This is a genomic window from Bradyrhizobium sp. WSM1253 (genome assembly GCF_000244935.1).
GTDB lineage: Bacteria > Pseudomonadota > Alphaproteobacteria > Rhizobiales > Xanthobacteraceae > Bradyrhizobium > Bradyrhizobium canariense.
The window spans coordinates 4,729,193-4,785,054 of sequence record NZ_JH600073.1 but is presented as its reverse complement, the minus strand read 5'-3'; the positions used below and the strand labels follow the sequence as shown (position 1 = coordinate 4,785,054).

Below are 55,862 nucleotides of genomic sequence, written 5' to 3'. Positions count from 1 at the left end.
CGCCGGCTGCGACCACGCCCCAGATCTTCCTCGGTGCCGACGGCAAGCCCGATGCGGCGAAGTCGCGGGATTCCGCGCTCGGCGTCGGCGTGCCCGGCACTGTTGCGGGTCTTGCGCTGGCGCTGGAAAAATATGGCTCGGGCCGGTTCACGCTGGCGCAACTGCTCGAGCCCGCAATGGCGCTCGCCCGCGATGGCTTCCTCGTCGGCGACGACATCGCCGACACGCTGCCGGGCTGGCACAAGCGGCTGGTGCGCTGGCCCTCCTCGGCCAGGATCTTCTCGCGGCCCGATGGCACGCCACTCAGTGAAGGCGACCGGCTGGTGCAGAGCGACCTCGCCGAAACGCTGTCGGCTGTCGCCGCACAGGGCCCGCGCGGTTTCTATGAGGGGCCGGTCGCGGAGAAACTCGCCAAGGCCGTGGCCGACGCGGGCGGCATCATGACGCCGGCCGATTTGAAATCCTATCAGGCGGTGATCCGCGCCCCGGTGCGCGGCACCTATCGCGGCTATGACATCGTGTCGATGCCCTTGCCGTCGTCGGGCGGCGTGGTGCTGGTGGAGACGCTTAATATCCTCGAAGGTTTTCAGCTCGCCGATCTTAAACAGGGATCGCCGGCTTCGCTGCATCTGCTGATCGAGGCCATGAAGCGCGGTTATGCGGACCGGGCGCGCTATCTCGGCGATCCCGCCTTCGTCAACGCACCGATCGGGACGCTCACCGCCAAAGATTACGCCGCTAAACTGCGGGCAACCATCTCCGCCGATCGCGCCACGCCGTCGAAACAGCTCGTTTCCACCGCGACCTCACCGCACGAGGGCAGCAACACCACGCATTTTTCCGTCGTCGACGGCAGCGGCAACGCAGTCAGCAACACTTATACGCTGAACTTCAGTTACGGCGTCGGCCTCGTCGCCGACGGCACCGGCGTGCTGCTCAACAACGAGCTTGACGATTTCACAGCGGCGGTTGGCGCTTCCAATGCCTACGGCCTTGTCGGCTACGAGGCCAATTTGCCCGGGCCGGGCAAGCGGCCGCTGTCCTCGATGTCGCCGACCATCGTCCTGAAGGACGGCAAGCCGGTTCTGGTGACGGGCTCGCCCGGCGGCAGCCGCATCATCTCGACCGTGCTCCAGGTGATCGTCAACGTGCTCGATTACAAGATGGACGTGGCGGCCGCCGTGGTCGCACCGCGGCTGCACCACCAATGGCTGCCCGACGAGGTCCGGATCGAGAGCGGCTTTTCCGACAATGTGCTGCTCGAGCTGAAGGCGATGGATCATCTCATCGTCACGCCGATGGGGCAGACATCGGCGAATTCGATTGCGGTGACCGCCAACGGTCCGCTCGGCGCGCCCGATCCGCGTAGCCGGGGTGCGGAAGCAGCGGGGCAGTAACCCTGTCGTTGCATGGCGCGAAGGCCGGCGGCCGGCTTGCGCAGGCCGCCGCGCGTGCTACCACCGCGAGGCCAAAGAGGCCGCAAAAGAAAACACTGTCGGGAAACGCACATGACCACCGTTGATCCGAACCAGCGCATCGAACGCGCCGAGATCGAGGACACCAGCCTTCTTGCTTTCTATCGCGACATGAACGCGCCGGAGCGGCGGACGTTCTGGGCCTGCGCCGCGGGCTGGGCGCTCGACGGCATGGACTTCATGATCTATCCGCTGGTGATCGGCACCATCATCGCGCTATGGAAGGTCGATGCGGGATCGGCCGGCCTCGCCGGCACCGTGACGCTGCTGGCTTCCGCCATCGGCGGCTGGCTCGGCGGCTATCTCTCCGATCATATCGGCCGGGTCAGAACGCTCCAGATCACCATCATCTGGTTCTCGTTCTTCTCGCTGGTCTGCGCGGTCGTGCAGAATTTCGAACAGCTCCTGATCGCACGCGCGGTGCTGGGCCTCGGCTTCGGCGGAGAGTGGGCGGCGGGCGCCGTGCTGATGGGTGAAGCGATCCGGCCGCAATATCGCGGGCGAGCGGTCGGCTCGGTGCAGTCGGGCTGGGCCGTCGGCTGGGGCCTCGCGGTGCTGTCGCAGGCGATCCTGTTCTCGGCTTTGCCGGCGGAGACGGCGTGGCGCTGGATGTTCGTGGTCGGCGCGCTGCCGGCGCTGCTGGTGTTCTACATCCGCCGCTCCGTGACCGAGCCGGAGATCGCGGCTGAGGCCCGCGCCAAGCAGGCCGCGAGCGGCAATCGCCCGGCGCTCTGGGAAATCTTCTCCGGTCCAATCCTGAAGACCACGATCCTGGCGTCGCTGATGGCGACAGGCTGCCAGGGCGGCTATTACGCCGTCACCTTCTGGGTGCCGCAGTTCTTGACCAAGGAGCGGCATCTGTCGATCGTCGGCTCGACCGGCTATCTCTCGACGCTGATCATCGGCTCCTTCATTGGCTATCTCACCGGCGCCTGGCTCGCCGACCGGATCGGACGGCGCAATCTCTTTCTGACCTTCTCGATCGGCGCGATGGCGGTGGTGCTGCTTTACACGCAGCTGCCCCTCACCAACGAAATCCTGTGGGTGCTCGGCTTCCCGCTCGGCTTCTTCGCCTCGGGCTATTTCTCCGGCGTCGGCGCGTTCCTGACCGAGCTTTATCCAACGCGACTGCGCGGCTCGGGCCAAGGGTTCTGCTACAATTTCGGCCGCGGCATCGGCGCGCTGTTTCCGTTCCTGGTCGGAGCGCTGTCGGCGACGACGTCGCTTGCGAATGCGATCGCGATGTTCGCGGTGGTGGCTTACGCGCTGTTCTTCATCGCCGCTTTCGCGCTGCCGGAGACGCGCGGGCGCGTGCTGCACGCGGACTGATGAAGGCCAACTATCGTCCGACCTGATACGGCCCGCCCTTTTCGAGGGCGCGACTGTATGCCGGCCGCGCATGAATGCGCTCCAGGAACGCCATCGCCTTGGGATGGCCGAGCTCGAGCCCGCCGCGCGCCTGGGCTGCCTCGAGCGGAAAGCTCATCTGGATGTCGGCGGCGGTGAATTCGTTGCCGGCGAACCACTCGCTCTTGCCGAGCTCGCCTTCCCAATAATCCATGTGCTGCTTGATCTGCGGATTGACCAATGCGGTGAGCGCCTGGTTCGAGACCTTGCGCACCAGCGGGCGGAGCAACGCCGGCGCGCGCTTCGGCATCAGCGTGAACAGCAGCTTGAGCAGCAGCGGCTGCATCGCCGAGCCCTCCGCATAGTGCAGCCAATAGGTGAAGCGCAGCCGCTCGGGCGTGTTCGGCGGCGGGACCAGCCGGCCGTTGCCGTAGGTGGCGATGAGATATTCGATGATCGCGCCGGATTCAGCGATGGTGTTGCCGTTGTCGGTGATGACGGGCGACTTGCCGAGCGGATGGATGGCGCGCAGCTCCTTCGGCGCGCGCATGTCCGGCTGTCGCTGATAGCGCACGATCTCGTAGGGCACGCCCAACTCCTCGAGCAGCCACAGCACGCGCTGCGATCGGGAATTGTTGAGGTGATGAACGGTCAGCATCGCGTGGTCCCCGGGGCTAGGCATGGTCGATCGGCCGCGCGTTCGTGCCAGCCCGGGAACGCAATGTCGAGCCATCCGGTCGGATATTTTAACCCGGGTATATTGACCTTTGTAATTCACCCGGGTATTAAAGTCGCCACCGTGATCAATATGGCAATGATTCCAATGCAGAAGACTTTCACCGCTTTCCAAGGGCATCGCCGTCTGGTCTCCGGGCCGGCAGGAGAGGTCGCGCTGGTCGTCAAGCGGATGGCGGAGCGGCCGGACGAGCCCATCGTCATCTTCGAGGACGCCACGGGCCGAACGATCGACTTCGATCTGCGCGGCGGAGACCGCGAGGTGCTGGCGCGGCTGGCGAAGCTTGTCCCGTCCCCGGTTGAGGAGACGCCATCGCCGAGCGGGCCGCGCGGCCGCGGCCGGCCGAAGCTCGGCGTGGTCGCGCGCGAGGTGACGCTGCTGCCGCGGCACTGGGAGTGGCTCAGCGCGCAAGCAGGCGGCGCTTCGGTCGCGCTGCGGAAACTTGTCGAAGAGGCGCGGCGTGCCAGCGGCGACAAGGATCGCGCGCGGCAGGCGCGCGATGCGGCCTATCACTTCATGTCGACCATGGGAGGCAATCTGCCGCAGTTCGAGGAAGCTTCGCGCGCGCTGTTTGCGGATGACCGGCGGCGTTTCACCGGACTGATCGCAGATTGGCCCGCCGACATCCGCGACCACATCGTCAAGCTCGCCTACAGCGACCGCGCTTGAGCTTGAGGCGTTCGTACGCGCAACTCGCGCCCAACGTGTTCGCGCGCTCACAGTATTATGACCGTCATTAAACGGTGGACCTGTGGTGCGCGCCGCGCCACAATGGATGGCAATCCAGATCAAGAAGCCAGGTCAGGGAGGATGATTTTGACCCGCACAGCCCCGCAATTCCTATTCGATTTCGGCAGCCCGAACGCCTATCTCAGTCATCTCGCGATTCCGGCCATCGAGCAACGCATCGGCGTTAAATTCGAGTACGTGCCGATCCTGCTCGGCGGCATCTTCAAGTCGACCAACAACAAGTCCCCGGCCGAGACGCTTGCCGGCGTCAAGAACAAGCGGGAATTCCAGGCGGTCGAGACCGAGCGCTTCGTCAAGCGCTTCAAGGTGCAGCCCTATGTCTGGAATCCCTTCTTCCCCGTCAACACGCTGAACCTGATGCGCGCGGCGATCGCGGCGCAGCTCGAAGGCGTGTTCGAAACATACGTTGAGGCCGCCTTCCATCACATGTGGCGCGAGCCGAAGAAGATGGACGATCCGGAAATCGCGGCCAAGGCGCTGGCGTCCTCCGGCCTCGACGCGCAAAAGCTGTTCACCCGCGCGGCGGAACCGGAGGTGAAGGGCAGATTGATCAAGAACACCGAGGAGGCTGTTGCACGCGGCGCGTTCGGCTCGCCGACCTTCTTTGTCGGCGACGAGATGTTCTTCGGCAAGGAACAGTTGCGCGAGGTCGAGGAGATGGTCTCGGGGAAGTGATTTTCGTATGATGGACAGATCGAGCCATCATCTCTGATGTCGTCCTGGCGAAAGCCAGGACCCATAACCACCGAAGGCTGTGGCTGTGACGAGCTGGGGCTCCAGCTTGCCCGACAATATACAGTCGGGGTAATGGGTCCTGGCTTTCGCCAGGACGACAGCAAGAAACAACAAGGACAATCCCATGCGTATCCTCGTGGTCGGCGCTGGCGCCATCGGCGGCTATTTTGGTGGCAGGCTGTTGCAGGCGGGCCGCGACGTCACCTTCCTGGTCCGGCCGCGGCGCGCCAGCGAGCTCGCGAGCGCCGGCCTCGTCATCAAGAGCCCGAACGGCGACGTGACCTTGAAAAATCCGCCGACCGTTCAGGCCGACGCGCTCAAGGACAAGTTCGACGTCGTGCTGCTCAGCTGCAAGGCCTTCGACCTCGATGACGCCATCAAGTCGTTCGCGGCAGCAGTCGGGCCGAATACCGCGATCATCCCGATGCTCAACGGCATGAAGCATCTCGACATCCTCGACGGCAAGTTCGGCAAGGAGCGCGTGCTCGGTGGCCTCTGCGCCATCGCCGCGACGCTCGACGAAAAGCGTGAGGTGGTGCAGCTGCAGCCGATGCAGTCGATCAATTACGGCGAGCGCGATGGCAAGCTGTCGGATCGGGTCAAGGCGATCGACGAGGCCTTCAAGAGCGGCATCGTTGGGGCCACCGCCAGCCAGAACATCATGCAGGACATGTGGGAGAAGTGGGTGTTCCTGTCCTCGCTGGCTGCGTCCACCAGCCTGATGCGCACCTCGGTCGGCAACATCCTCGCCGCTCCCGGCGGCAGGGATTTCCTGCTTGGCATGCTGGACGAGACCAGCGCGATCGCCGCCGCGTCGGGCTACACGCCGGGCGGGCCGTTCTTCGAGCGCGTGAAGGGCAACCTCACCACCGAGGGTTCGCCGATGACGGCCTCGATGTTCCGCGACGTCAAGGCCGGCCTGCCGGTCGAGGCCGATCACGTCATCGGCGACCTCATCGAGCGTGCCGATGCCGCCAAGGTGCCGGTGCCGAAGCTGCGCATCGCGTACACGCATTTGAAGGCGTATGAGAAGCAGCGGGCGGGCTGACCGCAGCTTCCGCTATTTGAAATACGCGAGATAGTGCGAGACGGCGGTGATTTCCTCATCGCTCATGTGATAGGCGACATCGGCCATCGCGGCGCCGCCACCGCCGACGCGCTGGCTGCTCTTGTAGTCGTGCAGCGCCTTGACCAGGTATTCCTCGCGCTGGCCCGCCAACCGCGCGACGGCCTTGGTGCCGGCAAAGCTATCGGTATGGCATGAGGCGCAGCGGCGGCCGGCGGCAACTTGCGCGCCCTTTTTCGACAGGTCCGGATCCTTGTCCTCCGCCGCTGTCGGCGGCGTCAGCGCGGCGAAATAGGCGCCGAGATTGCGGACGTCCTCGTTGGTGATCTCCTCGGCGATCGGCTGCATCTGATCGTTCTTGCGCGAGCCGGCGCGGAAGAACACCAGCTGCCATTGCAGGAATTGATCGGGCTGGCCAGCGAGCGAAGGGATGTTCTCGGTCTGCGAGATGCCGTTCTCGCCGTGACAGCCGGCGCAGACGGCGGCCTTCTCCTTGATCGCAGCATTGTCGGCGGCGCTTGCGGAGAGAGAACCGAGCGCGAGAAGCGCAACCGCGCTGATTGCGTGCGAGATGAACTGCCGGCGCATGATTGGGATTCCGATCTATCGAACGCGCCATTCCGGGCGAAGAAGCGCGAGCTATGATGCGCAATGGCGCATCTGAGAATTCCATAACCCGCGTTCGTGGCCAAGGGTTCCGGGCTTGCGCGCAAGGGGCGCGCAATCAGAAACGACGGCGTGCGAAATTGAAATGAGAAAGGCTGCGGCGCCGCTCGGCACCGCAGCCTCGTGTCATCTTGCGCTACTTCTTGCTGTAGCTGATGCGGTAGATCGCGCCGGCCCAATCGTCGGCGACGAGGATCGAGCCATCCTTGGCGAGGATGATGTCGTCGGGACGGCCGAGATAGCCCTGGTCGCCCTCGATCCAGCCGGAGGCGAACACCTCCTGCTTGGCGTTCTTGCCGTCGGGCCCGACGATCACGCGCATGATGCGGCCGCCCTGGTACTTGTGACGATTCCAGGAGCCGTGCTCGGCGATCAGGATGTTGTTCTTGTACTCGGCCGGGAATTGGTCGCCGGTATAGAACTTCATGCCGAGCGGAGCGACGTGAGCACCGAGGTTCAGCACCGGCGGCGTGAACTCGGAGCATTTGTGGCCCATCGCGAACTTGGTATCCGGCAGGTCACCCTGGTGGCAGTAGGGATAGCCGAAGTGCTCGCCGATCTTGCTGATCATGTTCAGCTTGTCCGAGGGCAGATCGTCGCTGATCCAGTCGCGGGCATTCTCGGTGAACCAGAACTTACCGGTGCGCGGATCGACGTCGCCGCCGACCGAGTTGCGAACGCCGAGCGCGTAGATTTCCGCATTGCCGGTCTTGGGATCGACGCGGCGGATCTGCGAGACGCTGGTCGGGGGCACGCCGATGTTGAAGGGCGGTCCGAACGGAATGTAGAACCAGCCTTCCTTGTCGACCGCGATGTACTTCCAGCCATGCGCGGCATAGGACGGCATGTCGTCATAGACGACCTTGCCCTCGCCGGGATTGTCGAGCTTGTTTTCGATGTCGTCGTAGCGGATCAGCTTGTCGACCGCGATGACGTAGAGCGCACCGTCCTTGACGGCCAGACCCGTGGGCATGTTCAGCCCCTTGAGGATGGTCTTGACCTCTTTCTTTCCGTTGTTGTCCTTGATCGCGTAGACGTTGCCGAGGCCGAACGAGCCGACGAACAGCGTGCCCTTGTCACCCCAGGCCATCTGCCGCGCGGCCAGCACGCCGGAGGCGTAGACCTCCATCTTGAAGCCAGCCGGCAGCTTGACCTTCTTGACGATATTGGCGAGTTCGGCGTCGGAGGCGCCGGTCGGCGGCCCCGACGGCGGCGCCAGGCCCTTCTGCGCCTCGGTCTCGTCGCCGAGGAACCAGTCGTCCGGCGGATGGGTCCAGAACTCCTTGGTGCCGGATTCGTATTTCTTCAGCGGCTTGTTCTTGTCCTGCTGCTGCGCGTGACCGACGCTTGTCCCCGCGAGAAGGGCAACCGCTGCAAGCGCCAGGATGGATTGAAAGACGGATCGATGGAATTTCATCGCGTCACTCCCCTAAGGCAGCCGTCAGGGCTGCACATTTATTTTATTTTGCTGTCGAGAGGCGAAGTTCGGACTCTGTCGAGAGGACAGACGCAGAAAGGTTAGCACATCTGCGAGCGGTGAGAAGCGCGCCGCGTGCGATGCGATAGCGCTCAGTAAAAATTGAGACGGAAAGTCAATGATGGCGAACGCCGCGACAACAACGCTCTCGCTGCAGCGCGGAATCAAGATCACGCGCGGCTAATTTACAGGCAGCAGGAGGTTCGGAACAAAAAAACGCGAAAACAACCCCATGCACAGTAGAACGGCTCCGGCCATCTTGCTGCCGGTGATTCCGGGTAGACATCTGACGAGTCGAGCGAATTAGCAAAGGTGGCGGCTACGGGGCGACGGGGTAGGGACCATCGTCGAAAATCGTCTCATGATAGCCTTTCGATCCGATATCGCGCGCCAGCGTGCTGCGAAAATCGCGATCATCGCGAAGACAGTTCAGGACATGCGCGAAGTCGAATTCGGGCCGCCAGCCGAGCTCGTGCCGCGCGCGCTCGTTGACATAGACGCGATCGATCGCGGGGAACAGGCGCCAGCCGCGCGCCGCGTAGAGCTCCGGACAATCCGGATAGAGCTCGCGCACCACACCGGCCGCGTCGCGCGCCAGCGCAGTCAGGTGGCGCTGCTCGAACGGGCTTGTGGCCGACAGGATGTAGCGGGCAAATCCGATGTTCGGCGCGCGCTCGACTGCGAGCAGATGGGCGCTCACCGCGTCCGCGATATCCAGCCGGCGATAGAGCAGCTCGTTGGCCTGCGCGTTCTCCGGCGCGTAAGCCGACCGCATCGCCGGATCGTCATCGTCTTCCGGAAAGAAGCGCGAGGTCCTCAAGACCACGACAGGCAGGCCGCGCTCGCGACAGAACAGCTCGCAAAGGGTCTCGGCCATCAGCTTGGTCGTGCCGTAGATGTTCTTCGGGATCGGCGGCAGGTCCTCGGTGACCCACACCGCGGCCTGTCCCGCCTCGGAGCGGAGCTGCGAGCCGAACGCGCTGGTGGTGCTGGTGAAGACAAAACTGCGCACGCCGGCCGCCACAGCCGCTTCAAGCAGATTGAGCGTGCCGGTGACGTTGGTGTCGATGAAGGCTTGCTTGCTGTGGGTCGCCACATGCGGCTTGTGCAGCGTCGCGGTGTGGATCACCGCGGTGACGCCGTCCATCTGGCGCCGCGCGAAATCGGAATCGACGATCGAGCCGACAGCGTCGGTGAAGGGCGATGGCTTCAGGTCGATCCCACGCACAGACGAACCGCGCCCGCGGAGCGTGCGGAGAAGGCCCTCGCCGAGATGGCCCGCGCTGCCTGTGACCAGGATTGTCATTCGTTACCCAATACAGCCGCCAGCGGCGTGGAAAACCACGTGCCCGTCCGGTCCGGCTGGATGCTTTGGGAAAAATTGGAGCGGGCGAAGGGGCTCGAACCCTCGACCCCGACCTTGGCAAGGTCGTGCTCTACCACTGAGCTACACCCGCATCCTGTGTCGGTCACATGACTGCGCCGGCAACGGCTGTCGTATGCCAAAAGCGGGAGGGGAATGCAACAGCTACCGGCGGCATAGATGCGCAATCGGAGGCCCGATATAGACCCGAACGCGGCCAAATGACCCAAAAAGGCCCCGGAACCGTCGAATCGGCACGCACGGATTGAAATTCGGCCGTCCCGGCCCAATTTAGGGCCAACAGCGAAGCATATGAATTGGCGACGTGCTAAAGACCCGCCAATTCCAGACATCAGACGAGGGGATCCCGTGACGATCATCGACCAGGGTAACGGAGCAGCGGGCCCGGCTGCCGCCGATCTGATCAAGGACACGACCACCCAGACCTTCGTGAAGGACGTCATCGAGGAATCGAAGCGCCAGCCGGTGCTGATCGACTTCTGGGCGGAGTGGTGCGGCCCCTGCAAGCAGCTCACGCCCTTGCTGGAAAAAGCGGTCAAGGCCGCCAAGGGCAAGGTCAAGCTGGTCAAGATGAACATCGACCAGCACCCGGCGATCCCGGGCCAGATGGGCATCCAGTCGATTCCGGCGGTGATCGCCTTCGTCAACGGCCAGCCGGCCGACGGCTTCATGGGTGCGGTCCCGGAGAGCCAGCTCAACGCCTTCATCGAGAAGCTGACCAAGGGCGTGACCGCGCCGGGTGAGCCGAATATCGCGGAAATCCTCCAGGAAGCCGAGGCCGTGCTCGCCGAGGGCGATGCCGCCGCGGCCGCGCAGATCTACGCGGAAGTGCTGCAGCTCGAATCGACCAACATCGCAGCCCTGGCCGGGCTCGCGAAATGCTACGCCGTCTCCGGTGCGATGGAGCAGGCCAAGCAGACGCTCGCCATGGTGCCGGAATCCAAGCGCAACGACCCGGCCGTGAAAGCCGTGCAGACCGCGATCGATCTGGCCGAGCAGGCGGAGCAGCTCGGGCCTGTCGCCGAGCTGGAACAGAAAGTCGCCGCAAACCCGCTCGATCATCAGGCCCGATTCGACCTCGCGATCGCGCTCAACGCCCAAGGCAACCGGGCAGCTGCCACCGAGCAGCTGCTTGCGATCGTCAAGCGCGACCGCAAATGGAACGACGACGGCGCCCGCAAGCAGCTGGTGCAGTTCTTCGAGGCCTGGGGCGGCACGGACGATGCAACCGTCGAGGGACGCAAGCGCTTGTCGATCATCCTGTTTTCCTGACGCGCGCTGGCAAGGCCAGGGGACCCGGCAGATGCCGATCAACATCGAATATCGCGGGCCCGCCGACCTTCCGGAGATCCTTCCGGTGTTTCCGTTGCCGGGCGCGCTGCTGCTGCCGCGCGGGCAGATGCCGCTCAACATCTTCGAGCCGCGCTACCTCGCGATGATCGACGATGCCTTCCGCGATGGCCATCGCCTGATCGGCATGATCCAGCCCGACATCGCGCACTCGCCCAAGAATTCCGACAAGCCGGCGCTGTTCCGCGTCGGTTGTGTCGGCCGCATCACCCAACTCGCGGAATCTGGCGACGGCCGCTACATCCTCGAGCTCACCGGTGTCTCGCGCTTCAAAGTGCTCGAGGAGCTCGAAGTGCTCACCGCCTACCGGCAGTGCAAGGTGGATTTCTTCGCCTTCGTCGACGATTTCACGCCGCGCATGGGCGAGGAGGAGGTCGATCGCGAAGCACTGCTGACGGTGCTGGCGGACTTTCTGAAGGCCAACAACCTCAAGGTCGACTGGGAGGGCGTCGAGACCGCTCCCAACGAGGCGCTCGTCAACGCGCTGGCGATGATGTCGCCCTATGGTGTGGCCGAGAAGCAGGCGATGCTGGAAGCGCCCGACCTGAAGACCCGCGCCGAAATTTTGATCGCGGTCACCGAGATGGATCTCGCCAAAAAACGCACCTCAGGCGATCCGCCGCTGCAGTGACGGCCTGAACGCTCACGCAGCGCAGACGGCTGCTCCGTCATCTCGCAGCAGCATTTTCGCGATGCTGGATGCAGGCATCGGCCGGCTGAAATAGTAGCCTTGCGTTTCGGCGCAGCCGTCTTCACGCAGGATGTCCAGCTGCTCCCTCGTTTCGACGCCTTCGGCGGTCGTGGTCTTGCTCAAGCTGACTGCGAAACGAACCACTGCTCGCGCGAGATGTTGCGCCTCTGCCCTCGCGCTGGTCAGTTCGCTGACGAAGCTGCGGTCGATTTTGATCTTGTCGAACGGGAATCTTTGCAGAAAGCTCAGAGAAGAATAGCCGGTGCCGAAATCGTCCAGGGCGATTCGCACACGGAGTTGGCGCAGCTGACCGAGGGCCTCGAATACAGCTTCGCTGTCATGCATGATCGCTGTCTCCGTAACTTCGAGCTCGAGCCTGTGCGGCGCCACACCCGAACTCGCCAGCGCGCTGACAACGACCGGCACAAGCTCCTTGCTCCTGAATTGAGCGGGAGACAGGTTGATCGCGATGCTGAGATCGACAGGCCATTTTGCGGCTTCCGCACAGGCCGTCCTCAGGACCCATTCCCCCAGCGGCACGATCAGGCCGGTCTCCTCCGCAAGCGGGATGAATTCGCCCGGCATGACCAGACCTCGCTGCGGGTGGTGCCAGCGCAGCAGGGCCTCGAAGCCCCTGGTCTTACCGGTCGCGGCGTCGATGAATGGCTGGTAATAGAGCTCGAATTGACCGTCGGCAAGCGCATCGCGCAAGTCGCGCTCCAGATTCCGTCGCGCATGCATGATCTCGTCGAGTTCCGGCTCGAAGAAACGGAATGCGCCACGTCCACCATTCTTGGCCGAGTAGAGGGCGAGATCGGCGCTCTTCATGATCGCGTCGGGATCATTGCCGTCGCGCGGCGCGATGGCAATGCCGATGCTGGTGCCTACGGTGACCCGGTGATCGCCGAGGTCGAAGGGTTTGCAAAGCGCCTTTCTGATGTTCTCGGCGAGGGTCGCGGCCTCCACGGCCGGGCTGGTCACGTAGTCGATCACCGCGAACTCGTCCCCGCCCAGTCGGGCGATCAACGCCGTTTCCGTGGTGCATTCGCGCAAACGCGCCGCGACGGCGCGCAGCAGGGAATCGCCCGCCGGATGTCCAAGCGTGTCATTGACTTCCTTGAAGCGATCGAGGTCAAGCATGAGCACGGCAAGATCAAGACCACCATTGCGCGTAACTGCAATGGCATGCTCCATCCGCTCTCTGAGCAGCACCCGATTTGGCAGGTCGGTCAACGCATCGTGTTGCGCCATATGGGTGATTTTGGCCTCGGACCGGCGTTGCTCCGTAACATCAAGATGCGTGGCCACCCATCCGCCGCCGGGCATCGGCTGTCGCGTCACGCAGATCAACCGACCATCCGCAAACTCGTCGATCCTGCTCGAGACTGTGTCGAACGGCAACGCAGCCAGTCTCGAGATGTATTGCCCGGCAGCGCCCTCGCTCGTATCGCCCTTGAGGATGCCGTTCACAACGCGGTGCTTGATGATGTCGACGTGCGGCGTCCCCGTCTTCAGCAGTTCCGGCGGCAGCCGATAGAGCAGGGCATAGCGCTCGTTGCAGACGACGAGCCGCTTCTCCGTGTCAAACATGCAAAGGCCCTCGACCATGTTGTTGATGGCCGTGTCGAGCCTGATCTTCTGGTCCTGGATTTCCTTTTGCGAATCTTCCACCTGTTGCCTGGCAAACGAAAGCTGAGTGATAACTTCCTCGAATCGGCTGGTTCTGGTCGCAAGCCGGCGATCCGCCAGCACGCCCACAAAACTCATCCCGAGCACCGACAGGGCCACGCCCGCGATTGCCACGGCGAGGAAGCCGGGAGAAAGCGACAGGGTGTCGCTTGCCAGCGTCGGGTCTGGAACGATCTGTACCGCCCCCATAGCTGTGAAATGATGCGACACGATGGCGAGCGTCAGCAGCAGCGCCGCAGCGAAGGTCCCCCACCTGTCCTTGCGACCCAGGGCGACCGCAAGTGCGGCGTAGCCTAGGACCATGCCGAGGGCGATCGAGATGAGCACCAGCTCCGGCGACCAGGTCACGCGACCAGGCACTTCGAGGGCCGACATGCCCAGATAGTGCATGCTCGCAATACCGCCGCCGATGATGCCGCCACCGGCAGCCGCGCGCCAGCGGCCGGGGCTGCCGACGGCAACGCCAAAACCTGCCGACGTCAGGATCATCGCTGCGGCGAGCGACAAAGCTGTCAGCGTGATGGCGTAACCGGTCGAGACGCCGGGCTCGTAGGCAAGCATTGCCACAAAATGCGTTGCCCAGATTCCATAACCGATGGCGGCACCGGCGATCGCAATCCAGATCAGTCGCGTCCAGGCGCGCGATGCGTTCGCTCGATGAAAGATGCTGACGGCTACAATGCTTGCGGCGAAGCAAACCAGACCGGCGAGCATGACAAGCCGCCAATCGTGCTCTGCCGTGAGGCAGGTAAAAACGCGGAACATCGAAATCGCCTCCCTCGTCAATAAGCTCGACGATTGATCCGATTGGCTTTGGTCACGTTAATTTCTTGCAATGCCCGGTTGCATGCCTATCGGGAGGTAAACCCAACCTCGACAATGGCGCCGTTTGGCGGTAGCCGGTGCGGGCGAAGGACTTAATTCTCGTGGAACCACGGGTTTAGGCGGGCCCAAGGCTCCATCCGCTTGAATTAACCCGGTGCTGCTTAGAGGTGCCCGCGGATTCGTTTGCGGCCGGTGATCATCGCGCGGATCAGGTTCTCGCGCTGGAGACGCCCCATCAACAGCACGCCCAGGACGTGCAGCACGACCAGGAGGATGACCGCGTCGGATGAATAGTGGTGGGTGTCCTCGATCCACCAGACGCCGAAGAAAGTGACGGTCACCGACATCGCGCCTGATATCGTCGAGACCGCGAGCGAGACCAGCAGCGCCACCAGCATCAACGTGCCGGCTGGATTGAGACCGATATAGCGGCCGGTGATGCCGCGGCGCAGATTCCAGAGATAACCCGGCGCGGCCCGAAGTCTGACGCCGACCATGCGAAAGCGCGAATAGCGGCTTCCCCAAAAGCCCCAGACCAGACGGAACGCAAGAAGGCCGAGTACGGCATAACCGACGATGCGGTGAAGTCCGTCATAGACGGTCGGCGTGGACCACGCGGCCAGAACGCAAGCCGCGAGCGCCCAGTGCCAGAGCCGCAGCGGGAGGTCCCAGACCGCGACTGTCCGCGCGGCGGTTCGATCCGCGGGGGTCCGGTCGGACCCCCCGCGTGCGTGCGGCACCGTTTCTTCGATCAAGCGAGGACCACCCTCAGGCATGACTTTGCGCAGACCATTTGCGCGCAGACCATCTCGCGCGGTCTACTTCGCAATCGTGTGCTTCAGGCTGAGATCTTCTGGGCTGTAGAACAGCTCGTAAAGCTTGCCTTCCTTGACGCCGTAGACCTCGTAGCACGAGCCTTCGATCTTGGAGCGCCGCACCTCGTAGCCGAGCGCCTTGGCCTTGGCTTCGGCGTCGCTCGCCGGCTTCCACGACGCCTTGTCGAGCTTGGTGCAGTCCTTGAAACCATCGGCCAAGGCTGCCGATCCCATGCCAATCCCGATCGTCAATGCAACGGCAACAACACGAATAACCTTCACGAACGTCTCCTCTTCTGTCGTGGGCGCTGCGCCGGCAGGCGAAGCGGGACCGAAGGAAGCAAAGCACATGATGAAGTCAATGCGCTTCAGAAGCAGTTGGCTTTAGAGTTATTCTAACGATCCGAAAAAGCTCAGCGCTCTCCGTATGCAGCGCGTGTTTACAGCGACACTGCGGCCTTACGTCTCACGGTTTGATGGCAAGCAGATCGGGCGCGCCGCTCAGTAGCCGGCAACCGCCATCGCGACGACGGCACTTAGCGCCATCCATCCAAAATGCCGGCCGCGCGTGGCCCATGCGTTGGCGAAAGCAGCGAAGCCGAACACGCCGGCCATGGTGACGACGATCCAGTGGCGCGCCGGCTCCGATTGCATCCAGGGCGCCGCGATCAGGAGCGCACCTCCGCCGATCCAGGCGACGGTCGAGGCCTGCCACACCAGGCGGATCAGGGTGCGGAGCCGTTCCGGCTCTATGCGGGCGCGGGCAAAGACCTTGGTCTCGCCGAGAATGCCGTGAATGAGGGCCACGGCAATGGTCACGACCCCGGCGCACTGGAGCAAGAGATCACGCATCGTCAAAGCTCCCTGCAAATTTCGTCCATACAGTTGTGTATGGTGAGATAGGCGCTGGCCTGCCGGCTGTCAATACACTAGTGTATGGTCCGAATCCGGAACCCGATATGGCCGAACAGCTCACCGCCGACGATTGGATCAAGCAGGGCCTGAAGGCGCTCGCGAGAGACGGCTTCACCGCCCTGAAGGCCGATCCGCTGGCGAAAGCCATGGGGGTCTCGCGCGGCAGCTTCTATTGGCATTTTGCCGATCTCGGCGCGTTCCATGCTGCACTTTTGAAGCGCTGGCGCGAGATCGCGGCCGAGCAGATCATCGCCGACGTCGAGGCGGACAGCGGCGAGCCGCTGAAAGCGCTGCTGCGCAGGACTTTTGGCGCGCGGCTCGACCTCGAGCGCGCGGTGCGGAACTGGGCGGCCTTCGATGCGGCGGCACAGACGGCGGTGCGTGCCATCGACCGGCGCAGGCTCGACTATATCGAAGAGTTGCTGAGGAAGCGCGGGTTCGAGGCGGCGACGGCGCGAGCCCGCGCCCAAATCCTGTACTGGACGTTTCTCGGCTTCGCCCTGTCGGGCCCGCCATTGCCGGCCGCGCGGCTCGAGGGCCTGCTCGACGAGATCCTGCGGATGGCTTCGGCTTGAGCGACGCAATGGGCTGCTACGATTTTTTATGCTAGAGGCAACCGACCGTCGGAGACCCCAATGAACGCGCCCACCGAACGCCCCGAAGCCAGCGTCGATCCCAAATTGCTGGAGATTTTGGTCTGCCCGCTGACCAAGGGCCCGCTGGAGTTCGATTCTGCAAAGCAGGAGCTGATCTCGCGCAGCGCCAAGCTCGCCTATCCGATCCGCGACGGCATTCCGATCATGCTGCCGGAAGAGGCTCGCAAGATCGATTGAGAGACTTGTGGCCCGTTGGTCGTTTGGCGCGATGACCGCACCACACCCCAGGTGTCGTCCTGGCCTAGTGCGCAATTGCGCACGGGGGCCGGGAGCCATAACCACCGAATTGGGTTGTTGCGCGAGCTGGTCACTCCGAGTCTTCGCAAAACTATTGCTGCGGCGTATGGGTCCCGGATCTGTGCGCGCTTGAGGCGCGCTTGTCCGGGACGACAGGAAAAAACTACAGCGCCTCGCCCTTCAGCAACCGCGGTATCTCACCGGTCAGACCCGCGGCCTGGCGGATGAACAGGTTCTTCAGCGGCGGGGCGCGGTCGACGAGGCCGAGGCCGATGTCGCGCACCGTGCGCAACAGCGTCGACTGGTTGGAGAACAGGAAGTTCAGCGAGTTGGTGGCAACGCCCATGGCCATCGTGTCGAAGCGGCGCCAGCGCTGGTAACGTTCGAGCACGTCGGCGGCGCCGATATCCATGCCGAGCCGCGCGGCATCGACCACGACCTCGGCCAGTGCGGCGACGTCCTTCAGTCCCATGTTGAGACCCTGGCCCGCGATGGGGTGGATGACGTGGGCGGAATCGCCGACCAGCGCGAGGCGCTGGGCAATGAAGGAGCGTGCGACGAAATAGGACAGCGGAAACGCGCGCGGCTTGTCGAGCGCCTTCACCTCGCCGAGATGCAGGCCGAAGCGCTGCTCGAGCTCGCCGTGAAATTCCTCATCGCTCAACGCAATGATACGCGCGGCTTCGCTGCGGCGCTCGGTCCAGACCAGCGAGGAGCGCTTGCCCGAAAGCGGCAGGATCGCGAACGGACCCGCCGGCAGAAAATGCTCTTCGGCGCGGCCTTCATGATCGCGATCATGGCCGACGGTGACGACGATGCCGGATTGATCGTATTCCCAGCCATGGGTGGCGATGCCGGCGCGCTCGCGCAGTTTCGACTTCGCGCCGTCGGCCGCAACCAGGAGGCTCGCCGCAATGACGCTGCCGTCGCCGAGCGTCACATCGATGCCCTCGGCTCGCGCGTCGTAAGACGACACGGTGGTCGCGCGGAGATCAATGCCCTCGGCCTCGGCGCGGACCACCAGCGCATCGATCAGGCGGCGGTTCTCGACCATATGCGCGAAGGGCTCGCCCGGCGCGACATCGCCGGCAAAGTTGAGGAACGCCGGACGGGTGGCGTCTTCCAGCTTGGAATCGGTGACGACCATGTCGAGGATGGGCTGCGCCTCGCCCTTGACGTCATCCCAGGCGCCGATCGCCTCGAACAGGCGGCGGCAGGCGGCCACGATCGCAGTCGCGCGCGGGTCCCGGCTCGGACGTGTGGAGAGCGCGGGGTCGGCGACGATGACGGGGATCTCGGGGCCGAGTCCCTGGCGCAACGCCACAGCCAGCGCCAGGCCCGCAAACGCGCCGCCACCGATGACAATGCTACCCTGTACCGACATATCCAATTCCCGGCTAAATCCTGGCCTTGCTAGCAGACTTGAGGTGGGCGAAACAGTGCGGTGAAACAAGGGCGGAAAGCCCCCATTGTGTCATTCCGGAGCAGCGAAGCCGGGGCGGCAAGGCGAAAGCTGAATTCCATGTCCAAGAGCCTGATCGACCTCATCTCGATCCTCGACCTCGAACAGCTCGAGGTGAATCTGTTCCGCGGCAACAGTCCGAAGACCAGCTGGCAACGGGTGTTCGGCGGCCAGGTGATCGGGCAGGCGATGGTTGCAGCGTGCCGCACCGTAGAGGGCAGGCTGCCGCATTCGCTGCATTGCTATTTCGTCCTGCCGGGCGATCCGCAGATCCCGATCATCTACCAGGTCGAGCGCCTGCGCGACGGCAAGAGCTACTCGACGCGACGCGTCACCGCGATTCAGCACGGCAACGCGATCTTCTCGATCATGGTGTCGTTCCATGCCGAGGAAGAGAGCGCGTTCGATCACCAGGACAAGATGCCCGACGTGCCGCGGCCGGAAAAGCTGACGGCGGAGGAGGTCGCGAAGCAGCCGATGTTCAAGGAGATGCCGGAGTTCATCCGCCGCTACTATGAATCCGACCGTCCGATCGAGCTGCGCCCGGTCGAGCTCGGCCGCTATTTCGGCCAAAAGATCGAGGACGGCCGCATCCATGTCTGGATCAAAACCGCGGCAACGCTGCCGGACGATCCGGCGCTGCACATGTGCGCGCTGGCCTACGCGTCCGACTTCTCGCTGCTCGACGCGATCATGGCGCGCTACGGCCGCACCCTGTTCGACAAGCGCATGATGCCAGCGAGCCTCGACCACGCGATGTGGTTTCACCGGCCGTTCCGCGCCGACGAATGGCTGCTCTACGCACAGGATTCGCCAAGCGCCCGAATCGGCCGCGGCTTGACCCGCGGCTCGATCTTCAAGCCCGACGGCACGCTGGTGGCCTCCGTCGCGCAGGAAGGCTCGGTGCGCGAACGGAAAGCCTGAGAGGCATAAGCACGATCGATCGCGCTTATGCCTCTCGAGGTCAGGTCCGGAGCGATCCTCGCGGAGCCAGGACGGTCTCCGACGCGAACCAGTTCATGATCCAGCGATACACCCACGGGATCGGGATGATGAAGCCGCAAAGGAATGCAGCCACGATGCCCCGCCAGAGAATCCCGAGACCGCTGCCGTTGAAGACGATCTCGCGCCGCGTGCCTTCGATGCTGCGGCAGAACCAGCGCATTTGAGCCGCGGCGACCCAGGCCCAGCCGATGATGGTGATGATGGAGATCGCAAACAGCAGGCTCCAGCCGACATAGGCCCAGACCGTGCCGGTGAAGCTCAGGCCGAGCGGCTGCCCGTTGGAGGCGAGGTTCGCGACCATCCATTTGATCAGGAGCCAGTAGAGAACGATCTGGGCGATGAACAGCAAATTGCTCAGCAAGGGGACGCCGATCAACCCGATCACGATCGCCAGAACGATGAAGCCGAAATACCAGGGCACCAGCGCCATCGCATTGCCGGTGAAGCTGAGATTGGGCCGTCCGGGGACCTTCACGCAGGACACGATCCATTTCGTGTACCAGACGAACACCCACGGCACCGGGATGATGAAGCACATGCCGATCAGCATCACGATGCTGCGCCAGGTGAACTCGAGGATGCCGAAATCGACCGCCAGCGATCCTCCGCCGCCACCGCCGCCGTAGCCTCCGGAGCCCATCATCGGCGGGCCGCCAGCCGGCATCATCGGAGGCGCACCGCCGCCGCTGATCAGGCCAGGGATTTCGGCCGCCTTCTGCCAGCCGGCCATGCCCTCCGACCACACCAGCGTATCGGGGCGCACGACTCCCTGGGCGACGAGGTCGCGGAATTGCCCTTCCTGGTAGGGCCCCTGCTGCTTGCCCTCGGATGCGTAGAACCAACTCGCCATGAAGCGTCCCCCCTCAAACATAGTTTTGTACCGGCCGCGACGCTTGGGTTCATCGCATCCATGCCAAAAACGCATTGTGGAGGATGAACGGCTGCCCTGTACAGAGGCGGCCGTTCACATAGCCCAACGATTTTCCGCTTCAATCTGCAACTTTTTTATGCCATTTGCCCGGAAAGATGCCAGATTGACGCAGCGCCGGGGACATACGGCGCGGCGCATCCCGGGGAATAGGCCTGACCATGAAACTCGTCGTCGCGATCATCAAACCCTTCAAGCTCGATGAAGTCCGCCAGGCACTGACGGCGATCGGCGTCCACGGCATGACCGTGACCGAAGTGAAGGGCTATGGCCGCCAAAAGGGCCACACCGAGATCTATCGCGGCGCTGAGTACGTGGTGAATTTCCTGCCGAAGCTGCGGATCGAGATCGCGGTCGCCTCCGATATCGCCGAGAAGGCGGTCGCCGTCATCACCGCGACCGCGCGCACCGGCCAGATCGGTGACGGCAAGATCTTCGTCACGCCGATTGATCACGCGACCCGCATTCGCACCGGCGAGACTGACAGCGACGCGCTCTGATTCAAGACCCTCATGGTGAGGAGCGCGGAACGCGTTTCCGGACGATGCTTTGCATCGCCGGGCGAACCATGAAGGCCCGGCTCTCGCCCGCGGCCATCCTTCGAGACGCCCGCTTGTCGCGGGCTCCTCAGGATGAGGGTGGAGTGCGGTGAGGCAGGGACTAATTCTTATCTAGATCGCACCGGGCAACGGCGCCACGGCGTGCGACGCAATCAATAGCTGGGGGAAACGACATGGCGGGATTGTTGCGCCGCGCGGCTGCTATTGCCGCGCCGATCGGGCTTGTGTCGATCATGGCTTCGCCGGCGCGCGCCGCGGGCTCAGAGATCAACACCGCCGACACCGCCTGGATGATTGTCGCCACCGCATTGGTGCTGATGATGACGATCCCGGGGCTCGCGCTGTTCTATTCCGGCATGGTGCGCAAGAAGAACGTGCTCGCCACCATGGCGCAGAGCCTCGCCGCGGTGACGATCATCTCCATTCTCTGGGTCGCCTTCGGCTATTCGCTGTGCTTCGTCGGCGACGGCCCATGGATCGGCACGCTCGACCGCTGGTTCCTCGCCGGCATGACCATGGACAGCGTCAACCCGGCGGCGAAGACGATCCCGGAAGCGCTGTTCATGCTGTACCAGATGACGTTTGCGATCATCACGGTGGCGCTGGTCGCGGGCGCGGTCGCCGACCGGATGCGTTTCTCCGCTTATCTGCTGTTCTCAGTGGCCTGGTTCATCTTCGTCTACATTCCGCTGGCGCACTGGGTGTGGGGCGGCGGCTTCCTCGCCAGCATGGGCGTGCTGGATTTCGCCGGCGGCCTCGTGGTGCATCTGTCCGCCGGCACCGCCGGCCTCGTTGCGGCGAAGGTGATGGGACGCCGTCACGGCTACGGCACCGAAAATCTTTCGCCGTTCGATCTGTCGCTCGCGGTGATGGGCACCGGCCTGTTGTGGGTCGGCTGGTTCGGTTTCAACGGCGGCTCGGCGGGCGCAGCCAATTCGCGCGCGGTGCTGGCGATCATCGCGACCCATCTCGCAGCCTGCTCCGGCGCGCTGACCTGGGGTGCGATCGAATGGTCGACGCGACGCAAGCCGTCCGTGCTCGGCATGATCTCCGGCGCGGTCGCCGGCCTCGGCACCATCACGCCGGCCTCGGGATTCGTGGCGCCCTGGCACGGTATCGTCATCGGCGTGATCGCAGGCCTCGTCTGCTACTGGGCCTGCACCTGGCTGAAGCACCGGTTCGACTATGACGATTCGCTCGACGTGTTCGGCGTCCACGGCATCGGCGGGCTGACCGGGACCCTGCTGGCCGGCGTGTTCGCAACCAGCGCGATCGGCGGCACCGCCGGCCTGCTCGAAGGCCATCCGCAGCAGCTTCTGATCCAGCTGTATGGGGTCGCCGTCACCTTCGTCTGGTCGGCCGGCGTGAGCTTCGTCCTGCTCAAGCTGGTCAGCCTGTTCGTGCCGTTGCGCGTCTCGCGGGAGCACGAGCTCGAAGGGCTGGATATTTCGCAGCACGGCGAGGCGCTGCAGTAATGGGCCTTGCGCAACACATAAGCCTGTGCTTATGTGTTGCCATGATCGAAGCCGACATCTTCAAGGCGCTGGCCGACCCGACCCGCCGCAAGGTCTTTGAAAAGCTTGCCGGCGGAAGCCTGAATGCGAGCGCCTTGCGCGACGGATTGGAGATCAGCCAACCGGCGATGTCGCAGCATCTTGCGGTGCTGCGCGGAGCAGGCCTGGTGCGCGAACAGCGGCAGGGCCGCTTTGTGAATTACGAAGTCGATCCCGAAGGAATTCTCGCCATCGGGACCTGGCTTGCGCGCTACCGCGCCTATTGGCCGAAACGCATGGATGCCCTCGCCGATCTCTTGAAGGAGATGGATCAATGAGCGACGCCGCGAAGCCTGATCCCTCCGACGCAGCTCTCGTCCTCGAATATGAATTCGATGCGCCGCCGGCCAAGGTCTGGCGCGCGGTGACCATTCCGGCGTTGCGCGAGCGCTGGCTGCCGGATTGCGACCTTGCGGGCGCCGAGCCGGAATCATCAATCCCAGGCCAGGAGGTGCGCTACCGGCTTCGCGATTCCGAACCGCCGTTTCGCGAAAGCCATGTCATCTTCCGGATCGAACCGAACGAGGATGGCGGCACCCGCTTCCGCATCATCCAGCAAACCTGCATGAAGCTGCCGCAGCCGGCCAACAGCAATGGCTGCCTGATGCGCGCGGCCGCCTAACACCAACACCACTTCATCACCCGCAGACATGGAGGTCGCCGATGCGCGACATGCTTCAGCTCGTCCCTATGGTCGTCGAACAATCCGCCCGCGGCGAACGATCCTTCGACATCTATTCGCGCCTGCTGCGCGAGCGCATCATCTTCCTCAACGGCGAGGTCAATGATGCGATGTCGGGCCTCGTCTGCGCGCAGCTCTTGTTCCTGGAGGCGGAGAATCCGAACAAGCCGATCAATCTCTACATCAATTCCTATGGCGGCGTGGTCACCGCTGGCCTTGCGATGTACGACACCATGCAATTCATCAAGGCGCCGGTGCATACGCTGTGCATGGGCACCGCGCGCTCGATGGGCTCGTTCCTGCTGATGGCCGGCGAGCCCGGTCACCGCGCCGCCCTGCCCAATGCGAGCCTTCACGTGCATCAGCCGCTCGGCGGCTTTCAGGGCCAGGCGTCCGACATCCTGATCCATGCCACCGAGATGCAGGAAACCAAGCGGCGCATCATCCGGCTCTATGCCCAGCATTGCGGGCGCCCCGAACCGGACGTGGAACGGACCCTGGACCGCGACCACTTCATGACTGCGCAGCAGGCGGTCGACTGGGGTCTGATCGACCGGGTGTTCACGGAACGCAGCGCCGCCTGACGGTCTCTGCCTGCAACCGTCCGGCGAGCTCGCCCCGCTTAAGCTGTTTGGCCGGTTACGCGCATTCCGTGAGCACAAGTGCGGGGGGTCCGATATTTCGCCGCACGACAAGCCCTGCAACAGGCGTCCGCCTTACGGAAATACCGTTCTGCTGCCCGACGCATGAGCATCAATGTGTCGGCAGCTTGACGTGCCTTTATTTTAATCAGGCATGATCAGGTATTGAGCGCGGCGTAATAGCGCACCGCACCGCAATACGCGTCAAACGCGAAAACACCCGTTTTCATAGTCCGTTAGCCAACACGCCCGATCTGGCACGGCATTTGATTCTAAGGGTCCTGGCTGTGCCCGCGTAGTGAACTTTCTCCCTCGTGGCGAACCAGTCGAGAAACGCCCGGCCACGTCCGGACCGGGCCCAAGCGGGGATAGGACCCATGAAAATTGTTATGGCGATTATTAAGCCATTCAAGCTGGAAGAAGTCCGTGACGCCCTGACCGCCATCGGCGTTCACGGTCTCACGGTGACGGAAGTCAAGGGATATGGCCGCCAGAAGGGCCATACGGAAATCTATCGCGGCGCCGAATATGCCGTGAGCTTCCTGCCCAAGATCAAGATCGAGGTCGCTGTCGCCTCCGACCAGGTCGACAAGACCATCGACGCCATCACGACCGCCGCGAAAACCGGTCAGATCGGCGACGGCAAGATCTTCGTCATCAATCTCGACCATGCGGTTCGCATCCGCACCGGCGAGGCCGATGCTGCGGCCCTTTGATTTCGCGCTCAATCAAAATTCAATCAGGAGTAAATGAAATGACGTTTAAGCGTCCCTATGGCGCGGGATTGGCGGCTCTCGCAGTCGGCCTGTTCGCTGCGACCGCAGCCTATGCCGAGCCAACGGTCAACAAGGGAGACAACGCCTGGATGCTGACATCGACAGTGCTCGTGCTGTTGATGACGATCCCCGGCCTCGCGCTGTTCTACGGCGGCCTCGTCCGCTCCAAGAACATGCTCTCGGTCCTGATGCAGGTGTTCTACACCGTCTGCGTCGTCACCGTGATCTGGGCCGTGTACGGCTACAGCCTCACCTTCACCGGCGGCTCGGACTTCATCGGCGGCTTCTCCAAGGCCTTCATGATGGGCGTCACCACCGACTCGAAGGCTGCGACCTTCTCGGTCGACGCCAACATCTCGGAGCTCATCTATATGTGCTTCCAGATGACCTTCGCAGCGATCACGCCCGCCCTCATCGTCGGCGCCTTTGCCGAGCGCATGAAGTTCGCGGCGATTGCGCTCTTCATCCCGCTCTGGGTCACGCTGATCTACTTCCCAATCGCGCACATGGTCTGGTATTGGCCCGGCCCGGACATGATCCAGGACGCTGCCAAGGCTCTGGCTGCTGCGGCTGATGGCGCGGCGAAGACCGCGGCGCAGGCCAAGCTCGACGAGATCAACGCCGACGCAGGCTGGATCTTCAAGAAGGGCGCGATCGACTTCGCGGGCGGCACCGTGGTGCACATCAACGCCGGCATCGCAGGCCTCGTCGGCGCTCTGCTGATCGGCAAGCGCGTCGGTTACGGCAAGGAGCTGATGGCTCCGCACTCGCTGACCATGTCGATGATCGGCGCCTCGCTGCTCTGGGTCGGCTGGTTCGGCTTCAACGCCGGCTCCAACCTCGAAGCCAATGGCGGCGCAGCGCTTGCCATGACCAACTCCTTCGTCGCCACCGCAGCCGCCGCGCTGTCGTGGATGTTCGCGGAGTGGATCATCAAGGGTCACCCGTCCGTGCTCGGCGTCATCTCCGGCGCTGTCGCGGGCCTCGTGGCCGTCACGCCTGCCGCCGGCTTCTCCGGCGTGATGGGTGCGATCGTCCTCGGCCTCGTGGTCGGCGTGGTCTGCCTGTTCTTCTGCACCGTCGTGAAGAACGCGCTCGGCTACGATGACTCCCTCGATGTGTTCGGCGTGCACTGCGTCGGCGGCATCATCGGCGCCCTCGGCACCGGCATCCTCGTCAATCCGGCGTTGGGTGGTGCGGGCATCATCGACTACACCGCGATCCCGCCGAAGGTTGCCGATTACGACTTCGCAGCGCAGATGATCTCCCAGGTCTGGGGCGTCGGCACCACGCTGGTGTGGTCGGGTATCGGTTCGGCGATCCTCTACAAGGTCGTCGATGTGATCGTTGGCCTCCGCGCCAATGTCGAGAGCGAGCGTGAAGGCCTCGACATCACCGAGCACACCGAGCGCGCCTACAACATGTAAGTCTCCTCCCGGGCGCGGCCTCCTCGGAGGTCGCGCTCACAACTACGGTTTGGGGCACATACCCGGCAATGTCCCGGCCGTTGAGGGGCTCCAGCGCAAGTTGGAGCCCCTTTCTTTTTGGACCCGAGCACCGCTGGGCCGTCATAAGTTAAATTGCATTGCTGCGAGCTTGTTGAATATCATGCTCCCCATTTGGAGCAGGATTTCATGCGTCTGCCCTATTGCCTGGTCTGGTGCTTCCTGTTGCTCGCTTTGTCGAGCCTCGATGCCCGTGCGGACAAGCGCGTCGCGCTGGTGATTGGCAACGGCGCCTACCGAAACGTTCCCATGCTCGCCAATCCGACCAATGATGCGGCCGATGTCGGCGCGGCCCTCAAGCGATCGGGGTTCGATCCTCTGGTCGCGACCGACCTCGACCAGTCCGCCATGCAGGACACCATTCTTCGCTTCGCGCGTGAGGCTCGCGGCGCCGATGTCGCCCTGTTCTACTACAGCGGGCACGCGCTCCAGTTCGCCGGCGTCAACTATCTGGTGCCTGTCGATGCCGTCGTTCGCGACGAGGTCGATCTGCGCCGCCTGGTACGCGCCGACGAGATCCTGGCGGATCTCCAGCAGGCGAAGAACCTGCGCATCCTCGTGCTCGACGCCTGCCGCGACAATCCATTTGCCGACGAGTTGCGGCGAAACGTCGGACAGGGCCGTGGCGTCACCGTCTCTCGCGGCCTCGCCAAGATGGAAAGTCCCGAGGGCACCATCATTTCCTACGCGACACAGGCCGGCCGGACTGCCGACGACGGCAGCGGCCGCAACAGCCCCTATACCAGCGCGTTCCTGGAGCACATCGGCGACAAGGGCAACGTCAACACGGTATTTCAAACGATCAGCGCCGGCGTCTACCAGCGCTCCAAAGGCTTGCAAGTGCCGGAGCTGTCGCTGTCGTTCTTCGGCGAGTTCTACCTCAACGGCAAGCCCGAAACGGCGGCGTTGTCTCCTGCGACGCCTCAGGTCGATCCCTGCGCGGAGGCCAGCGACCATTGGCGTAGCGCGGAAGCGCTGGGAACGCTCGCGGCGTTCAAGGATCACCTCGCACGCTTCCCAGCGTGCGCGTTCGCAGATTTGGCGAAATCACGCATCGAGACTTTGGCGAAACCATCAGACGCCGCCAAGCGCGTAACCGCGTTCGATGGAACCTGGATCGCGAAGGAAACTTGCGAGAACAAGCCCCCGTTTCCCGAGGCCTATTTCCAGTATGCGCTGCGCGTCAAGGATGGCGTGCTGCACACTCTCTCCGGGGAAGAGGGCAAGCCCGGTGCCACAATCTATGACGGGAAGATTGAAGCGGACGGCAGCGCGACTGTCACCGTCAACGGGCTGATTGGCGAAAAGGATCCGCTTCGCCGCACCGCCGGCGCGCCCTATCAGTACAAGCTGGCACTCGAGCTGAAAGAAACCACCGGCGCCGGCGTCCGCACCGAGACCGGCCGACCGTGTCGGATGGAGCTCTCCAAGCTGACGACACCGAGCCCCGCTGCAAGTCCGGGCCAACCTGATTCGAAGCGGCCGACCAAGCGCGACGACAAGAGGGCCGTGCTGCCGCCAGATCAGGCCGGAGCAGGGCAACCACGGCAGACCGGAAGCGGCATGAGCTGTTCGTTCATGCGAAGCAGGTGCGCCACGGCGTGCGTCAGTATGGGCGGCCGCGCGGATTGCGCTTCAACCGCTTGTCCACGGCTGGAAGCCGAGTGCATGAGCAGCGGTTGCTGGCGCGGCCGGGGATTCAACGGCTGCGGGCTTGCCAAGCGATAGATGCACGAACCGGCTGCGGATGGTCTGCCTTTGTCCGCTCGCAAAGAAAAAGATTGCCATTCCGCACCGCTGGCGCAGAAATATCGACCACAAGAAACAACAAAAGGGAGGTCGTCATGCGTTTGGAAGGCGGATGCTATTGCGGCGAAGTGCGCTATGTCGCCGAGGGCGACCCAATGATGCAGGCGCAGTGTCATTGCCGCGAGTGCCAGTACATCTCGGGCGGCGCGCCCAACACCTTCATCGCGATGCCGGCGGCCGGCTTCAGCTACATCGCCGGGCAGCCCAAGCAGTTCACCCGCAAGGACCTCGAGCGCGCCGTCACGCGCGAATTCTGCGCCGAATGCGGCACCCATCTGGTGACCAAGGTTCCGGGACTGCCGGCTGCGATCCTGAAGGTCGGCACGCTGGACGAGCCTGCGCAGTTCCATCCGCAGATGGCGATCTACACCTGCGACAAGCAGGACTTCCATGCGATCCCCGCGGGCATGGCGACATTCGAGAAGCTGCCGGCGCACTAGAGCCGCAATGACGGCGCGCTCCCTCCCCCGCATGCGGGGGAGGGCTGGGGAGAGGGTGCCTCAACATCGGGACAGTCCCTGTTTGGAGAGAACCCTCACCCACGCCTCCGGCGCGACCTCTCCCGCAAGCGGGAGCGGTAAGAACCCCCGCAGCCATCCCGTTGTTATCCGGCCTTATTTTTCCTGCTCTGGACGGAGCCGGCGACCGATGGTTAATCGCGTCTTAACCTCGCCCTATCTATGGTGAACTGAACCGCTTCCCGTCGGCGCCTTGCTGCGACCGGCTGTTCCAAGAGTGCTGGCGTCCAGAATGGCTATGACCGCTTCATCCCGTGCGCCGCAGGACAGTGGAAGCTCCGATAGCGAACGCTCTCCCTTCGTCCGGCTGAACGAGCTGCTGGCACCCCATCAGCCCGGCGAGCCGTTGATTTCGCTTGCCGTCGGCGAGCCGCAGCATCCCGTGCCCGACTTCGTCGGCCCGGTACTGGCCAAGCACATCGCCGATTTCGGCCGTTACCCCGCGAACAAGGGCACCGACCCGTTCCGCAAGGCTGCCGGCGCCTGGCTGTCGTCGCGGTTCAAGCTGCCGCGCACCCTCGATCCCGAGAGCGAGATTCTCGTCCTCAATGGCAGCCGCGAAGGCCTGTTCCTCGCCGCGATCGCGGCCGCGCGCTATGTCGGCCCGCGTCCCGGCAAGCCGGCGATCCTGATGCCGAACCCGTTCTATCCGGTCTACGGCGCCGGCGCCCGCGCCGCCGCTTGCGAGCCGGTCTACCTGCCGACCACGGCTGAGAACGGCTTCCTGCCCGATCTCGACGCCATCGACGAGGCGACGCTGGCGCGCACGGTGGCGTTCTATCTGGCTTCGCCCGCCAACCCGCAGGGCTCGGTCGCCTCGCGCGATTATTTCACGCGCCTGAAGCAGCTCGCCGACCGCTACGGCTTCGTGATCCTCAGCGACGAGTGCTATTCGGAGATCTACACCCGCGAAGCGCCCGGCAGCGCGCTCGAATGCGCCGGCCCTGATTTCACCCGCGTGGTTGCGTTCCAGTCGCTGTCGAAGCGCTCCAACCTGCCGGGCCTGCGCGTCGGCTTCGCCGCCGGCGACAAAAAACTCATCGGCATGTTCCTCGAGCTGCGCAATATCGCGGCGCCGCAGGTGCCGGTACCGCTCCAGCATGTCGCGACCGTCGCTTACGGCGACGAGGCGCATGTCGAGGAGAACCGCAGGCTCTACCGGATCAAGTTCGATCTCGCCGACCAGATCATCGGCAATCGCTACGGCTATCGCCGGCCCGATGCCGGCTTCTGCGTCTGGCTCAACACGTCCGAAATCGGCGACGACGTGTCTGTGTGCCTGAAACTCTTCAAGGAAGCAGGCGTGCGCGTGGTGCCCGGCAGCTATCTGGCGCGGCTCCAGCCCGACGGCTTCAATCCCGGCGCAGGCTACATTCGCCTTGCGCTAGTGCAAGATGGCGAGACTACGGCGCAGGCGCTGCACCGCCTGGTCGAGACTCTGGGTTAGGCGGGGCCCGTGAGCATGTCGACAATCGAACGTGTCATTCCCTTGGTCGGCCATCTGCCGCCCTCGATCCGCGAGGGGTTGGCGCGGCGCGTGCGCGAGCTCAGCGGTCTCGGCCTGATCGCATTGTCGGGCGTCGCCTCGGCGGCGCTGATGACCTGGTCGGTGCAGGATCCCAGCCTCAGCCACGCAACGTCGCGGCCGATCCGCAACATTCTCGGCTATGCCGGCGCAATCGGCGCTGACCTTGCGATGCAGATCCTCGGGCTCGGCGCGATCATGCTGGTCCTGACGATCGCGGTCTGGGGGTGGCGCATGCTGACCCATCGCCCGTTCGACCGCGAGGCGCTGCGGCTCGGCTCCTGGATTCTCTGCACGGTGATCGCGGCGGGCTTCGTCAGCTGCTGGCCACATGGCGGCGCCTGGCCGCTGCCGACAGGCCTCGGCGGCGTGGTCGGCGATGCCTTGGTTCGCGCGCCCGCGGTGATCTTCGGACCGCCGGGCATGATCTATCGCATCGTGCTCGGCACGATCCTGTTCGCGGCGATGGCGGCGACCTTCCTGATCGCCTGCGGCCTCGGCGCACGCGAGCATGACGACGAACTCGCGGACATCGAGGACGACGACAAGCCGCTCGAACAGGACGAGGACAGCGATCGCGGTTCGGTGTCGCTGGGCTGGCTGTTCCATGCCTTGATGAGCACGAAGGCGCGACTGACCTGGTTGCTTGGTGCGGCCTACCGCTCGCTGGTCTCGAGCGGACCGAAGACCAAGGCCGTTGCATTCAGCCGCCAGGAGCCGAAGCTCGGTGGCGGCCGCACCGCGCCGTCGATCTCGCCCCAATCCGAAGACGAGCACGACGAGGACGAACACGAGGACGACGAGGAGGAGGAAGAGGAGGAGGAGCCGGCCGCGCGCGCCCCGCGTAAGAAGGCTGCGCCCAAGGCCGCTTCCAAGAAATCCTCCGACAAGTTCGAGCTTCCGTCCGTGTCGGTGCTGGCCGCGCCGAAGGCCGGCGATCGTCAGCCGCTCAGCAAGGCCGAGCTGGAAGCCAATTCGCGCGCGCTCGAAGGCGTGCTGCAGGATTTCGGCGTTCGCGGCGAGATCGTGAAGGCCCATCCGGGTCCCGTGGTCACGCTGTACGAGCTGGAGCCGGCGCCGGGCATCAAATCGTCGCGCGTGATCGGATTGTCCGACGACATCGCGCGTTCGATGAGCGCGCTGTCGGCGCGCGTCGCCGTCGTGCCCGGCCGCAACGCCATCGGCATCGAGCTGCCGAACGCCCATCGCGAAAAGGTCTATCTGCGCGAGCTGCTGGTCGCCAAGGAGACCGTCGATTCGGTTGCGAAGCTGCCGCTCTGCCTCGGCAAGACCATCGGCGGCGATCCCGTCATCATCGACCTCGCACGCACGCCGCACATGCTGATCGCCGGTACCACCGGCTCCGGCAAATCGGTCGCCATCAACACCATGATCCTCAGCCTGGTCTACCGGCTGCGCCCGGACCAGTGCCGCCTGATCATGGTCGATCCGAAGATGCTCGAACTCTCCGTCTATGACGGCATTCCCCATCTGCTCACGCCCGTCGTGACCGACCCGAAGAAGGCGGTGGTCGCGCTGAAATGGGCCGTGCGCGAGATGGAAGAGCGCTACAAGAACATGGCCAAGCTCGGTGTGCGCAACATCGACGGTTACAACACGCGCTTGCTCGAATTGAAGGCCAAGGGCGAAGAGCCAACGCGCACGGTGCACACCGGCTTCGACAAGGAAACCGGCAAGGCGATCTACGAGGAAGAGAAGCTCTCGCTCGACCCGCTGCCCTACATCGTCATCATCGTCGACGAAATGGCCGACCTGATGATGGTTGCCGGCAAGGACATCGAAGGCGCGGTGCAGCGTCTGGCGCAGATGGCGCGCGCCGCCGGCCTGCACGTGATCCTCGCAACGCAGCGTCCATCGGTCGATGTCATCACCGGCACCATCAAGGCGAACTTCCCGACCCGCATCGCCTTCCAGGTCACGTCCAAGATCGACAGCCGCACGATTCTCGGCGAGATGGGCGCCGAGCAGCTGCTCGGCCAGGGCGACATGCTCTACATGGCCGGCGGCGGTCGCATCAGCCGCGTGCACGGACCGTTCGCGTCGGACGACGAAGTCGAGAAGGTGGTGCGCCACCTCAAGACGCAGGGACAGCCGGAATATCTCGAAGCCGTCACGGCCGAAGAACCCAGCGAGGACGAGGACGGCGCGGTGTTCGACGCCTCCGCCATGGGCGCGGATGGCGGCGGCGATTTGTTCTCGCAGGCCGTTGCGATCGTCAAACGCGACCGCAAGGCCTCGACCAGCTACATCCAGCGCCGCCTGCAGATCGGCTATAACCGCGCCGCATCGCTGATGGAGCGCATGGAACTGGAGGGCATCGTCGGACCCGCCAACCACGCCGGCAAGCGCGAGATTCTGGTCGAGGAAGAAGACAGCCATATGTGAGGCGAGCCGCCTCGGACCACCATTTCACGCAAAAACGTTATCTGCTTTTGGCCGAAATCACGCTAAAAGGGCGCCCAGCCACACAGGACGACGCGTTGATCAGACATCCGGACATTCGATTCGCTGCCATCGTCGCCGCGCGAAGCGCGCGCATGGCAGGCGTGATTCTCGTCACCGCCGCGATGGTGAGTGCGGCGTCGTTCGCGCAGACCGTTCCCGTGCCGAAGCCCGCACCGAAGGGCCGCGATGGCAGTCCGGCCGGTGGAGGACCCGCTGTCACCGGCGCGACCCAGACGCCGCCGAATCCAGTGATTCCGGATCCGCGCCGCAACGTGCCGAGCAGCATCTTCCAGACCTTCGATGCGAACCAGAAGGCCCAGGCCGCCAAGGTCAGCGCCTATTTGTCGTCATTGTCGACGCTGGTCGGGAATTTCGTCCAGGTCGGTCCCGACGGCAGCAAGACGCAAGGCGACTTCTACATCCAGAAGCCGGGCAAGGTGCGCTTCGAATATGACGCGCCGAGCCCGATCGACATCGTCGCCGACGGATCGTCGCTGGTGGTGCGCGACCGCAAGCTCGCGACGCAGGACGTTTATCCGCTGTCGCAGACGCCGCTGCGTTTCCTGCTGTCCGACCGCATCGACCTGATGAAGGACACCAACGTCGTCAACGTCTCGGCCGACGACGTCTTCGTCAGCGTCACCATCGAGGAGAAGCAGGCGCTGGTCGGCACCAGCCGCCTCTTGCTGATGTTCGGCGCCAAGGACGGTCAGTTGAAGCAGTGGACCGTCACCGACCCGCAAGGCTACGACACCACGATCGCCGTTTATAATCTGGACACGAGCAAGAAGCTCGATCCCGGCATGTTCAAGATCGATTTTACCAATTACGGCCCGTCGCCGGGCTAGGTGCCGTAGGGTGGGTTAGCCGAAGGCGTAACCCACCATCTCGGTCCGCAAATTTGGAAGCATGGTGGGTTACGCTGCGCTAACCCACCCTACGATTCCGCTGCTGTGGACAAGCATTTTCCTCGCGCAAATCCATGCTAAGACGCATCCCTCATGCGTTTTTCCCTGACAACCTGGAACATCAATTCGGTGCGGCTACGCATCGATCTGGTCGCAAAATTTCTCAAGAGCTCGCGGCCGGACGTGCTGTGTCTCCAGGAGACCAAGTGCATCGACGACGCCTTTCCACTGAAGCGCTTCAAGCGGCTCGGCTACGAGCATGTCGCGCTGAACGGGCAGAAGGGTTATCACGGCGTCGCCATCGTCTCGAAGATTCCGTTCGAGTCGAAGGACATCCGCACCTTCTGCGACAAGGTTGATTCACGCCATATCTCAGTATCGTTCGGTGAGAAGGCCGGGATCGCGAAGCCCCTGGTGGTGCATAATTTCTACGTGCCGGCCGGCGGCGACATTCCCGATCCCGCGCTGAACGAGAAGTTCGATCACAAGCTCCGCTTCCTCGACGAGATGAAAGCGTGCGAGCCGTTGCATCCGCGCGGCGAGGATCGCCACATCCTGGTCGGCGATCTCAACGTCGCTCCGCATGAGAACGACGTCTGGTCGCACAAGCAGCTTCTGAAGGTGGTGTCGCACACGCCCATCGAAACCGAGAAGCTGCAAGCCGCGCTCGCCGCCGGCGAATGGGTCGACGTCGCGCGCGACCGCATTCCGATGTCGGAAAAGGTCTACACCTGGTGGAGCTACCGCTCCGCCGATTGGACCCTCGGCGACCGCGGCCGCAGGCTCGACCACATCTGGGTCTCGCGCGCGCTGAAAGACGCGGTCGGCGATTTCAAGATTTTACGCGACGCGCGGAGCTGGGAGCGTCCGTCGGATCATGTGCCCGTGACGGTGACGCTCGAGGTGTGATCTTGTAGCCCGGATGGAGCGTAGCGAAATCCGGGGCAGCTTTTCCGGAGGCACGAATCCCGGATTGCGCTTCGCTCCATCCGGGCTACGGCACTGCTAGCTGGTCAGCTTCGCACCCGCCATCAATATATCGCTGGCGATCTGGCTGGAGCGCACCGCGAATTCATCGCGAAGGCGGACGGCCGCAGCGGGGTCGCTTTCGAGCACACGCTGAAACAGGCTGCGCGCGACGCGGATGACGGAGGCGTGCTCGATCGCGATCGCGCTCGACGGCCGCTTCATCGGCACGATCAGCGCGAGCTCGCCGATCAGCGCACCGGGACTTGCGATCATCTCCGCGCCGGCGCCGTCGTCGACCCGGAAGGCGCCGCGCTGGACCACGAAGCCGGCATCGGCATCGTCGCCGAGATTGAACAAGACGTCGCCGCGGACGAAGTCACGCTGCTCGGAGCCGATCGCCAGCATGCGCAACGAAGCGTCTCCCAACAGGCGCAGTGTCGGGACACGCTCGAGAAGCGCTACATCGTCGTCGATTGACATTCAGGTCCGGGGCTCAAGGGCATGCAATCTAAAACGATTCGCACGCCCCAGAAGCGTATCACGGCACCAGCTTGTAGCCACCGGCTTCCGTGACCAGGATCTCCGGGTTCGCGGCGTCCTTCTCGATCTTCTGGCGAAGGCGGTAGATGTGGGTTTCCAGCGTGTGGGTGGTGACGCCGGAATTGTAGCCCCAGACCTCCTGGAGCAGGGTCTCGCGGGAGACCGGCATCTGACCGGCCCGGTAGAGGAAGCGGAGGATCGCGGTTTCCTTCTCCGTCAGCCGGACCTTGCGCGCGTTGGCGGCGGTCAGCATTTTGGAGCCGGGCCGGAAAGAGTAGGGGCCGACCGAGAACACCGCGTCCTCGCTGGCTTCGTGCTGCCGGAGCTGGGCGCGGATGCGCGCCAGCAGCACGGCGAAGCGGAAGGGTTTTGCGACATAGTCGTTGGCGCCGGATTCCAGCCCCAAAATCGTGTCGGAATCGGTGTCATGCCCGGTGAGCATGATGATCGGAGCCTTGAACCCGCCCTTGCGTAATGAACGCACCACTTCGCGGCCATCGGTGTCAGGCAGGCCAACATCCATCAGGACGAGATCAGGGGCATTGGCCTTCGCGGCGCTCGCGCCCTTGGCGCCGGTATCGACCGCGGAGGCTTCAAATTCTTCGTGCAGCGACAATTGCTCCACCAACGTATCGCGCAGATCGGTATCGTCATCCACGATCAGGATCTTGCGGGCATTGGCCATAGGGGGTCATCCTTTTGGGGTCCGGCGCGGCGCGCATCCATGCTGCACCCAACCGAGAGGGAAGTTTAGGGGTCGCCGTTATTATTATTGTTCGTGTTGAAGTAGTGGGCTGTTACCGATTCACAAGCCAGAACCACTCTAACCCAGAATAGCAGGCCGTTTTGATGAATGTCCTGTAATGAATTCGACATCGCACGTTCACATGAAAAATAAAGCTGCTTCAGCTAGTTACACCATGAACCGAAGCGCCGGGCCGCTGTCGGCGATCCGCGTTAAGCCTGCCGCCGGGAATCCGCGCCGGGGCTGGCTGACCGCCGGAGCGCTGACGATTCCGGTGGCGCTCGGACGCGGCGGCATTTTGGCGAACAAGCGCGAGGGCGATGGCGGCACCCCGAGGGGCAGCTTCCGTCCCAGACGATTGTGGTGGCGGGGCGACCGGCACAGCCGCCCGCAGACCTTCCTGTCGGCCCGGATCATCACCGGCGAGGACGCCTGGTGCGAGGATCCCAAGGACCGTCACTACAATCAGGCAATCCGCCTCGGCGAGGGGCAGGGCGGCGACCGGCTCAAGCGGGCCGACCATCTCTATGACTTCATCATCGAAATCGACCACAATACGAGGCCTCGGATCGCCGGCCGGGGCAGCGCGGTGTTTTTGCATCTGGCCCGCGACAATTTCGGCCCGACCGCAGGCTGCGTCTCGATGACCGAAGCGGCGATGCGACAATTGCTGCGGCGGCTGGGACCAAAAACAAAAATCATCATCGGGTGAGGACACATGCTCGACAGGGATCAGATCGCCGCCGCTTCGCAGGTCCTGATCAAACATTGGCGCGACGGCACCAAGCTTGACGCGCTGGAGCCACCGTTGCGGCCTCAGAACCGCACCGAGGGTTACGCCATACAGGCCGCACTCAGCGGGACTTTGTTCGGCTGGAAGATCGCGGCGACAAGCGAGTCCGGACAGAAGCACATCAACGTCGCGGGACCGCTGGCCGGTCGGATCATGAGCGACACCGTGATCGCCGATGGCGGCACAGTCTCGATGAAGGGCAACGCGATGCGCGTCGGCGAACCTGAGTTCGCTTTCCGCATGGCGCGCGATCTGCCGCCGCGCGCGGCGCCGTATACTGTCGACGAGGTGCTCGCCGCCGTGGACAGCTTGCATCCCGCGATCGAGATTCCCGATTCGCGCTTTGCCGATTTCGCCAGCGCCGGCGAGGCGCAGCTGATCGCCGACAATGCCTGTGCGCATCTGTTCGTGCTGGGCGCGGCGACGAATGCGAACTGGCGTGCCATGGATCTCGTCGAGGAGCGGCCGCAGATCACGCTGCGTGGCCAGCGCTATCTCGGCCACGGCAAGAACGTGCTCGGCGATCCCCGCATTGCCCTGGTCTGGCTGGCCAACGAGCTGCGTGGCCTCGGCATCACCTTGCGGGCAGGAGAGGTGGTGACCACGGGCACGTGCCATCCGCCGCTGCCGATCCAGGCCGGCGATCAGTTTGTCGCGGACTTTGGCGCGCTGGGAAAGGTGGCGGTGGGGTTTGAATAGGTTCTTCCCCACTGTCGTCCTGGCGAAAGCCAGGACCCATACCGCGTGATCTACGCAAAGGGCAGAACGGTCGTTGCCGCGGTCTTCGTCAAACAGACTATCGCGGTAATGGGTCCTGGCTTTCGCCAGGACGACCAAAAACAAATTCGCTTATGATCACCGGTGCCCGAAGATCGAACTGCCCACGCGCACATGCGTGGCGCCGAGCATGATCGCGGTCGCATAATCCGCGCTCATGCCCATCGAGAGCTTCTTCAATCCATTGCGCGCGGCGATCTTGGCGGTCAGCGCGAAATGCGCCGCCGGCGGCTCGTCCACCGGCGGGATGCACATCAACCCCGAGATTGTCAGCCCGTAGGTGTCGCGGCAGCTCGCGATGAAAGCATCGGCCTCGCCGGGGGCGATGCCCGCCTTCTGCGGCTCCTCACCGATATTGATCTGGACGAACAATTCCGGGTGCTTGTCCTGGGATTCGATTTCCTTGGCTAACGCCTGGCAAATGCTCGGGCGGTCGACCGAATGGATGGCATCGAACAGCGCGACCGCCTCTTTCGCCTTGTTGGATTGCAGCGGGCCGATCAGATGCAGCGCGATATCGGGGTAAACAGAAGTTAACGCGGGCCATTTGCTTTTGGCCTCCTGCACGCGATTTTCACCGAATACGCGCTGTCCGGCGTCGATGACCGGGGTAATTGCATCCGCGGCGAAAGTTTTCGACACCGCAATCAGCGTCACGGAGGCACGTTCGCGCCGCGCATCCCTGCAGGCGCGCGCGATTTCGGCTTCGACCGCGGCGAGCGCGTTTGGTGAATGGCCGGTTAGCGGCGCGGCGTTGGCTTCAGTCATGATGTCGCATCGGAGCTGTTGTTGCGGAGCTAGTTCTAATTTTACCGAGTTCAAGAAAGAGTTTTTGAACCCTTTGCTTTACCTTAGCCGCGGGGTGGGCAGCGAAGATGGCAAACGTCAGTTTCAACCGCAAACGAGCGAAACTCAAGCAGGTTCTCGGAATCCGGGCGCGGCTTGCGTTGCTCGCGGTAATTCTGGTGACGCCTTTGATGTTCGAGCGCATCCGTTCGCTCGAAGACACGCGCACGCGGCAGATCGCGCAGGCCACGGCCGAATTCACCACCGTTGCAAGACACAGCGCCGACGCGCAGCGCGAGGTGATATCGTCGGTCGAGACCATCCTGAAATCGGAAGCTTTCATCCGCGCCTCCGTCGGCGGCATCAGCAAGAGCTGTGACGTGCTGCGCGCGAGCCTGCCGTCGAATCTTCCCTGGATCCGCACGCTTCTGATCGCCGGCCAGGACGGGCGCATCCAGTGCGCCACCAACAACATGTATGTCGGCCTCGACCTCGGTGACCGGCCGTACTTCCAGCAGGCGCAGGAAACCGGCCGCTTCGTGCTGAGCGACTTCATCCTGTCGCGCCCGGTGCCGACACCGACCGTCATGGCGGTCTACCCGGTGTCCGCCTTCAGCGGCGTAGCGGATGCCGTCGTGCTCGCCACCGTCAACCTCGACTGGATGTCGAAGGTCATGAGCAATCTGGGTGGCCGCGCCGGCATCACGGCCGTGCTGGTCGACAGCGCGGGCACCGTGCTGGCGGCACCGGCCGACCAGCATAGTGCGATCGGACGTCCGCTCGACAACATGCCGCTGATGTCCGCGATCGCCGACAAGGCGCTGAGGTCTGACCAGGACGAAGGTTCACTCTCCTTCCTCGCCGCGGACGGCTCCCGCCGCGCGGTCAGCTATATCCGCATCGCCGGAACCAATGCCCGCCTGATCGCCAGCATCGACGAGGACAAGGTGTCCGCGGCCGTGAGCCGCGACATCCGCACCGCCTATCTCCAGCTCGCTTTCGTCGTCGTGTTCGTGCTGCTCGGCGCGCTGATCGCAGCCGAGAAACTGGTGATCAAGCCGATCAGGATGCTCGCCGACATGGCCAAGCGTCTGGGCGAGGGCGATCTGTCGGCGCGCGCCGCGCGCAATCGCCTGCCATCCGAGTTCGTGCCGCTGGCCCGTGCGTTCAACGCGATGGCCGCGCAGCTCAGCCAGCGCGAACGCGAGCTGATGGCGAGCAACGACCGGCTCACGGTGATGGCCTCGATCGACATGTTGTCGGGGCTCGCCAACCGCCGCGGCTTCCAGAGCCGCCTCGACTTCGAATGGATGCGCGCGCAGCAATATGGCAGCGACCTCGCGCTGTTGATGATCGACGTCGATCATTTCAAGCTGTTCAACGACACCTACGGCCATCTCGAAGGCGATTCCTGCCTGACCAGGCTCGGCGAGTCGCTGTCCGGCATCGCCGCCGACACGATGGGCTTCGCGGCCCGCTACGGCGGTGAGGAATTCTGCCTGTTGCTGCCGAACACCGACATCGCGCGCGCCGTCGAAATCGGCGAACAGGCGCGCGCGGCCGTGCTGAAGCTGTGCCTGCCGCACATCACCTCCGACCACATGATCGTCACCGTCTCGATCGGCGTTGCCGCGACGAAGCCCAACGAGAGCTTGCGGCCGGGCGATTTGATCGAAGCCGCCGACGCCGCGCTCTACGCCGCCAAGCACCGCGGTCGCAACAACGTCGTCGAACACGGCATCATGGTGATCGACAACGGCGCGGCGGAAATGATGATGGCGGGTTGAGGGCTAACCCGCAGCCCCGGTGGCATCGAGCTCGCGCTCGGTGACCACGCGATTGCGGCCGTTGTTCTTGGCGAGATAGAGCGCGCGATCGCAGCGCTCGATGAGATCTGTGATCGGTCGAGATCGTCGAAGCTGGTGGCCATCGCAAGTCTTCGGGTCCTGGCCACCAACCTGGCATCGACCTCTTAATCACACCCCAATGGCGGCCGCACTATTTGCCCGGGACGGTCGCGAAGGTTCCCAAATTGCGGCAACCCATTGACCCCTTGAGGACTTCTATGGCCTAGTCCGCCGTCTTTAGCTGGCCCAGATCCACGAAAACCCAACGATTCCATGACCTCCGAACGCTACAACGCCCGCGACGCCGAACCGCGCTGGCAAGCAGCCTGGGACCAACAGGCGATCTTCGTCTCCAGAAACGACGATCCGCGGCCGAAATACTATGTGCTGGAGATGTTCCCCTACCCGTCGGGACGCATCCATATCGGCCATGTCCGCAATTACACGCTCGGCGACGTGCTGGCCCGCTTCATGCGCGCCAAGGGTTTCAACGTGCTGCATCCGATGGGCTGGGACGCTTTCGGCCTGCCGGCTGAGAACGCCGCGATCGAGCGCAAGGTGGCGCCGAAAGCCTGGACCTACGACAACATCGCCGCGATGAAGAAGCAGCTCCGCTCGATCGGGCTGTCGCTGGACTGGAGCCGCGAGATCGCGACCTGCGATCCCAGCTACTACAAGCACCAGCAGAAGTTGTTTCTGGACTTCCTGCGCGAAGGCCTCGCCGAGCGCGAAAAGCGCAAGGTGAACTGGGACCCCGTCGACATGACCGTGCTCGCCAACGAGCAGGTGATCGACGGCAAAGGCTGGCGTTCGGGCGCCGTTGTCGAACAACGGGAAATGAACCAGTGGGTCTTCAAGATCACGAAGTACTCGCAGGAGCTGCTGTCGGCACTGGATACGCTGGACCGCTGGCCCGACAAGGTGCGGCTGATGCAGCGCAACTGGATCGGCCGGTCCGAGGGGCTGCTGATCCGCTTCGCGCTCGACGCGGCGACGACGCCGGCCGGCGAGAGCGAGCTGAAGATTTTCACGACGCGCCCCGACACGCTGTTCGGCGCGAAATTCATGGCGATCTCGGCCGATCATCCGCTGGCGCAGGCGGCCGCGGCGAAAAATCAGGAGCTCGCCGAGTTCATCGGCGAGATCAAGCGGATGGGCACGGCGCAGGAGATCATCGACACCGCCGAGAAACAGGGATTCGATACCGGCATCCGCGCGGTCCATCCGTTCGATCCGAGCTGGAAGCTGCCGGTCTATGTCGCGAACTTCGTGCTGATGGAATACGGCACCGGCGCCATCTTCGGCTGCCCTGCCCACGATCAGCGCGACCTCGACTTCGTCAACAAGTATGCTCTCGGCAATACGCCGGTGGTGTGCCCCGAGGGCCAGGATCCGAAATCGTTCGTCATCACCGATACCGCCTATGACGGTGACGGCCGCATGATCAATTCGCGCTTCCTCGACGGCATGACCATCGATCAGGCCAAGGACGAGGTGGCGAAGCGTCTCGAGAGCGAGCTGCGCGGCAACGCTCCGGTCGGCGAGCGTCAGGTCAATTTCCGCCTGCGCGACTGGGGCATTTCGCGCCAGCGCTATTGGGGCTGCCCGATTCCTGTCATCCACTGTCCGAAGTGCGACGTGGTGCCGGTGCCGGATGCCGACCTCCCCGTGGTGCTGCCGGAGGATGTGAGCTTCGACAAGCCAGGCAACGCGCTCGATCATCACCCGACCTGGAAGCACGTGACCTGTCCGCAATGCGGCGGCAAGGCGCAGCGCGAAACCGACACCATGGACACCTTCGTAGATTCGTCCTGGTACTTTGCGCGCTTCACCGATCCCTGGAACGAGAACGCGCCGACGACGCCAGAGGTCGCCAACCGGATGCTGCCGGTCGACCAGTATATCGGCGGCGTCGAGCACGCGATCCTGCATCTGCTCTACAGCCGCTTCTTCACGCGCGCGATGAAAGCGACCGGGCACATCGCACTGGACGAGCCGTTCGCCGGCATGTTCACGCAGGGCATGGTGGTGCACGAGACCTACCAGAAGGCCGACGGCACCTACGTCCAGCCGGTCGAGGTGAAGGTCGAGACCGGCGCCAACGGCCGCCGCGCCACGCTGCTGACGTCAGGCGAAGACATCCAGATCGGTCCGATCGAAAAGATGTCGAAGTCTAAGAAGAACACGGTCGATCCCGACGACATCATCGAGACCTATGGCGCCGACGTCGCCCGCTGGTTCATGCTGTCGGACTCCCCGCCCGAGCGCGACGTGATCTGGAGCGATGAGCGCGTCCAGGGCGCCTCGCGCTTCGTGCAGCGGCTGTGGCGGCTGGTGAACGATTCCGTGGAACCCGGCAAGGCCGCGCCGGCGGCCCGGCCGGCCAGCTTCGGCCCGGACGCCACCGCCTTGCGCAAGGCCGCCCATGGTGCGCTGGACAAGGTCACCACCGGGAACGAACGGCTGCACTTCAACGTCTGCCTCGCCCATATTCGCGAATTCACCAATGCGTTCGCGGAGGTCTTGCAGCGTCCCGGCCAGCCGGCTCCAGATTTGGCTTGGGCGATCCGAGAGGCGAGCCAGATCCTGGTCCAGCTGTTCTCCCCGATGATGCCGCATCTGGCCGAGGAATGTTGGCAGGCTCTCGGCCACAGCGGGCTGGTTTCCGAGGCCAATTGGCCCCAAATCGAACGTGATTTGCTGGTTGAAGACAGTGTGACCCTGGTGGTTCAGGTCAACGGCAAGAAGCGGGGCGAGGTCACAGTTGCAACAGCGGCCGAGAATCCGGAAATCGAGGCTGCCGTTTTGGCCCTCGATGCGGTAAAACTGGCCCTGGATGGCAAGCCCGTCCGCAAGGTGATTATCGTCCCCAAGAGGATCGTGAATGTTGTCGGCTAGGATCCGCATCGCAGCCCGCTTGCTGGCGGTCGCCGCACTGGCGGCCATGACGGCCGGCTGCTTCCACCCGATGTATGCCGAGCACACCGACGGCACGCCCGGCCTGCGCGAGAAGCTGATGGGGGTCGATCTGCCCCCGATCTCCAAAGCCAATGCCTCGCGCGAGGCCCGCGTCGGCGTCGAGGTCCGCAACGCGCTGGCCTTCAAGCTCTATGGCACCGCCACCGGCATGCCGCCGACCCACCGCCTGGAGATCCGCTTCTCAAGCAGCAAGTCGTCGCTGATCGTCGATCCCAATACCGGCCTGCCGAGCAGCGAAAACTACGGCCTCGACGCCCAGTACAATCTGATCGAGGTCGTCAGCGGCAAGTCGGTAATGACCGGCACCACGTTCTCCCGCGTGTCCTACGACATGCCCGGCTCCTATCAGCGTTTCAGCCGCAACCGCGCAATACGTGATGCCGAGGATCGTGCCGCCAACGAGATCGCCGAGAACATCACGACTCGCCTCGCCTCGTTCTTCACCGCGGGCACTTAATTCATCCCGTCCCCCCGGTTCGCCCGGAATGACGAATCCCAGGCAACATGGTCGCGCTGCGCGGAAAAGAGATCGACGCCTTTCTCGCCCGCCCCGATGTGGGCCGTTCGATCATCCTGCTCTATGGACCTGACGCCGGCCTGGTCCGCGAACGCGCGGATGCGCTGATTGCCTCGGCTGTCGACGATCCCAACGATCCGTTCTCGCTGGTCAAGGTCGATGGCGACGAGCTCTCCGCCGAGCCGTCGCGCCTCGTCGACGAGGCCATGACGGTGCCGCTGTTCGGCGGCCGCCGCGCCATCCGCGTGCGCGCCGGCTCGCGCAGCTTTGCCAGCGCTATCGACACGCTGGCTGAGATGGGCGTGAAGGATTGCCGCATCGTGATCGAGGCCGGCGAGCTGCGCCCGGAATCGCCACTGCGCAAGGCCTGCGAACGCGCCAAGACGGCCGTCGCGATCGCCTGCTATCCCGATAGCGAGCGCGACCTGGCCAAGCTGATGGAAGACGAGCTCCGCATCGCCAATTTGCGCATCGCGCAGGATGCCCGCGCGGCGCTGATGTCGTTCCTCGGCGGCGACCGCCAGGCCTCCCGCAACGAGCTGCGCAAGCTCACGCTCTATGCCCATGGCAAGGGCGAGATCACGCTGGATGACGTGATGGCTGTCGTCGCCGATGCGTCGGAGCTGAAACTCGATCCGATCGTCGATGGCGCCTTCGCCGGCCGACCCGAGATCGTCGAGAACGAGTTTGCCAAAGCCATGATCGCCGGCACCTACCCCGGCGTGATCATCTCTGCGGCGCAGCGCCAGGCGGCGTGGCTGCACAAATCGGCGCTCGCGATCGCCGACGGCACGCCCGCTTCCGCCGTGCTCGACAGCGGCTATCCGCGCCTGCATTTTTCGCGGAAGCCCGCGGTCGAAACCGCACTGCGCAATTTCAGCGTGGCGCGGCTCGCCGCCATCATCGAGCAGCTCGCGACCGCCGCGCTCGACACGCGCAAGCAATCCACCCTCGCCGCCGCCATCGCCCAGCGCACGCTGATGGCGATCGCCGCGAACGCGAAGCGGCGGAGCTGAGCACGCCGCTCTGCCCCCCGTCATTGCGAGGAGCCCTTGCAACGAAGCAATCCAGAATCTCTCCGCGGAAAGATTCTGGATTGCTGCGCTCGCGATGACGAGGACGGTGCGTGCCCCTCATCCTGAGGAGCGCGCTCTTGCGCGCGTCTCGAAGGATGCAGGCCGGGCCCTCGCCCTTCGAGACGCCGCTCCGCGGCCCCTCAGGGTGAGGGTGAGAGAGCGGAACTAGCGGCTACAGTGCGCCCTTCGCCAGCCGCCGCATCACCTCGTCGAGCTGATCGAGGTTGCGGTAATTGATCTGCACGGAGCCGCCGGGGTCGCGGTGGCTCACCGTGACCTTCAGCCCGAGCGCATCGCTGACGCGCTTTTCCAGATCGATCGTATCAGGATCCTTTTCCTTCCCCCCGGTGCTGCGGGCCTTCTGCGGCTTGCGCTCCGGCACGCCCTCTTCATGCGCCAGCGCCTCGGTCTGGCGGACGTTGAGGCCTTCGTCGACGATACGCTTGGCAGCCGCGAGCGGATCAGGCACGCCGATCAGCGCGCGGGCATGACCAGCGGTCAGATCGCCGCTCGTGATCAAGGCTTGCACCTCGGCGGGAAGCTTCGTCAGCCGCATCATGTTGGCGATGTGGCTGCGGCTCTTGCCGACGACTTTGGCGATGTCGTCCTGGCTGCGTTTGAACTCGTTGGCGAGCGCGTGATACCCGAGCGCCTCTTCCATCGGGTTGAGGTCTTCGCGCTGCACGTTCTCGACGATCGCGAACTCCAGCGCATCGCTGTCGCTGATGTCGACGGGGACGATCGGCACTTCGTGCAGGCCGGCCATTTGCGAGGCCCGCCAGCGCCGCTCGCCGGCGATAATCTCGAAGCGGTCCTGCGCACCCTTCACCGGCCGCACCACGATCGGCTGGATCACACCATGCTGCCTGATCGAATCGCTGAGCTCCCTGAGCTCGCTTTCCGAAAAGCTGCGGCGCGGATTGCGCGGATTGGGCTTGATGAACTCGATCGGCACCTTGCGTTGTGCGCGCGGCCGATCGACATGCTGAGCCTCGCCGCCGACGTCACCGATCAGACTCGCAAGACCCCGGCCCAGTCGCGAACGCGCTTCGTCGGCCATCGCCAGCTCCCTTGGATTCACGCTGCAGCACTCCAGAACTGAATTATCGAAACTCGTAACTCGTAGGATGGGTAGAGCGAAGCGAAACCCATCCTGTTGGCGCGACCCATGATGGGTTTCGCTGCGCTCTACCCATCCTACAGATCAGCGCACCTTCAATGCGTCGTCCGCAGCTCGCGCTCGCGCTGGATCACTTCGGTGGCGAGCCGCAGATAAGCTTCGCTGCCGACGCATTTGAGATCGTAGACCAGCACCGGTTTGCCGTAGGACGGCGCCTCCGAGATGCGCACGTTGCGCGGGATCATGGTCTTGTAGACCTTCTCGCCCATGAACTGCCGGACGTCGGCAACGACCTGGTTCGAGAGATTGTTGCGCGAGTCGAACATGGTCAGCACGATGCCGTGGATCGACAGGTTCGGATTGAGCGTCGAGCGCACCTGCTCCACCGTCTGCAGCAATTGCGACAGACCTTCGAGCGCGAAGAACTCGCACTGCAGCGGCACCAGGATTGCGTCGGAAGCCGCCATCGCGTTCACGGTGATCAAGTTGAGAGAGGGCGGACAGTCGATCAGCACGTAGGTGTAATCGGCGTCGGGCGAGACGTTGTTGTTGAGCGCGCTGATCGCGTCGCGCAGCTTGTACGCACGACCGGGCGTGGTGCCGAGCTCGAGCTCGAGGCCGGAGAGATCCATGGTCGAGGGCGCGATATGCAGCCGCGGCACCGCAGTCGACACCACCGCTTCCCGCAGGCTCGCCTCGCCCACCAGCACGTCATAGGTCGAGCAGGAGCGGTTGCGGCGATCAATGCCGAGGCCGGTCGAGGCGTTGCCCTGCGGATCGAGATCGACGATCAGGACACGCTCGCCAATCGCCGCGAGCGCCGTGCCGAGGTTGATCGCCGTGGTTGTTTTTCCCACGCCGCCCTTCTGATTCGCCAGCGCCAGAATGCGCGGATGGCCCTGCGGGACGGCGGCGGTCTGTTCTTGCTGCGGTTCGTCAATCACGCTCATCGCAAATTCCCCACTCGGCCCCTGACGCCTCACCCGCGCCGTTCGACGGAAGCCAGCTCGACGATCCAACCGTCGCCTGTCCGGCTTTGGTGGAGCTGCGGCTGAATATTCCAATATTTAGTGGCTTCGGTCAATTCAGACTCTACATCTTGACCCTTGAGAAACAACGCTTTTGCGCCTTGGCGCATCAGCGGCTCCGCAAAGCCGATGAGTTGGTGTAGCGGAGCCAGCGCACGCGCGGTGACGCAATCGACCGGGCCGGTGATTCTATCCACATTATCCCCGATCTCAGCGAGATGTACGACTCCCGGGGATGTAGTTATGCGGACGGCTTCGCGCAGGAAGGCCGCCTTCTTGGCGATTCGCTCGACCAGATGGACGCTGGCCCCGGCCGTCCCCGCCATGGCGCAAGCCAGCACTATGCCGGGGAAGCCGCCGCCACTGCCGAGATCGGCCCAGCGTTTGGCCGATGGGGCGAGAGCGACGAGCTGAAGGGAGTCGGCGATGTGCCGGGTCCAGAGATGCGGCAATGTCGAGGGCGCAACCAGGTTGGTCTTGGCCTGCCACTCCCGGAGCAGTGCGATGTAGCGATCGAGCCGGGCCTCCGTTTCATGTGAAACGGGCGCAAGCTTGAGCGCCGCAATCTTGTCGGCTGCGATGACGGCGTCCAGCGATCGATGGTTGGCGCTGGCCTTGTCGATCTTCGGTCTGGTCGGCGCCGGTTCGAAGCGACCACCGGCGCCCTCTCCCGCCGAGGGTTTTCCTGATGACGATCTGCCGCCGCCCGGCCCGCGCTGTTTCACGTGAAACCTATGCGATCGCTTTGGACGTCTTCCGCGCTTCGCGGCGGAGATAGGCCGCAAGGATGCCGAGCGCGGCCGGCGTCATCCCGTCGATTCGGCCGGCTTGGCCAACCGTGAACGGACGTGCCTTCTCCAGCTTGGCCCGGACCTCATTGGAGAGACCGGGGACCTGCTGGTAGTCGACGTCCGACAGCACCATCCCCTCGTCCCGCCTGAAGGCTTCAACGTCGGCGCTCTGGCGCTCCAGATAGACGTCGTACTTCGCGTCGATCTCGAGATGGGCGGCAATGACGGGATCAATGGCAGCGAGCTCCGGCCAGATCGCACGGACCTGACTCCAGCCGATGTCGGGATAGGCCATCAGCTCGAAGGCCGACCGCCGCTGGCCGTCCCGGTTCAGGGACAGTCCATGCTTGATCGCTTCGTTCGGGGTGATCGTCAGCGACTTCGACAGCGCTCGAGCCGCATTCAGGGCGTCCATCTTGGCGCGATGATGCACGGTCCGGGCGCTCCCGACGCATCCCAGGGCGATGCCCTTCTCGGTCAAGCGCTGATCGGCATTGTCTGCGCGCAGGGTCAGCCGGTACTCGGCCCTGGAGGTGAACATCCGATAGGGTTCGCTGATGCCGCGGGTGACGAGGTCGTCGATCATGACGCCGAGATAGCCATCGGCGCGGTCGAACACGGTCAGCGCGGCGCCGCTCGCGGCCAATGCCGCGTTCAGCCCGGCCACGATGCCCTGGCCAGCGGCTTCCTCGTACCCCGTGGTGCCGTTGATCTGCCCGGCCAGGAACAGGCCGCGCAGACGCTTGGTCTGGAGGGTCGGATCGAGCTCCCGGGGATCGACGTGGTCGTATTCGATGGCATAGCCCGGCCGGACCATCTTGACCCGCTCCAGGCCGGGAATGGTTGCGAGGATGGCGAGCTGGACCTCCTCCGGCAGCGAAGTGGAGATGCCGTTGGGATAGACCGTGCTGTCGTCGAGCCCCTCCGGCTCCAGGAAGATCTGGTGACCATCGCGATCGCCGAAGCGAACGATCTTGTCCTCGATCGAGGGGCAATAGCGCGGTCCGGAGCTCTTGATCTGGCCGGAGTACATCGGAGAACGATGGACATTGGCCCTGATCACGTCGTGGGTCGCAGGCGTGGTGCGGGTGATCCCGCACTGGATCTGTGGCGTCGTGATTCGCTGGGTCATCACCGAAAACGGCTCCGGAGGCTCGTCCCCCGGCTGCATCTCGACCGCCGGCCAGTCGATCGTGGTGCCATCCAGACGCGGCGGTGTCCCTGTCTTGAGCCGTCCAAGGGTGAACCCGGCGCGCTCGAAGGACGTCGAAAGGCCCATTGCCGGCGCCTCGCCAACCCTGCCGGCCGGCCAGTTCTTCTCTCCGAGATGGATCAGACCGCGGAGGAAGGTGCCGGTGGTGACGACGACAGCCCCTGCCCGAAGTTCGCGGCCATCTGCCAGGCGCAGGCCGATCACCCGTCCCTCGACCACGATCAGCTCGTCCGCCTCGCCTTCGATGACGGAAAGACCCTCGGTCTCCCGGATCGCCGCCTGCATCGCGGCGGCATAGAGCTTCCGGTCGGCCTGGGCGCGCGGACCACGCACCGCCGGGCCCTTACGTCGATTGAGGACGCGAAATTGGATGCCGCCGGCGTCTCCGACCCGGCCCATCAGACCATCGAGCGCGTCGACCTCGCGAACCAGATGGCCCTTGCCGAGACCGCCAATCGCGGGATTGCAGGACATTGCGCCGACCGTGGAGAAACGGTGCGTCACCAGGGCGGTCGCCGCGCCCATCCGGGCAGAGGCAGAAGCGGCCTCACAGCCGGCGTGGCCGCCGCCAATCACGATGACGTCGAAGCTCTCTCGCTCTGTTCGCATGGGCGGACTTCTAACTCAGAGGCGGGCAAGCCGGAAGTGGAAACTGGTCAAGGCAGTTGTTTCACGTGAAACGGGGAAAGCGGAGCCCAAGTGTTTTCCGCGAAAACAACCCCATGCACAGTAGAATGGCCCTTGGAAAGATTACCATTTTTAGTCAGGGGAAATGGAGATTACGAAGGGAAAAGCGTGGTCCGTAGGTCGCAACGCCTGAGGACGGACGGTGATCGGAAAGGCCACGGCAGAGCCTACAACCGGCATTGCGGGGTGTCCCTTCCGCACTCCCGCTCCTTAAGGCGCCATCGCTCGCAGCGCAGTCAGTCCCGAGGGCGACCGAGTGAACCTCAAGGGCCAATGTTTCACGTGAAACAGCTTGAACAGCGGCTGCCGCGTTTCACGTGAAACGGAAGAGGTGGAACAAAGGCTAGTTCTACAATGAAGAACTAGCGCTACTTCCCAACACAGAATTTCTGGAAAATGGCACCCAAGACGTCTTCGACATCCACCCGACCCAACAGCCGGCCCAAGGCATAGGCCGCAGCGCGCAGCTCTTCGGCGGCGAGCTCCTCACCCTGTTCTACGAGATCCAGACTCCGGCGCAAGCTGTCCGCTGCCCGGCGGAGCAGATCCCGTTGGCGGGCCCGGGTCACCAAGGCCCCCTCGGTCGTTCCGAAGAAGTCGGCGGCGAATTTCACGAGGGCATCGACCAGCTCGGGGATGCCGTCCCCCCGGCTCGCTGCGATTCCGAACTCACCGCGCGGGCCGACGTCCTCGACCCCGCCAAGATCGATCTTGTTGCGTACGATCCAGACCGAGCCGCCGGAGCGACTGCCTGCGTTGCCGGACTTCCCCAGCAGCGGCATCGCGGCCGGATCAACAGCGCGCCCACCCTCCACCAGCCACAACACGAGGTCGGCGTCTTCGGCTCGCGCCCGCGCCCGGCGCACACCCTCCTGCTCGACTGGATCGTCGGTCTCGCGAATCCCGGCCGTGTCGATCACCGTGACGGGATAGCCGTCGAGATCGAGCTGCACCTCGATCACATCGCGCGTCGTACCGGCATGCGGCGAGACGATCGCGACGTCGCGGCGCGCGAGCTGGTTGATCAGCGTCGACTTGCCGACATTCGGCTCGCCCGCGATCGCAACCACCAAGCCGTCTCGCAAGCGTTCAGCTTGTCCCTGTGCCGCAAGGACTTCTGTGATTTCGTCGTGCAGCGCACTGATCGCCTTCACCGCAGGCGCCATCAACTCGGCGGGCACATCGCCCTCGTCGGAGAAATCGATGCCGGCCTCGATCAAGGCCGAGGCGTCGATGATGCGCTCCCGCCAGTCGCGCGCGCGATTGCCGAGGAGACCCTGCAGCTGCCGTAACGCCTGGCGGCGCTGGCGGTCGGTGTCGGCGTGAATGAGATCGTCGAGGCCCTCCGCTTCGGTCAGGTCGAGCTTGCCGTTCTCGAAGGCGCGCTGGGTGAATTCGCCGGGCTCGGCGGCGCGCATATTCGGAATTACGGAGATAGCGGCGAAGAGTGCCGCCAGCACCGCGCGGCCGCCATGGACGTGAAATTCGGCGACGTCCTCGCCGGTCGCGCTGGCGGGGCCTGGAAACCACAACACCACCGAATCGTCGATCGGCTGGCCCACGCCGTCATGAAGCAGCCGGCGGCTGGCCTGTCTCGGCGCCGGCAGCTTGCCCGCCAGCGTCGTCAACGCCAGGCTGGCGCCTGGCCCGGAGACGCGCACCACCGCGAGCGCACTCGGCGGACGGCCGGACGACAGCGCAAAGATGGTCTGGTCTCGCGGATGCATGGCCTATTTGTCCGGCTGAAAGGGAAAAGGCAAACATCTGTTTCTGCCGACGAACGGCGGGTTTTGCTGCGCCAAATCCTGCAGCAAAACCTATGTTGCAATGCAATATATCCAGTGGCAATTGCTGCGAGAATTACTCACTGCGGAATGATAAACGAGCCGGATAATAAATATTACCAAGTAGTATCAAGGCCTTATTACAAAATCCGGTCGAGGCAACAAACACGCCGCCATGCTGCACCTTCGCTGCAGCAAAGCCGCACAAAAAAAGGGCGCCCGGAGGCGCCCTTTGATCATATTGCACCGCAATCAGGTGTTCATCGAGTCGAAGAACTCGGAATTGCTCTTGGTCGAACGCAGCTTGTCGAGCAGGAAGTCGATACCGTCCATCGTCCCCATCGGATTCAGGATGCGGCGGAGCACGTACATCTTCTTCAGGACCACCGGATCGGTGATCAGCTCTTCCTTGCGGGTGCCGGAGCGCGAAATGTCGATCGCCGGGAAGGTCCGCTTGTCCGAAACCTTGCGGTCGAGGATCAGCTCCGAGTTACCGGTGCCCTTGAACTCTTCGAAGATGACTTCATCCATGCGGCTGCCGGTATCGACCAGCGCGGTCGCGATGATCGTCAACGAGCCGCCCTCTTCGATGTTGCGGGCGGCGCCGAAGAACCGCTTCGGCCGCTGCAGCGCGTTGGCATCGACACCGCCGGTCAGCACCTTACCCGATGACGGCACCACGGTGTTGTAGGCGCGGCCGAGGCGCGTGATGGAGTCCAGCAGGATCACCACGTCGCGGCCATGCTCGACCAGGCGCTTGGCCTTCTCGATCACCATCTCGGCGACCTGGACGTGGCGCACCGCCGGCTCGTCGAAGGTCGAGGAGACGACCTCGCCCTTCACCGAGCGCTGCATGTCCGTGACTTCTTCCGGACGTTCGTCGATCAGGAGCACGATCAGATAGCACTCGGGATGATTATGCGCGATCGAGTGCGCGATGTTCTGCATCAGCACCGTCTTGCCTGTGCGCGGCGGCGCGACGATCAGCGCGCGCTGGCCCTTGCCGATCGGCGCGACGATGTCGATCACCCTTGCAGAAAGGTCTTTCCGCGTCGGATCGTCGATTTCCATGCGGAAGCGCTGATTCGGAAACAGTGGCGTGAGGTTGTCGAAATTGACCTTGTGCTTGGCCTTTTCCGGGTCCTCGAAATTGAGCGTGTTGACCTTCAGCAACGCGAAATAGCGCTCGCCCTCTTTCGGGCTGCGGATGTGGCCTTCGATGGTGTCGCCGGTGCGCAGGCCAAAACGGCGGATCTGCGAGGGCGAAACGTAGATGTCGTCCGGGCCCGGCAGATAATTCGCATCGGGCGAACGGAGGAAGCCGAAGCCGTCGGAGAGAACCTCGACGACGCCTTCGCCGACGATATCGGTCTCGGCGAGCGCAAGCTGCTTGAGGATGGCGAACAGCAGCTCCTGCTTGCGCATGGTGCTGGCATTCTCGACCCCGTTCTCTTCCGCGAACGAGACGAGCTCGGCCGGCGTCTTCGACTTGAGGTCCTGGAGTTTGATTTCCCGCATTGGGGTGGTCCTGTGGGGTAACCTGGGGAGGGGTGCGAGGAGGCTCTGAAATGCGGACGCGAAAAGGTAAGGTCCGCAGGTCTGGCAAGGAGAGCGCCGGTGAGGCTTCAAACCTGATGGGGTGTCCGGCCTCTGGAAAGCTCAGACACGACCACATCCGCCTGCGTTGGGTGGGATATTGCTAATATAGAAAATCGCCTCTCACTCCGCAAGCAGAAGCACTGAGCGATTGTTCGCGACCCCTGCCTAGAACGGCTTCACGATCACCATGATGACGATCAGAATCATCAGGCCAGTGGGTACCTCGTTGATAATCCGATAAAATTTCTGGCTCCGGGGGCGCCGATCCGCGGCGAAATCCTTCAGCCAGCGCGAAAAAAAGCCGTGGACCGCGGACATCGCGAGGACCAGTGCCAGTTTTACGTGCAGCCAGCCGAAGCTGAACCAATGGCCAGCCCAGGCGAGATAGAGCCCGGCGAGCCAGGTCACGATCATGGCGGGGTTGATGATGGCCTTGAACAGCCGCCGTTCCATGATCTTGAACGTTTCCGACTGCTTCGAGCCGATGTCGGCCTCGCAATGATAAACGAACAGCCGTGGCAGATAGAGCATGCCCGCCATCCAGGAGATGACGGCGATCACATGCAGCGCCTTGATCCAGAGATAGACGTCTTCAAACATGTCTGGGATCCGGATTCCTGCCCAGCCGCGGGGAACGCTGGGGATAGTAAGAACTCGTTAAGGTCTTGCCTGCACACATATCCGTCCGTAGCGCCCTTCTCCAATAAGAATCTTAGATTCTTAAGGTTTGAGTCTATGTGACGGTGAATTGGACTCACACATTTCCGTCCGCCCGTTCACACGCGCTTGTTCACATCCATCAACATATCCCTGATCACTCTGGCCGCCCTCGATAAGGCGGTCAGCTTCAAAGGCTTGCGCGTTTCTGTCGGCAGCTTATCAAGAGGGTTATCGGCACAATCCCGTTTCCCTTTCGACGGGGCGCCGAACTTGTTCTCACGGGCAGTGGTGTGAAGAAAATTGGCACTTGTCCCGCCCCCGGTGTCGCGCATCCCTTTCCGAGGGGTTAAGGTCCACAGAAATCCACAAACCAAACCGGTTTCATACAAAGGGCTTTTGTGCCGACCTCGAACAATTATTTCCATCTGCACCTCGTGTCCGATTCCACCGGTGAGACGCTGATCACGGTCGCGCGGGCCGTTGCCGCCCAGTACGCCAACGTGACCCCGGTCGAGCACGTCTATCCGCTGGTGCGCAGTCAGAAACAGCTCGATCGCGTGCTCGACGAGATCGAGGAAGCGCCGGGAATCGTGCTGTTCACGTTGCTCGAGAAGGATCTGGTCGCCAGGCTCGAGGACAAGTGCAAGGGGATCAATGTTCCGAGCCTGTCGATCATCGGCCCGGTGATGCAATTGTTCGAGGCGTATCTCGGAGCCGCCACGACCGGCCGGGTCGGTGCCCAGCACGTGCTCAACGCCGAATACTTCAAGCGCATCGACGCGCTGAACTACACGATGATCCATGATGACGGTCAGCATGTCGAAGGGCTCGACGACGCGGACGTGGTGCTCGTCGGTGTCTCCCGCACCTCCAAGACCCCGACATCGATCTATCTTGCCAACCGTGGCATCCGCACCGCCAACGTGCCGCTGGTTCCAGGCATTCCGGTGCCGTCGCAGTTGGAAACGTTGACGCGACCGCTGGTGGTGAGCTTGCATGCGACGCCGGAACGCTTGATCCAGGTGCGCACGAACCGCCTGCTCTCGATGGGCGCCGATTCCAGCGGCGACACCTACACGGACAAGCAGTCGGTCGCCGAAGAGGTCGCATTTGCCCGCAAGCTGAGCGCCAAGCACGATTGGCCGCTGCTCGACGTCACGCGGCGCTCGATCGAGGAAACCGCCGCGGCGATCATGAAGCTCTATAGTGATCGTCAGCGTAACCGGCCTTCTGAATAGTTTTGGGAATAGTTTCGTGATGGGTCTGTGGCTCGGCAAATCCTCATTGATCCTGGCCTCGCAGAGCAGCGCGCGAAAGATGCTGCTGGCCAATGCCGGGCTCGAGTTCAAGGTGATCACAGCTGATATCGACGAGCGCGCGATCCAGGCCGCCTCCGGGCTGTCTGGTCCGCGCGAGATTGCCTTGCTGCTGGCGCGCGAAAAGGCCAAGGCGGTCTCGGCTCATCACGCTGGAAGCACCGTCATCGGTGCGGATCAAACGCTGGCGCTTGGCGATCGCATCTTCAACAAGCCTGCGGGCCGCGCCCAGGCGCTGGCGCAACTGCGCGATCTCTCCGGACACAGCCATGAGCTGAATTCTGCCGTGGCGATAGCACGTAATGGTGAGATCATCTTCGAGGACGTCTCGGTCGCCCGCCTCACCATGCGGCAGATGACCGAGGCCGAACTTTCGACCTATCTCGACATCGCCGGCGATGCCGTCACCACCAGCGTCGGCGGCTATCAGCTCGAAAGCCTGGGGATCCATTTGTTCGAGCGTATCGAGGGCGACCACTTCACCATTCTCGGCTTGCCGCTGCTGCCGCTGCTTGCGTTCCTGCGGCACGAGCGGCTAGTTGCGGTGTGATTGGCAAAGATGGCTGGGCGCTGATGCGAATCTTGGGACTGACCGGCTCGATCGGGATGGGAAAATCCACCACCGCGAAATTATTCGCGGAGGCTGGCGTCCCTGTCTACGATGCCGATGCCGCCGTCCATCAGCTCTATGAGGGCGAGGCTGCGCCCGCGATCGAGGCCGCCTTCCCCGGCACCACCGCGAACGGCAAGGTCGATCGGTCAAAACTGTCGGCGCGTGTGGTGCACGATGCTGCGGCCATCAAGCAGCTGGAGCAGATCGTCCATCCGATGCTGGGCGCTTCCCGCAAAAAATTCTTCGCCGACGCCGAAGCCGCCAAGGCGCCCGTCGTGGTGCTGGACATTCCACTGCTGTTCGAGACTGGGGGCGAGACGCGGGTCGATGCCGTAGTCGTGGTGACGACGTCTCCGGAACTGCAGCGCGAGCGGGTGCTGGCGCGCGGCACGATGGACGAGGCCAAGCTCGACGCCATCATCGCCAAGCAGACACCCGACGCGGAAAAGCGCAGGCGTGCCGATTTCGTGGTGGATACGTCCCACGGACTCGATCCGGTGCGCGCCCAAATCGCGCACATCCTGGCGGAGGTCGTTAAGATGCCGCAGCGGCGCGCCTGATTCGGCGCCTGACACGGCTTCTCAGATCATGCGCGAAATCGTTCTCGACACAGAAACCACCGGCCTCGACCCGCTGCGGGGAGACCGCCTGGTCGAAATCGGCTGCGTCGAGATGCTCAATCGCATGCCGACGGGGCAGAGTTTCCACGTCTATATCAATCCCGAAAGGGACATGCCGGCAGAAGCCTTCGCGGTGCACGGGCTGTCGGCCGAGTTCCTGGCGACCAAGCAGCTGTTTCACGAGGTCGTCGACGATTTTCTGGAGTTCATCGGCGATGCGCCGCTGGTGATCCACAATGCCTCGTTCGAC

Annotated in this window: 54 protein-coding genes, 1 tRNA gene and 1 pseudogene (2 of these 56 running past the window's edge); 33 read left to right on the top strand and 23 right to left on the bottom strand. The window is 63.7% G+C overall.

What is annotated here, in order from left to right:
* A protein-coding gene (gene ggt / locus BRA1253DRAFT_RS24100; protein ID WP_035993882.1) for a gamma-glutamyltransferase crosses the window boundary here: on the top strand, nt 1–1,397 show its 3' portion. Its footprint begins 355 nt before the window's first position; 1,397 of the gene's 1,752 nt are visible here — the last part of the coding sequence; its start codon lies off the left edge, out of view; its stop codon occupies nt 1,395–1,397.
* Between the two features lie 111 nt (nt 1,398–1,508).
* Nucleotides 1,509–2,804: an MFS transporter gene (locus BRA1253DRAFT_RS24095; protein ID WP_007598667.1), complete on the top strand. Its 1,296-nt coding sequence runs from the start codon at nt 1,509–1,511 to the stop codon at nt 2,802–2,804.
* 10 nt (nt 2,805–2,814) lie between these two features.
* Here BRA1253DRAFT_RS24095 and BRA1253DRAFT_RS24090 read toward each other — a convergent pair whose 3' ends face one another.
* The gene (locus BRA1253DRAFT_RS24090; protein WP_007598666.1) at nt 2,815–3,480 is read right to left on the bottom strand and encodes a glutathione S-transferase family protein; all 666 of its coding nucleotides are present in this window, start codon (nt 3,478–3,480) and stop codon (nt 2,815–2,817) included.
* Nucleotides 3,481–3,630: 150 nt separating this feature from the next.
* On the opposite strand from BRA1253DRAFT_RS24090, the gene BRA1253DRAFT_RS24085 reads away from it, so the two are divergent.
* From BRA1253DRAFT_RS24085 to panE, 3 genes are all read left to right on the top strand, one after another.
* On the top strand, nt 3,631–4,227 hold the full coding sequence (locus BRA1253DRAFT_RS24085; RefSeq protein WP_007598665.1) for a DUF2239 family protein: 597 nt from the start codon (nt 3,631–3,633) through the stop codon (nt 4,225–4,227).
* A 141-nt stretch (nt 4,228–4,368) separates the two neighbouring features.
* On the top strand, nt 4,369–4,983 hold the full coding sequence (locus BRA1253DRAFT_RS24080; RefSeq protein WP_007598664.1) for a 2-hydroxychromene-2-carboxylate isomerase: 615 nt from the start codon (nt 4,369–4,371) through the stop codon (nt 4,981–4,983).
* Between the two features lie 184 nt (nt 4,984–5,167).
* Nucleotides 5,168–6,091 (top strand): 2-dehydropantoate 2-reductase, encoded by a 924-nt coding sequence (panE, locus tag BRA1253DRAFT_RS24075; RefSeq protein ID WP_007598663.1) that lies wholly within the window; start codon nt 5,168–5,170, stop codon nt 6,089–6,091.
* Between the two features lie 12 nt (nt 6,092–6,103).
* Here panE and BRA1253DRAFT_RS24070 read toward each other — a convergent pair whose 3' ends face one another.
* From BRA1253DRAFT_RS24070 to BRA1253DRAFT_RS24055, 4 genes are all read right to left on the bottom strand, one after another.
* Nucleotides 6,104–6,697, bottom strand: a complete 594-nt coding sequence (locus BRA1253DRAFT_RS24070; RefSeq protein WP_007598662.1) for a cytochrome c — start codon at nt 6,695–6,697, stop codon at nt 6,104–6,106.
* 214 nt (nt 6,698–6,911) lie between these two features.
* Nucleotides 6,912–8,192 (bottom strand): sorbosone dehydrogenase family protein, encoded by a 1,281-nt coding sequence (locus BRA1253DRAFT_RS24065; protein WP_007598661.1) that lies wholly within the window; start codon nt 8,190–8,192, stop codon nt 6,912–6,914.
* A 379-nt stretch (nt 8,193–8,571) separates the two neighbouring features.
* Nucleotides 8,572–9,558, bottom strand: coding sequence for an NAD(P)-dependent oxidoreductase (locus tag BRA1253DRAFT_RS24060; protein WP_007598660.1), 987 nt, complete (start codon nt 9,556–9,558; stop codon nt 8,572–8,574).
* A 76-nt stretch (nt 9,559–9,634) separates the two neighbouring features.
* Nucleotides 9,635–9,709 (bottom strand) — tRNA-Gly (locus BRA1253DRAFT_RS24055).
* Between the two features lie 275 nt (nt 9,710–9,984).
* Here BRA1253DRAFT_RS24055 and trxA point away from each other — a divergent pair.
* A complete protein-coding gene (gene trxA, locus BRA1253DRAFT_RS24050) occupies nt 9,985–10,908 on the top strand; it encodes a thioredoxin (protein ID WP_007598659.1) in 924 nt (307 codons plus the stop codon).
* A 31-nt stretch (nt 10,909–10,939) separates the two neighbouring features.
* A complete protein-coding gene (locus BRA1253DRAFT_RS24045; RefSeq protein WP_007598658.1) occupies nt 10,940–11,617 on the top strand; it encodes an LON peptidase substrate-binding domain-containing protein in 678 nt (225 codons plus the stop codon).
* Between the two features lie 12 nt (nt 11,618–11,629).
* On the opposite strand, the gene BRA1253DRAFT_RS24040 is transcribed toward BRA1253DRAFT_RS24045, so the two are convergent.
* The 4 genes from BRA1253DRAFT_RS24040 to BRA1253DRAFT_RS24025 all read right to left on the bottom strand — a co-directional run bounded on the left by BRA1253DRAFT_RS24040 (nt 11,630) and on the right by BRA1253DRAFT_RS24025 (nt 15,858).
* Nucleotides 11,630–14,131: an EAL domain-containing protein gene (locus BRA1253DRAFT_RS24040; protein WP_007598656.1), complete on the bottom strand. Its 2,502-nt coding sequence runs from the start codon at nt 14,129–14,131 to the stop codon at nt 11,630–11,632.
* Between the two features lie 221 nt (nt 14,132–14,352).
* Entirely contained in the window at nt 14,353–14,946 is a 594-nt protein-coding gene (locus BRA1253DRAFT_RS24035) for a cytochrome b/b6 domain-containing protein (RefSeq protein WP_035993875.1), read from the bottom strand.
* 63 nt (nt 14,947–15,009) lie between these two features.
* Nucleotides 15,010–15,288 (bottom strand): PepSY domain-containing protein, encoded by a 279-nt coding sequence (locus tag BRA1253DRAFT_RS24030; protein ID WP_007598654.1) that lies wholly within the window; start codon nt 15,286–15,288, stop codon nt 15,010–15,012.
* Nucleotides 15,289–15,507: 219 nt separating this feature from the next.
* Entirely contained in the window at nt 15,508–15,858 is a 351-nt protein-coding gene (locus tag BRA1253DRAFT_RS24025; protein WP_007598653.1) for a hypothetical protein, read from the bottom strand.
* A 107-nt stretch (nt 15,859–15,965) separates the two neighbouring features.
* Between BRA1253DRAFT_RS24025 and BRA1253DRAFT_RS24020 the strand changes: the two genes are divergently transcribed.
* On the top strand, nt 15,966–16,496 hold the full coding sequence (locus tag BRA1253DRAFT_RS24020; RefSeq protein WP_007598652.1) for a TetR/AcrR family transcriptional regulator: 531 nt from the start codon (nt 15,966–15,968) through the stop codon (nt 16,494–16,496).
* Nucleotides 16,497–16,556: 60 nt separating this feature from the next.
* Nucleotides 16,557–16,754 carry a Trm112 family protein gene (locus BRA1253DRAFT_RS24015; protein ID WP_007598651.1) on the top strand — a complete coding sequence of 66 codons (198 nt, stop codon included), beginning with the start codon at nt 16,557–16,559 and terminating at the stop codon, nt 16,752–16,754.
* A 223-nt stretch (nt 16,755–16,977) separates the two neighbouring features.
* Here the strand turns inward: BRA1253DRAFT_RS24015 and BRA1253DRAFT_RS24010 are convergent, their stop codons facing one another.
* Nucleotides 16,978–18,198, bottom strand: coding sequence for a ubiquinone biosynthesis hydroxylase (locus BRA1253DRAFT_RS24010; RefSeq protein ID WP_007598650.1), 1,221 nt, complete (start codon nt 18,196–18,198; stop codon nt 16,978–16,980).
* Nucleotides 18,199–18,336: 138 nt separating this feature from the next.
* On the opposite strand from BRA1253DRAFT_RS24010, the gene tesB reads away from it, so the two are divergent.
* Nucleotides 18,337–19,200: an acyl-CoA thioesterase II gene (gene tesB / locus BRA1253DRAFT_RS24005; RefSeq protein ID WP_007598649.1), complete on the top strand. Its 864-nt coding sequence runs from the start codon at nt 18,337–18,339 to the stop codon at nt 19,198–19,200.
* Between the two features lie 40 nt (nt 19,201–19,240).
* Here tesB and BRA1253DRAFT_RS24000 read toward each other — a convergent pair whose 3' ends face one another.
* Entirely contained in the window at nt 19,241–20,131 is an 891-nt protein-coding gene (locus BRA1253DRAFT_RS24000; RefSeq protein ID WP_007598648.1) for a DUF4339 domain-containing protein, read from the bottom strand.
* 239 nt (nt 20,132–20,370) lie between these two features.
* Here BRA1253DRAFT_RS24000 and BRA1253DRAFT_RS23995 point away from each other — a divergent pair, with 239 nt between their 5' ends.
* From BRA1253DRAFT_RS23995 to xth, 13 genes are all read left to right on the top strand, one after another.
* Nucleotides 20,371–20,709 (top strand): P-II family nitrogen regulator, encoded by a 339-nt coding sequence (locus tag BRA1253DRAFT_RS23995; RefSeq protein ID WP_007598647.1) that lies wholly within the window; start codon nt 20,371–20,373, stop codon nt 20,707–20,709.
* A gap of 233 nt (nt 20,710–20,942) precedes the next feature.
* Nucleotides 20,943–22,244, top strand: a complete 1,302-nt coding sequence (locus BRA1253DRAFT_RS23990; RefSeq protein WP_007598646.1) for an ammonium transporter — start codon at nt 20,943–20,945, stop codon at nt 22,242–22,244.
* Between the two features lie 41 nt (nt 22,245–22,285).
* Nucleotides 22,286–22,600, top strand: a complete 315-nt coding sequence (locus tag BRA1253DRAFT_RS23985) for a helix-turn-helix transcriptional regulator (RefSeq protein ID WP_035993871.1) — start codon at nt 22,286–22,288, stop codon at nt 22,598–22,600.
* Nucleotides 22,597–22,944: an SRPBCC domain-containing protein gene (locus tag BRA1253DRAFT_RS23980; RefSeq protein WP_007598644.1), complete on the top strand. Its 348-nt coding sequence runs from the start codon at nt 22,597–22,599 to the stop codon at nt 22,942–22,944. Before BRA1253DRAFT_RS23985 ends, BRA1253DRAFT_RS23980 begins: the two co-directional genes overlap by 4 nt.
* A gap of 41 nt (nt 22,945–22,985) precedes the next feature.
* Nucleotides 22,986–23,588: an ATP-dependent Clp protease proteolytic subunit gene (locus tag BRA1253DRAFT_RS23975; RefSeq protein ID WP_007598643.1), complete on the top strand. Its 603-nt coding sequence runs from the start codon at nt 22,986–22,988 to the stop codon at nt 23,586–23,588.
* Nucleotides 23,589–24,022: 434 nt separating this feature from the next.
* Nucleotides 24,023–24,361, top strand: coding sequence for a P-II family nitrogen regulator (locus tag BRA1253DRAFT_RS23970; RefSeq protein ID WP_007598642.1), 339 nt, complete (start codon nt 24,023–24,025; stop codon nt 24,359–24,361).
* Between the two features lie 38 nt (nt 24,362–24,399).
* On the top strand, nt 24,400–25,848 hold the full coding sequence (locus tag BRA1253DRAFT_RS23965; RefSeq protein WP_007598641.1) for an ammonium transporter: 1,449 nt from the start codon (nt 24,400–24,402) through the stop codon (nt 25,846–25,848).
* Between the two features lie 207 nt (nt 25,849–26,055).
* Nucleotides 26,056–27,654, top strand: coding sequence for a caspase family protein (locus BRA1253DRAFT_RS23960; RefSeq protein WP_007598640.1), 1,599 nt, complete (start codon nt 26,056–26,058; stop codon nt 27,652–27,654).
* Between the two features lie 116 nt (nt 27,655–27,770).
* Nucleotides 27,771–28,175, top strand: a complete 405-nt coding sequence (locus BRA1253DRAFT_RS23955; RefSeq protein ID WP_007598639.1) for a GFA family protein — start codon at nt 27,771–27,773, stop codon at nt 28,173–28,175.
* A gap of 310 nt (nt 28,176–28,485) precedes the next feature.
* A complete protein-coding gene (locus BRA1253DRAFT_RS23950; protein WP_007598638.1) occupies nt 28,486–29,700 on the top strand; it encodes an aminotransferase class I/II-fold pyridoxal phosphate-dependent enzyme in 1,215 nt (404 codons plus the stop codon).
* 9 nt (nt 29,701–29,709) lie between these two features.
* On the top strand, nt 29,710–32,184 hold the full coding sequence (locus tag BRA1253DRAFT_RS23945) for a DNA translocase FtsK (RefSeq protein ID WP_035993868.1): 2,475 nt from the start codon (nt 29,710–29,712) through the stop codon (nt 32,182–32,184).
* A gap of 152 nt (nt 32,185–32,336) precedes the next feature.
* Nucleotides 32,337–33,092, top strand: coding sequence for an outer membrane lipoprotein carrier protein LolA (locus BRA1253DRAFT_RS23940; RefSeq protein ID WP_035995361.1), 756 nt, complete (start codon nt 32,337–32,339; stop codon nt 33,090–33,092).
* A gap of 153 nt (nt 33,093–33,245) precedes the next feature.
* Nucleotides 33,246–34,061 carry an exodeoxyribonuclease III gene (gene xth, locus BRA1253DRAFT_RS23935; RefSeq protein WP_007598633.1) on the top strand — a complete coding sequence of 272 codons (816 nt, stop codon included), beginning with the start codon at nt 33,246–33,248 and terminating at the stop codon, nt 34,059–34,061.
* A 96-nt stretch (nt 34,062–34,157) separates the two neighbouring features.
* On the opposite strand, the gene BRA1253DRAFT_RS23930 is transcribed toward xth, so the two are convergent.
* A complete protein-coding gene (locus BRA1253DRAFT_RS23930) occupies nt 34,158–34,601 on the bottom strand; it encodes a cyclic nucleotide-binding domain-containing protein (protein ID WP_007598631.1) in 444 nt (147 codons plus the stop codon).
* A 58-nt stretch (nt 34,602–34,659) separates the two neighbouring features.
* Complete coding sequence (locus BRA1253DRAFT_RS23925; protein ID WP_007598630.1) at nt 34,660–35,346, bottom strand: response regulator transcription factor; 687 nt, start codon at nt 35,344–35,346, stop codon at nt 34,660–34,662.
* A 235-nt stretch (nt 35,347–35,581) separates the two neighbouring features.
* Here BRA1253DRAFT_RS23925 and BRA1253DRAFT_RS23920 point away from each other — a divergent pair, with 235 nt between their 5' ends.
* Together BRA1253DRAFT_RS23920 and BRA1253DRAFT_RS23915 are read left to right on the top strand one after the other, a co-directional pair.
* Nucleotides 35,582–36,118 carry a L,D-transpeptidase gene (locus BRA1253DRAFT_RS23920; protein WP_007598629.1) on the top strand — a complete coding sequence of 179 codons (537 nt, stop codon included), beginning with the start codon at nt 35,582–35,584 and terminating at the stop codon, nt 36,116–36,118.
* Nucleotides 36,119–36,124: 6 nt separating this feature from the next.
* Nucleotides 36,125–36,898 carry a 2-keto-4-pentenoate hydratase gene (locus tag BRA1253DRAFT_RS23915; RefSeq protein ID WP_007598628.1) on the top strand — a complete coding sequence of 258 codons (774 nt, stop codon included), beginning with the start codon at nt 36,125–36,127 and terminating at the stop codon, nt 36,896–36,898.
* Nucleotides 36,899–37,054: 156 nt separating this feature from the next.
* Here BRA1253DRAFT_RS23915 and BRA1253DRAFT_RS23910 read toward each other — a convergent pair whose 3' ends face one another.
* Nucleotides 37,055–37,744, bottom strand: a complete 690-nt coding sequence (locus BRA1253DRAFT_RS23910) for a YggS family pyridoxal phosphate-dependent enzyme (protein WP_007598627.1) — start codon at nt 37,742–37,744, stop codon at nt 37,055–37,057.
* Nucleotides 37,745–37,851: 107 nt separating this feature from the next.
* Between BRA1253DRAFT_RS23910 and BRA1253DRAFT_RS23905 the strand changes: the two genes are divergently transcribed.
* On the top strand, nt 37,852–39,549 hold the full coding sequence (locus tag BRA1253DRAFT_RS23905) for a diguanylate cyclase domain-containing protein (protein ID WP_007598626.1): 1,698 nt from the start codon (nt 37,852–37,854) through the stop codon (nt 39,547–39,549).
* Between the two features lie 3 nt (nt 39,550–39,552).
* Here BRA1253DRAFT_RS23905 and BRA1253DRAFT_RS45335 read toward each other — a convergent pair.
* Nucleotides 39,553–39,660, bottom strand: a pseudogene (locus BRA1253DRAFT_RS45335) (GGDEF domain-containing protein); the annotation flags it as partial.
* 222 nt (nt 39,661–39,882) lie between these two features.
* On the opposite strand from BRA1253DRAFT_RS45335, the gene leuS reads away from it, so the two are divergent.
* From leuS to holA, 3 genes are read left to right on the top strand one after another with little or no spacing between them, the layout of a single operon-like run.
* Nucleotides 39,883–42,507 (top strand): leucine--tRNA ligase, encoded by a 2,625-nt coding sequence (gene leuS / locus BRA1253DRAFT_RS23900; RefSeq protein ID WP_007598625.1) that lies wholly within the window; start codon nt 39,883–39,885, stop codon nt 42,505–42,507.
* Complete coding sequence (gene lptE / locus BRA1253DRAFT_RS23895; RefSeq protein ID WP_007598624.1) at nt 42,494–43,045, top strand: LPS assembly lipoprotein LptE; 552 nt, start codon at nt 42,494–42,496, stop codon at nt 43,043–43,045. The genes leuS and lptE overlap by 14 nt, the downstream gene beginning before the upstream one ends.
* Nucleotides 43,046–43,092: 47 nt before the next feature.
* On the top strand, nt 43,093–44,121 hold the full coding sequence (gene holA / locus BRA1253DRAFT_RS23890) for a DNA polymerase III subunit delta (protein WP_007598623.1): 1,029 nt from the start codon (nt 43,093–43,095) through the stop codon (nt 44,119–44,121).
* A 232-nt stretch (nt 44,122–44,353) separates the two neighbouring features.
* Here holA and BRA1253DRAFT_RS23885 read toward each other — a convergent pair whose 3' ends face one another.
* The 8 genes from BRA1253DRAFT_RS23885 to BRA1253DRAFT_RS23850 all read right to left on the bottom strand — a co-directional run bounded on the left by BRA1253DRAFT_RS23885 (nt 44,354) and on the right by BRA1253DRAFT_RS23850 (nt 53,395).
* Nucleotides 44,354–45,241, bottom strand: a complete 888-nt coding sequence (locus BRA1253DRAFT_RS23885; protein ID WP_007598622.1) for a ParB/RepB/Spo0J family partition protein — start codon at nt 45,239–45,241, stop codon at nt 44,354–44,356.
* 155 nt (nt 45,242–45,396) lie between these two features.
* Nucleotides 45,397–46,251: a ParA family protein gene (locus BRA1253DRAFT_RS23880; RefSeq protein WP_007598621.1), complete on the bottom strand. Its 855-nt coding sequence runs from the start codon at nt 46,249–46,251 to the stop codon at nt 45,397–45,399.
* Between the two features lie 29 nt (nt 46,252–46,280).
* The gene (rsmG, locus tag BRA1253DRAFT_RS23875) at nt 46,281–47,054 is read right to left on the bottom strand and encodes a 16S rRNA (guanine(527)-N(7))-methyltransferase RsmG (protein ID WP_007598620.1); all 774 of its coding nucleotides are present in this window, start codon (nt 47,052–47,054) and stop codon (nt 46,281–46,283) included.
* Nucleotides 47,055–47,061: 7 nt separating this feature from the next.
* Complete coding sequence (gene mnmG, locus BRA1253DRAFT_RS23870) at nt 47,062–48,942, bottom strand: tRNA uridine-5-carboxymethylaminomethyl(34) synthesis enzyme MnmG (protein WP_007598619.1); 1,881 nt, start codon at nt 48,940–48,942, stop codon at nt 47,062–47,064.
* A gap of 446 nt (nt 48,943–49,388) precedes the next feature.
* A complete protein-coding gene (gene mnmE, locus BRA1253DRAFT_RS23865) occupies nt 49,389–50,747 on the bottom strand; it encodes a tRNA uridine-5-carboxymethylaminomethyl(34) synthesis GTPase MnmE (protein ID WP_007598617.1) in 1,359 nt (452 codons plus the stop codon).
* A gap of 309 nt (nt 50,748–51,056) precedes the next feature.
* Nucleotides 51,057–52,322, bottom strand: a complete 1,266-nt coding sequence (rho, locus tag BRA1253DRAFT_RS23860) for a transcription termination factor Rho (protein ID WP_007598612.1) — start codon at nt 52,320–52,322, stop codon at nt 51,057–51,059.
* Between the two features lie 246 nt (nt 52,323–52,568).
* Entirely contained in the window at nt 52,569–53,003 is a 435-nt protein-coding gene (gene hemJ / locus BRA1253DRAFT_RS23855; protein WP_007598610.1) for a protoporphyrinogen oxidase HemJ, read from the bottom strand.
* A gap of 176 nt (nt 53,004–53,179) precedes the next feature.
* Nucleotides 53,180–53,395, bottom strand: coding sequence for a hypothetical protein (locus BRA1253DRAFT_RS23850; RefSeq protein ID WP_007598608.1), 216 nt, complete (start codon nt 53,393–53,395; stop codon nt 53,180–53,182).
* Between the two features lie 66 nt (nt 53,396–53,461).
* Here BRA1253DRAFT_RS23850 and BRA1253DRAFT_RS23845 point away from each other — a divergent pair, with 66 nt between their 5' ends.
* The 4 genes in view from BRA1253DRAFT_RS23845 to dnaQ are tightly spaced (at most 28 nt apart) and all read left to right on the top strand, a layout consistent with a single transcriptional unit that may run on beyond the window.
* A complete protein-coding gene (locus tag BRA1253DRAFT_RS23845; RefSeq protein ID WP_007598606.1) occupies nt 53,462–54,301 on the top strand; it encodes a pyruvate, water dikinase regulatory protein in 840 nt (279 codons plus the stop codon).
* A gap of 19 nt (nt 54,302–54,320) precedes the next feature.
* Nucleotides 54,321–54,929 (top strand): nucleoside triphosphate pyrophosphatase, encoded by a 609-nt coding sequence (locus tag BRA1253DRAFT_RS23840; protein WP_007598605.1) that lies wholly within the window; start codon nt 54,321–54,323, stop codon nt 54,927–54,929.
* 23 nt (nt 54,930–54,952) lie between these two features.
* A complete protein-coding gene (coaE, locus tag BRA1253DRAFT_RS23835) occupies nt 54,953–55,552 on the top strand; it encodes a dephospho-CoA kinase (protein ID WP_007598603.1) in 600 nt (199 codons plus the stop codon).
* A 28-nt stretch (nt 55,553–55,580) separates the two neighbouring features.
* Nucleotides 55,581–55,862: the start of a DNA polymerase III subunit epsilon gene (gene dnaQ / locus BRA1253DRAFT_RS23830; RefSeq protein WP_007598597.1), read on the top strand. The gene runs 435 nt beyond the window's last position; the window shows 282 of its 717 coding nt (coding positions 1–282); it begins with the start codon at nt 55,581–55,583; the stop codon falls past the right edge of the window.

Coding starts and splice junctions, on each gene's coding strand:
- BRA1253DRAFT_RS24095 (WP_007598667.1), top strand. CDS start 1,509: ATGACCACCGTTGATCCGAACCAGCGCATCGAACGCGCCGAGATCGAG.
- BRA1253DRAFT_RS24090 (WP_007598666.1), bottom strand. CDS start 3,480: ATGCTGACCGTTCATCACCTCAACAATTCCCGATCGCAGCGCGTGCTG.
- BRA1253DRAFT_RS24085 (WP_007598665.1), top strand. CDS start 3,631: ATGGCAATGATTCCAATGCAGAAGACTTTCACCGCTTTCCAAGGGCAT.
- BRA1253DRAFT_RS24080 (WP_007598664.1), top strand. CDS start 4,369: ATGATTTTGACCCGCACAGCCCCGCAATTCCTATTCGATTTCGGCAGC.
- panE (WP_007598663.1), top strand. CDS start 5,168: ATGCGTATCCTCGTGGTCGGCGCTGGCGCCATCGGCGGCTATTTTGGT.
- BRA1253DRAFT_RS24070 (WP_007598662.1), bottom strand. CDS start 6,697: ATGCGCCGGCAGTTCATCTCGCACGCAATCAGCGCGGTTGCGCTTCTC.
- BRA1253DRAFT_RS24065 (WP_007598661.1), bottom strand. CDS start 8,192: ATGAAATTCCATCGATCCGTCTTTCAATCCATCCTGGCGCTTGCAGCG.
- BRA1253DRAFT_RS24060 (WP_007598660.1), bottom strand. CDS start 9,558: ATGACAATCCTGGTCACAGGCAGCGCGGGCCATCTCGGCGAGGGCCTT.
- BRA1253DRAFT_RS24045 (WP_007598658.1), top strand. CDS start 10,940: ATGCCGATCAACATCGAATATCGCGGGCCCGCCGACCTTCCGGAGATC.
- BRA1253DRAFT_RS24040 (WP_007598656.1), bottom strand. CDS start 14,131: ATGTTCCGCGTTTTTACCTGCCTCACGGCAGAGCACGATTGGCGGCTT.
- BRA1253DRAFT_RS24025 (WP_007598653.1), bottom strand. CDS start 15,858: ATGCGTGATCTCTTGCTCCAGTGCGCCGGGGTCGTGACCATTGCCGTG.
- BRA1253DRAFT_RS24020 (WP_007598652.1), top strand. CDS start 15,966: ATGGCCGAACAGCTCACCGCCGACGATTGGATCAAGCAGGGCCTGAAG.
- BRA1253DRAFT_RS24015 (WP_007598651.1), top strand. CDS start 16,557: ATGAACGCGCCCACCGAACGCCCCGAAGCCAGCGTCGATCCCAAATTG.
- BRA1253DRAFT_RS24010 (WP_007598650.1), bottom strand. CDS start 18,198: ATGTCGGTACAGGGTAGCATTGTCATCGGTGGCGGCGCGTTTGCGGGC.
- tesB (WP_007598649.1), top strand. CDS start 18,337: ATGTCCAAGAGCCTGATCGACCTCATCTCGATCCTCGACCTCGAACAG.
- BRA1253DRAFT_RS24000 (WP_007598648.1), bottom strand. CDS start 20,131: ATGGCGAGTTGGTTCTACGCATCCGAGGGCAAGCAGCAGGGGCCCTAC.
- BRA1253DRAFT_RS23995 (WP_007598647.1), top strand. CDS start 20,371: ATGAAACTCGTCGTCGCGATCATCAAACCCTTCAAGCTCGATGAAGTC.
- BRA1253DRAFT_RS23990 (WP_007598646.1), top strand. CDS start 20,943: ATGGCGGGATTGTTGCGCCGCGCGGCTGCTATTGCCGCGCCGATCGGG.
- BRA1253DRAFT_RS23985 (WP_035993871.1), top strand. CDS start 22,286: ATGATCGAAGCCGACATCTTCAAGGCGCTGGCCGACCCGACCCGCCGC.
- BRA1253DRAFT_RS23980 (WP_007598644.1), top strand. CDS start 22,597: ATGAGCGACGCCGCGAAGCCTGATCCCTCCGACGCAGCTCTCGTCCTC.
- BRA1253DRAFT_RS23975 (WP_007598643.1), top strand. CDS start 22,986: ATGCGCGACATGCTTCAGCTCGTCCCTATGGTCGTCGAACAATCCGCC.
- BRA1253DRAFT_RS23970 (WP_007598642.1), top strand. CDS start 24,023: ATGAAAATTGTTATGGCGATTATTAAGCCATTCAAGCTGGAAGAAGTC.
- BRA1253DRAFT_RS23965 (WP_007598641.1), top strand. CDS start 24,400: ATGACGTTTAAGCGTCCCTATGGCGCGGGATTGGCGGCTCTCGCAGTC.
- BRA1253DRAFT_RS23960 (WP_007598640.1), top strand. CDS start 26,056: ATGCGTCTGCCCTATTGCCTGGTCTGGTGCTTCCTGTTGCTCGCTTTG.
- BRA1253DRAFT_RS23955 (WP_007598639.1), top strand. CDS start 27,771: ATGCGTTTGGAAGGCGGATGCTATTGCGGCGAAGTGCGCTATGTCGCC.
- BRA1253DRAFT_RS23950 (WP_007598638.1), top strand. CDS start 28,486: ATGGCTATGACCGCTTCATCCCGTGCGCCGCAGGACAGTGGAAGCTCC.
- BRA1253DRAFT_RS23940 (WP_035995361.1), top strand. CDS start 32,337: ATGGCAGGCGTGATTCTCGTCACCGCCGCGATGGTGAGTGCGGCGTCG.
- xth (WP_007598633.1), top strand. CDS start 33,246: ATGCGTTTTTCCCTGACAACCTGGAACATCAATTCGGTGCGGCTACGC.
- BRA1253DRAFT_RS23930 (WP_007598631.1), bottom strand. CDS start 34,601: ATGTCAATCGACGACGATGTAGCGCTTCTCGAGCGTGTCCCGACACTG.
- BRA1253DRAFT_RS23925 (WP_007598630.1), bottom strand. CDS start 35,346: ATGGCCAATGCCCGCAAGATCCTGATCGTGGATGACGATACCGATCTG.
- BRA1253DRAFT_RS23920 (WP_007598629.1), top strand. CDS start 35,582: ATGAACCGAAGCGCCGGGCCGCTGTCGGCGATCCGCGTTAAGCCTGCC.
- BRA1253DRAFT_RS23915 (WP_007598628.1), top strand. CDS start 36,125: ATGCTCGACAGGGATCAGATCGCCGCCGCTTCGCAGGTCCTGATCAAA.
- BRA1253DRAFT_RS23910 (WP_007598627.1), bottom strand. CDS start 37,744: ATGACTGAAGCCAACGCCGCGCCGCTAACCGGCCATTCACCAAACGCG.
- BRA1253DRAFT_RS23905 (WP_007598626.1), top strand. CDS start 37,852: ATGGCAAACGTCAGTTTCAACCGCAAACGAGCGAAACTCAAGCAGGTT.
- leuS (WP_007598625.1), top strand. CDS start 39,883: ATGACCTCCGAACGCTACAACGCCCGCGACGCCGAACCGCGCTGGCAA.
- lptE (WP_007598624.1), top strand. CDS start 42,494: ATGTTGTCGGCTAGGATCCGCATCGCAGCCCGCTTGCTGGCGGTCGCC.
- holA (WP_007598623.1), top strand. CDS start 43,093: ATGGTCGCGCTGCGCGGAAAAGAGATCGACGCCTTTCTCGCCCGCCCC.
- BRA1253DRAFT_RS23885 (WP_007598622.1), bottom strand. CDS start 45,241: ATGGCCGACGAAGCGCGTTCGCGACTGGGCCGGGGTCTTGCGAGTCTG.
- BRA1253DRAFT_RS23880 (WP_007598621.1), bottom strand. CDS start 46,251: ATGAGCGTGATTGACGAACCGCAGCAAGAACAGACCGCCGCCGTCCCG.
- mnmG (WP_007598619.1), bottom strand. CDS start 48,942: ATGCGAACAGAGCGAGAGAGCTTCGACGTCATCGTGATTGGCGGCGGC.
- mnmE (WP_007598617.1), bottom strand. CDS start 50,747: ATGCATCCGCGAGACCAGACCATCTTTGCGCTGTCGTCCGGCCGTCCG.
- rho (WP_007598612.1), bottom strand. CDS start 52,322: ATGCGGGAAATCAAACTCCAGGACCTCAAGTCGAAGACGCCGGCCGAG.
- hemJ (WP_007598610.1), bottom strand. CDS start 53,003: ATGTTTGAAGACGTCTATCTCTGGATCAAGGCGCTGCATGTGATCGCC.
- BRA1253DRAFT_RS23850 (WP_007598608.1), bottom strand. CDS start 53,395: ATGCGCGACACCGGGGGCGGGACAAGTGCCAATTTTCTTCACACCACT.
- BRA1253DRAFT_RS23840 (WP_007598605.1), top strand. CDS start 54,321: ATGGGTCTGTGGCTCGGCAAATCCTCATTGATCCTGGCCTCGCAGAGC.
- coaE (WP_007598603.1), top strand. CDS start 54,953: ATGCGAATCTTGGGACTGACCGGCTCGATCGGGATGGGAAAATCCACC.